Origin of the sequence: Agromyces excoecariae, assembly GCF_051715505.1 — a bacterium.
GTDB lineage: Bacteria > Actinomycetota > Actinomycetes > Actinomycetales > Microbacteriaceae > Agromyces.
Genome location: NZ_JBPSLA010000001.1, coordinates 339330 through 395632 on the forward strand (window position 1 = coordinate 339330; position 56303 = coordinate 395632).

General features: G+C 72.6%; 52 protein-coding genes (2 of these 52 cut by a window edge). 23 read left to right on the forward strand and 29 right to left on the reverse strand.

Annotated features, from left to right (window positions below; all coding sequences use genetic code 11):
- Positions 1-271, forward strand: the end of a protein-coding gene (locus ACSJD1_RS01580) for a carboxylesterase/lipase family protein (protein ID WP_438853561.1). 1286 nt of this gene lie to the left of the window's left edge; only the last 271 of its 1557 coding nucleotides appear in the window; its start codon lies beyond the left edge, outside the window; it ends in the stop codon at positions 269-271.
- Between the two features lie 52 nt (positions 272-323).
- On the opposite strand, the gene ACSJD1_RS01585 is transcribed toward ACSJD1_RS01580, so the two are convergent.
- A complete protein-coding gene (locus tag ACSJD1_RS01585; RefSeq protein WP_438853562.1) occupies positions 324-992 on the reverse strand; it encodes a response regulator in 669 nt (222 codons plus the stop codon).
- Positions 989-2389, reverse strand: coding sequence for a histidine kinase (locus tag ACSJD1_RS01590; RefSeq protein ID WP_438853563.1), 1401 nt, complete (start codon positions 2387-2389; stop codon positions 989-991). The genes ACSJD1_RS01585 and ACSJD1_RS01590 overlap by 4 nt, the downstream gene beginning before the upstream one ends.
- Positions 2390-2520: 131 nt before the next feature.
- On the opposite strand from ACSJD1_RS01590, the gene ACSJD1_RS01595 reads away from it, so the two are divergent.
- On the forward strand, positions 2521-4071 hold the full coding sequence (locus ACSJD1_RS01595) for a TRAP transporter substrate-binding protein (protein ID WP_438853564.1): 1551 nt from the start codon (positions 2521-2523) through the stop codon (positions 4069-4071).
- Here ACSJD1_RS01595 and ACSJD1_RS01600 read toward each other — a convergent pair.
- Positions 4025-5641 (reverse strand): sensor histidine kinase, encoded by a 1617-nt coding sequence (locus ACSJD1_RS01600; RefSeq protein ID WP_438853565.1) that lies wholly within the window; start codon positions 5639-5641, stop codon positions 4025-4027. The genes ACSJD1_RS01595 and ACSJD1_RS01600 overlap by 47 nt on opposite strands.
- Before the next feature lie 161 nt (positions 5642-5802).
- Entirely contained in the window at positions 5803-6396 is a 594-nt protein-coding gene (locus ACSJD1_RS01605) for a hypothetical protein (RefSeq protein ID WP_438853566.1), read from the reverse strand.
- Positions 6397-6538: 142 nt separating this feature from the next.
- Between ACSJD1_RS01605 and ACSJD1_RS01610 the strand changes: the two genes are divergently transcribed.
- Complete coding sequence (locus tag ACSJD1_RS01610; protein ID WP_438853567.1) at positions 6539-7588, forward strand: zinc-dependent alcohol dehydrogenase family protein; 1050 nt, start codon at positions 6539-6541, stop codon at positions 7586-7588.
- Between the two features lie 164 nt (positions 7589-7752).
- On the opposite strand, the gene ACSJD1_RS01615 is transcribed toward ACSJD1_RS01610, so the two are convergent.
- The 5 genes from ACSJD1_RS01615 to ACSJD1_RS01635 form a co-directional block, all read right to left on the reverse strand.
- Positions 7753-8340 (reverse strand): nitroreductase family protein, encoded by a 588-nt coding sequence (locus tag ACSJD1_RS01615; protein WP_438853568.1) that lies wholly within the window; start codon positions 8338-8340, stop codon positions 7753-7755.
- A 119-nt stretch (positions 8341-8459) separates the two neighbouring features.
- Positions 8460-9551 carry a threonine aldolase family protein gene (locus ACSJD1_RS01620; protein ID WP_438853569.1) on the reverse strand — a complete coding sequence of 364 codons (1092 nt, stop codon included), beginning with the start codon at positions 9549-9551 and terminating at the stop codon, positions 8460-8462.
- 34 nt (positions 9552-9585) lie between these two features.
- Positions 9586-10146, reverse strand: coding sequence for a dihydrofolate reductase family protein (locus ACSJD1_RS01625; RefSeq protein WP_438853570.1), 561 nt, complete (start codon positions 10144-10146; stop codon positions 9586-9588).
- Positions 10146-10607, reverse strand: a complete 462-nt coding sequence (locus ACSJD1_RS01630) for an SRPBCC family protein (RefSeq protein WP_438853571.1) — start codon at positions 10605-10607, stop codon at positions 10146-10148. Before ACSJD1_RS01630 ends, ACSJD1_RS01625 begins: the two co-directional genes overlap by 1 nt.
- Positions 10604-10942: an ArsR/SmtB family transcription factor gene (locus ACSJD1_RS01635; protein WP_438853572.1), complete on the reverse strand. Its 339-nt coding sequence runs from the start codon at positions 10940-10942 to the stop codon at positions 10604-10606. The genes ACSJD1_RS01630 and ACSJD1_RS01635 overlap by 4 nt, the downstream gene beginning before the upstream one ends.
- Positions 10943-11193: 251 nt before the next feature.
- Between ACSJD1_RS01635 and ACSJD1_RS01640 the strand changes: the two genes are divergently transcribed.
- From ACSJD1_RS01640 to ACSJD1_RS01650, 3 genes are all read left to right on the forward strand, one after another.
- Positions 11194-12213: an extracellular solute-binding protein gene (locus ACSJD1_RS01640; protein ID WP_438853573.1), complete on the forward strand. Its 1020-nt coding sequence runs from the start codon at positions 11194-11196 to the stop codon at positions 12211-12213.
- A 75-nt stretch (positions 12214-12288) separates the two neighbouring features.
- Positions 12289-13851, forward strand: a complete 1563-nt coding sequence (locus tag ACSJD1_RS01645) for an ABC transporter permease (RefSeq protein ID WP_438853574.1) — start codon at positions 12289-12291, stop codon at positions 13849-13851.
- Positions 13848-14984, forward strand: a complete 1137-nt coding sequence (locus tag ACSJD1_RS01650; protein WP_438853575.1) for an ABC transporter ATP-binding protein — start codon at positions 13848-13850, stop codon at positions 14982-14984. The genes ACSJD1_RS01645 and ACSJD1_RS01650 overlap by 4 nt, the downstream gene beginning before the upstream one ends.
- Before the next feature lie 3 nt (positions 14985-14987).
- On the opposite strand, the gene ACSJD1_RS01655 is transcribed toward ACSJD1_RS01650, so the two are convergent.
- From ACSJD1_RS01655 to ACSJD1_RS01665, 3 genes are all read right to left on the reverse strand, one after another.
- Positions 14988-15380 (reverse strand): phage holin family protein, encoded by a 393-nt coding sequence (locus ACSJD1_RS01655; protein ID WP_155053483.1) that lies wholly within the window; start codon positions 15378-15380, stop codon positions 14988-14990.
- 227 nt (positions 15381-15607) lie between these two features.
- Positions 15608-18364 carry a PQQ-dependent sugar dehydrogenase gene (locus ACSJD1_RS01660; protein ID WP_438853576.1) on the reverse strand — a complete coding sequence of 919 codons (2757 nt, stop codon included), beginning with the start codon at positions 18362-18364 and terminating at the stop codon, positions 15608-15610.
- 133 nt (positions 18365-18497) lie between these two features.
- Positions 18498-19634, reverse strand: coding sequence for a sugar phosphate isomerase/epimerase family protein (locus ACSJD1_RS01665; RefSeq protein WP_438853577.1), 1137 nt, complete (start codon positions 19632-19634; stop codon positions 18498-18500).
- 365 nt (positions 19635-19999) lie between these two features.
- Between ACSJD1_RS01665 and ACSJD1_RS01670 the strand changes: the two genes are divergently transcribed.
- Both ACSJD1_RS01670 and ACSJD1_RS01675 read left to right on the forward strand, forming a co-directional pair.
- A complete protein-coding gene (locus ACSJD1_RS01670) occupies positions 20000-21343 on the forward strand; it encodes an MFS transporter (RefSeq protein ID WP_438854103.1) in 1344 nt (447 codons plus the stop codon).
- A 35-nt stretch (positions 21344-21378) separates the two neighbouring features.
- A complete protein-coding gene (locus tag ACSJD1_RS01675) occupies positions 21379-22806 on the forward strand; it encodes an FAD-binding oxidoreductase (protein WP_438853578.1) in 1428 nt (475 codons plus the stop codon).
- Between the two features lie 18 nt (positions 22807-22824).
- On the opposite strand, the gene ACSJD1_RS01680 is transcribed toward ACSJD1_RS01675, so the two are convergent.
- Together ACSJD1_RS01680 and ACSJD1_RS01685 are read right to left on the reverse strand one after the other, a co-directional pair.
- Positions 22825-23646 (reverse strand): alpha/beta fold hydrolase, encoded by an 822-nt coding sequence (locus ACSJD1_RS01680; RefSeq protein WP_438853579.1) that lies wholly within the window; start codon positions 23644-23646, stop codon positions 22825-22827.
- 52 nt (positions 23647-23698) lie between these two features.
- Complete coding sequence (locus ACSJD1_RS01685) at positions 23699-24541, reverse strand: PIG-L deacetylase family protein (RefSeq protein WP_438853580.1); 843 nt, start codon at positions 24539-24541, stop codon at positions 23699-23701.
- 211 nt (positions 24542-24752) lie between these two features.
- Between ACSJD1_RS01685 and ACSJD1_RS01690 the strand changes: the two genes are divergently transcribed.
- Positions 24753-25235, forward strand: a complete 483-nt coding sequence (locus ACSJD1_RS01690) for a hypothetical protein (RefSeq protein WP_438853581.1) — start codon at positions 24753-24755, stop codon at positions 25233-25235.
- Here ACSJD1_RS01690 and ACSJD1_RS01695 read toward each other — a convergent pair.
- Positions 25204-25860 (reverse strand): SDR family NAD(P)-dependent oxidoreductase, encoded by a 657-nt coding sequence (locus tag ACSJD1_RS01695; RefSeq protein WP_438853582.1) that lies wholly within the window; start codon positions 25858-25860, stop codon positions 25204-25206. The genes ACSJD1_RS01690 and ACSJD1_RS01695 overlap by 32 nt on opposite strands.
- A gap of 105 nt (positions 25861-25965) precedes the next feature.
- On the reverse strand, positions 25966-27429 hold the full coding sequence (locus ACSJD1_RS01700) for a DUF6421 family protein (protein WP_438853583.1): 1464 nt from the start codon (positions 27427-27429) through the stop codon (positions 25966-25968).
- A gap of 380 nt (positions 27430-27809) precedes the next feature.
- Here ACSJD1_RS01700 and ACSJD1_RS01705 point away from each other — a divergent pair, with 380 nt between their 5' ends.
- The 4 genes from ACSJD1_RS01705 to ACSJD1_RS01720 all read left to right on the forward strand — a co-directional run bounded on the left by ACSJD1_RS01705 (position 27810) and on the right by ACSJD1_RS01720 (position 32609).
- On the forward strand, positions 27810-28409 hold the full coding sequence (locus tag ACSJD1_RS01705; protein WP_438853584.1) for a hypothetical protein: 600 nt from the start codon (positions 27810-27812) through the stop codon (positions 28407-28409).
- Between the two features lie 123 nt (positions 28410-28532).
- Positions 28533-30107: a polysaccharide deacetylase family protein gene (locus ACSJD1_RS01710; RefSeq protein WP_438853585.1), complete on the forward strand. Its 1575-nt coding sequence runs from the start codon at positions 28533-28535 to the stop codon at positions 30105-30107.
- A 349-nt stretch (positions 30108-30456) separates the two neighbouring features.
- On the forward strand, positions 30457-30921 hold the full coding sequence (locus tag ACSJD1_RS01715) for a nuclear transport factor 2 family protein (RefSeq protein ID WP_438853586.1): 465 nt from the start codon (positions 30457-30459) through the stop codon (positions 30919-30921).
- Complete coding sequence (locus ACSJD1_RS01720) at positions 30918-32609, forward strand: DUF5671 domain-containing protein (protein WP_438853587.1); 1692 nt, start codon at positions 30918-30920, stop codon at positions 32607-32609. Before ACSJD1_RS01715 ends, ACSJD1_RS01720 begins: the two co-directional genes overlap by 4 nt.
- Before the next feature lie 75 nt (positions 32610-32684).
- On the opposite strand, the gene ACSJD1_RS01725 is transcribed toward ACSJD1_RS01720, so the two are convergent.
- The 4 genes from ACSJD1_RS01725 to ACSJD1_RS01740 all read right to left on the reverse strand — a co-directional run bounded on the left by ACSJD1_RS01725 (position 32685) and on the right by ACSJD1_RS01740 (position 36285).
- Positions 32685-33560, reverse strand: a complete 876-nt coding sequence (locus ACSJD1_RS01725) for an ABC transporter permease (RefSeq protein ID WP_438854104.1) — start codon at positions 33558-33560, stop codon at positions 32685-32687.
- A gap of 119 nt (positions 33561-33679) precedes the next feature.
- Entirely contained in the window at positions 33680-34705 is a 1026-nt protein-coding gene (locus ACSJD1_RS01730) for an aliphatic sulfonate ABC transporter substrate-binding protein (RefSeq protein WP_438853588.1), read from the reverse strand.
- Positions 34706-34773: 68 nt separating this feature from the next.
- The gene (locus ACSJD1_RS01735; RefSeq protein WP_438853589.1) at positions 34774-35652 is read right to left on the reverse strand and encodes an ABC transporter ATP-binding protein; all 879 of its coding nucleotides are present in this window, start codon (positions 35650-35652) and stop codon (positions 34774-34776) included.
- Between the two features lie 162 nt (positions 35653-35814).
- A complete protein-coding gene (locus ACSJD1_RS01740) occupies positions 35815-36285 on the reverse strand; it encodes a GNAT family N-acetyltransferase (RefSeq protein WP_438853590.1) in 471 nt (156 codons plus the stop codon).
- A gap of 69 nt (positions 36286-36354) precedes the next feature.
- Between ACSJD1_RS01740 and ACSJD1_RS01745 the strand changes: the two genes are divergently transcribed.
- The gene (locus tag ACSJD1_RS01745; RefSeq protein ID WP_438853591.1) at positions 36355-37191 is read left to right on the forward strand and encodes an SDR family NAD(P)-dependent oxidoreductase; all 837 of its coding nucleotides are present in this window, start codon (positions 36355-36357) and stop codon (positions 37189-37191) included.
- 9 nt (positions 37192-37200) lie between these two features.
- On the opposite strand, the gene ACSJD1_RS01750 is transcribed toward ACSJD1_RS01745, so the two are convergent.
- The 6 genes from ACSJD1_RS01750 to ACSJD1_RS01775 all read right to left on the reverse strand — a co-directional run bounded on the left by ACSJD1_RS01750 (position 37201) and on the right by ACSJD1_RS01775 (position 42627).
- Entirely contained in the window at positions 37201-37650 is a 450-nt protein-coding gene (locus ACSJD1_RS01750) for a hypothetical protein (RefSeq protein WP_438853592.1), read from the reverse strand.
- Positions 37647-38969 carry a serine/threonine-protein kinase gene (locus ACSJD1_RS01755; RefSeq protein WP_438853593.1) on the reverse strand — a complete coding sequence of 441 codons (1323 nt, stop codon included), beginning with the start codon at positions 38967-38969 and terminating at the stop codon, positions 37647-37649. The genes ACSJD1_RS01750 and ACSJD1_RS01755 overlap by 4 nt, the downstream gene beginning before the upstream one ends.
- 77 nt (positions 38970-39046) lie before the next feature.
- Positions 39047-39892: an exodeoxyribonuclease III gene (locus ACSJD1_RS01760; RefSeq protein ID WP_438853594.1), complete on the reverse strand. Its 846-nt coding sequence runs from the start codon at positions 39890-39892 to the stop codon at positions 39047-39049.
- A 117-nt stretch (positions 39893-40009) separates the two neighbouring features.
- Complete coding sequence (locus ACSJD1_RS01765) at positions 40010-41518, reverse strand: cell wall-binding repeat-containing protein (RefSeq protein ID WP_438854105.1); 1509 nt, start codon at positions 41516-41518, stop codon at positions 40010-40012.
- Between the two features lie 119 nt (positions 41519-41637).
- Positions 41638-42153 carry a DUF6328 family protein gene (locus ACSJD1_RS01770; RefSeq protein WP_438853595.1) on the reverse strand — a complete coding sequence of 172 codons (516 nt, stop codon included), beginning with the start codon at positions 42151-42153 and terminating at the stop codon, positions 41638-41640.
- Positions 42154-42162: 9 nt separating this feature from the next.
- The gene (locus ACSJD1_RS01775) at positions 42163-42627 is read right to left on the reverse strand and encodes a hypothetical protein (protein ID WP_438853596.1); all 465 of its coding nucleotides are present in this window, start codon (positions 42625-42627) and stop codon (positions 42163-42165) included.
- Between ACSJD1_RS01775 and cofE (ACSJD1_RS01780) the strand changes: the two genes are divergently transcribed.
- The 6 genes from cofE (ACSJD1_RS01780) to fgd all read left to right on the forward strand — a co-directional run bounded on the left by cofE (ACSJD1_RS01780) (position 42628) and on the right by fgd (position 48142).
- Entirely contained in the window at positions 42628-43410 is a 783-nt protein-coding gene (gene cofE / locus ACSJD1_RS01780; RefSeq protein ID WP_438853597.1) for a coenzyme F420-0:L-glutamate ligase, read from the forward strand.
- A gap of 90 nt (positions 43411-43500) precedes the next feature.
- Entirely contained in the window at positions 43501-44274 is a 774-nt protein-coding gene (locus tag ACSJD1_RS01785) for a GntR family transcriptional regulator (protein ID WP_438853598.1), read from the forward strand.
- Between the two features lie 145 nt (positions 44275-44419).
- A complete protein-coding gene (locus tag ACSJD1_RS01790) occupies positions 44420-45418 on the forward strand; it encodes a TIGR03557 family F420-dependent LLM class oxidoreductase (RefSeq protein WP_438853599.1) in 999 nt (332 codons plus the stop codon).
- Complete coding sequence (gene cofE / locus ACSJD1_RS01795) at positions 45415-46284, forward strand: coenzyme F420-0:L-glutamate ligase (protein ID WP_438853600.1); 870 nt, start codon at positions 45415-45417, stop codon at positions 46282-46284. Before ACSJD1_RS01790 ends, cofE (ACSJD1_RS01795) begins: the two co-directional genes overlap by 4 nt.
- Positions 46281-47114 (forward strand): 2-phospho-L-lactate guanylyltransferase, encoded by an 834-nt coding sequence (gene cofC / locus ACSJD1_RS01800; protein WP_438853601.1) that lies wholly within the window; start codon positions 46281-46283, stop codon positions 47112-47114. Before cofE (ACSJD1_RS01795) ends, cofC begins: the two co-directional genes overlap by 4 nt.
- On the forward strand, positions 47111-48142 hold the full coding sequence (gene fgd, locus ACSJD1_RS01805; RefSeq protein WP_438853602.1) for a glucose-6-phosphate dehydrogenase (coenzyme-F420): 1032 nt from the start codon (positions 47111-47113) through the stop codon (positions 48140-48142). The genes cofC and fgd overlap by 4 nt, the downstream gene beginning before the upstream one ends.
- Positions 48143-48357: 215 nt before the next feature.
- Here fgd and ggt read toward each other — a convergent pair whose 3' ends face one another.
- Positions 48358-50205, reverse strand: coding sequence for a gamma-glutamyltransferase (gene ggt / locus ACSJD1_RS01810; protein ID WP_438853603.1), 1848 nt, complete (start codon positions 50203-50205; stop codon positions 48358-48360).
- 181 nt (positions 50206-50386) lie between these two features.
- Here ggt and ACSJD1_RS01815 point away from each other — a divergent pair, with 181 nt between their 5' ends.
- From ACSJD1_RS01815 to ACSJD1_RS01825, 3 genes are read left to right on the forward strand one after another with little or no spacing between them, the layout of a single operon-like run.
- Positions 50387-51694, forward strand: coding sequence for a LolA family protein (locus ACSJD1_RS01815; RefSeq protein WP_438853604.1), 1308 nt, complete (start codon positions 50387-50389; stop codon positions 51692-51694).
- A complete protein-coding gene (locus ACSJD1_RS01820) occupies positions 51624-52715 on the forward strand; it encodes an ABC transporter ATP-binding protein (protein WP_438853605.1) in 1092 nt (363 codons plus the stop codon). The genes ACSJD1_RS01815 and ACSJD1_RS01820 overlap by 71 nt, the downstream gene beginning before the upstream one ends.
- Positions 52702-53625, forward strand: coding sequence for an ABC transporter permease (locus ACSJD1_RS01825; protein WP_438853606.1), 924 nt, complete (start codon positions 52702-52704; stop codon positions 53623-53625). Before ACSJD1_RS01820 ends, ACSJD1_RS01825 begins: the two co-directional genes overlap by 14 nt.
- A 23-nt stretch (positions 53626-53648) precedes the next feature.
- Here the strand turns inward: ACSJD1_RS01825 and ACSJD1_RS01830 are convergent, their stop codons facing one another.
- Together ACSJD1_RS01830 and ACSJD1_RS01835 are read right to left on the reverse strand one after the other, a co-directional pair.
- The gene (locus tag ACSJD1_RS01830) at positions 53649-54134 is read right to left on the reverse strand and encodes a nucleoside/nucleotide kinase family protein (RefSeq protein ID WP_438853607.1); all 486 of its coding nucleotides are present in this window, start codon (positions 54132-54134) and stop codon (positions 53649-53651) included.
- Between the two features lie 50 nt (positions 54135-54184).
- A protein-coding gene (locus tag ACSJD1_RS01835; RefSeq protein WP_438853608.1) for a N,N-dimethylformamidase beta subunit family domain-containing protein crosses the window boundary here: on the reverse strand, positions 54185-56303 show its 3' portion. The gene runs 518 nt beyond the window's last position; only the last 2119 of its 2637 coding nucleotides appear in the window; its start codon lies off the right edge, out of view — the gene reads right to left on this strand; its stop codon occupies positions 54185-54187.

Consider the following 56303-nt stretch of genomic DNA (forward strand, 5'->3'; position numbering starts at 1 on the left):
GCTCGAGCTCTTCGCGCTGTTCGAGAAGTTCGACACCCCGGTCGGCGCTGGGCTGACCCTGCTCGGCGGGCGGCGGATGTTCCGCGCGGTCGGGCGGCGGATGCAGGCGCACTGGGCCGGCTTCGCGGCATCCGGCGCACCGGGTCCCGGATGGCCGCCCTACGATGAACGACGGCGCCGCACGCTCGTGTTCGACGCCGTCGATCGGGTGGTCGCAGACCCCAGGAGGAAGAAGCGCCGCGCGTGGCAGGAGTTCGTGCCGCACGTCTGAGCGCGCTGTCGGCTCGAGTCCTCCGTCGCGGAGCCCGCTCGACGGACGATGGTCAACGGTCGAGGTACGCGAGCACCGCCCGGACCCGTCGGTTCTGCTCTCCCGACGGCTCCAGGCCGAGCTTCTGGAACACCGACGCCGAGATGGACTCGACCGTGCGCTCGCTGATGAAGAGCTCGCGCGCGATGCCCGCGTTGGAACGGCCCTCCGCCATCGCGGCGAGCACCTCGCGCTCGCGCGGGGTCAGCCGCTCGATCGGCGAGTCGCTGCTCGGGCGCATGAGCGCGGCGACGAGCGTCGGGTCGAGCACGACCTCGCCGCCGCGGACGCGGTGCATCGCATCGATGAGCACGCCGATGTCGGAGACCCGCTCCTTGAGGAGGTACGCGACGCCGCCCGACGGCTCGGCGAGGACCGCGGCGGCGGTCACGACATCCATGTGCTGGCTGAGCAGGACGACCGAGGTCGACGGGTGGCGCTCACGGATCATCCGTGCCGCCACGACGCCCTCGTCGGTGAAGGTGGGCGGCATGCGTATGTCGACGATCGCGACGTCGGGGTGCCGGCTCTCGACCAACCCGAGGAGCCCGTCGGCGTCGTCGGCCTCTCCGGTGATCTCCGCACCCGAGCCCTCGAGCAGTAGCGCGATGCCGCGGCGGATGAGCGGCGCGTCGTCGGCGAGGACGATCCGCAGGCCGAGTGTTCCTTGGTCCTGGCTCATGTGCTCCGGCCTTCCCGTCCATCGTGCGATCCGGACCCGCGCGATCCGGACCCGCGCGATCCGGGTCCGTGCGACAGCTCGCGCAGGCGTTCGAGTGCGATCCGGATCTGCGACTCCGCGTCGGTCAGCACTTCGGAGTCGGCGAGTTCCCGTCGTGCGACCGCGAGGAACAGCAGCGCGCTCACGAGCCGTTGCTGCGCGCCGTCGTGCAAGTCGTGCTCGATGCGCTCCCGCTCGTGCCGGCTCGCCGCCGTGATCGCGCGCTGCGACTCCTCGAGCCAGGCCACCTGCGCGAGGGCCGTCGCGGTCATGCGGGCGTTGCGGATCGCGAGGAGGTCTACCGGATCGAGTTCGCCCGCCGACACGGTGCGTGGACGCGACCCGATGGCCAGCATGGCGACGACGCCCTCGTCGTCGACGAGCTCCGTCGGGAAGGCCCCACGGTCGGCGACCGGTCGCCCCTCTGCGTCGAGCCAGCCATCGCCGTCGAGCCCCGGGAAGATCGCTCGGCCGACCGCGCCGCCCCGGAGTCGTTCGGTCGCCCGTCGGACCGCCGCGGTGACGCGGATTCGTCCGAGCCGTTCGGCCAGCACCGTCCCGCCGAGCACGGCGGCGCCGGCGGCGAGTGCGAACGCGCCCCAGGGCCACGCGCCGATGTGGGTCCAGGCCGCGGCTCGTACGCCCTGGGCCACGGCCATCAGCAGGACGGCGACGAGCGCGCCCGCCGCCGGACCGCTGAACCGATTCGAGTGCGCCGACACGGCGCGCGCGGCGCCGACGAATGAGATCAGGGAGACGGCGGCGCCGGCCGCCACCGCCGGGGACGAGCCGACCAGGTCGGCCAGCGGCACCGCCACGTCCGGGCACCGTCGGAGGCAGGGCGCCTCCTCGATGGGCGCGACGGATGCCGCGATCAGCGCTGCCGCGGCGCCGGCGAGGATCCACGGAAGGACCCGGAGCGTGCGACGCCCGACACCGGCGAACTCGACGGCGACCATCACGGCGGCGGCAACCATCAGCGGCGCGAACCCTATCCCCATCGACGTCGCCCATGCGGGCACCCCCGGAACGCCCGCCAGGATCGGCACACCGATCCCCGTCGCGACCAGTGCGCACCCGCTCGCGGCGATCGGCCGGCGGACGGACGACCACGCCCCCGTGACGAGCAGGACGAGCGCGACCCATTCCGTCGCCGCGACGACCGGTTCGTTCGCGACCATGCCGTCGGTCCGGATCGCATCCATGGCGGCCACGGACCCGACGATTCCGGCGACGATGGTCGCCCACGCCCCTGCGACCACGCCGGCCTGCGCGGTCGGCCACTCGTGCGGCCGGACGACTCGCCGGCCGGCGCCCGACGTGTTCCGAGTTGCTCGCACCCATGACCGCGCGGTCATGGTGCGATCGTATCGACCCTTCGGCCGCTGTGCCGCCGTGTTTCCCCTGATGGGGCGCCGAGTCGGCACGGTGCAGGAAGCTCGTCCCGCTGGCGATGCTCGAGGCATCTGGACGAGAATCGGGAGGGGTCATGATGCGGACGACGAGGACGATCGCACTGGTCGCAGCCTGCAGCGCAGCGGTCACGATGGGTTGCGCGACGGGAGTGGACCGCACCGGGTCGTCGACGCTCACGCTCAAGGTGGCGACGATCGACGGCGACGTGGACACGACCGGCCAGCTGGCCGGGGTGACGGCGTTCCTCGATGCGCTCGAGGCCGAGAGCGGCGGAGCCATCGAGGTCAACCTCGAGACCGACTACGGCGACGGGGTCGCCGAAGCCGAATCGGACCTGGTCCGCGCCGTCGCCGACGGAGAGGTGGACCTCGCCTGGCCGGCGACCCGCGCCTTCGCCGCAGCCGGCATCGACGGGCTGCGTTCCATCGAGGCGCCGATGCTCATCGCGAACCACGATGCGGAGCGCGCACTCATCGAAGGGGAGGCGCCGTCGCTCATCGCCGACCGACTCGACGAGGAGGGCATGGTCGCACTCGGGCTGCTCATGGGGCCGCTGCGACGTCCGTTCGCCGTCGACGCCCCCCTCCTCCGCCCGGAGGACTGGAGCGGTGTCCGATTCCGGGTGTTCAATTCGCCGATGCAGGTGCAGTCGGTCGCGTCGCTGTCCGGCCGACCGGTTCCCGCTGGCGTCGACTGGTCCGATCGGCTCCGCGCCGGCGAGCTTGATGGCGCTGAGATCGACGTCCGGCAGTACCGCCACCTCGGGATGACCACCGAAGCGCCCTGGGTGGCCGCCGACGTCGTGCTCTGGCCCAAGATGCTCGTCCTCGCGATCAATCGCGATCGCCTCGAGTCGATGTCCGACGAGCAGCGCGGGTGGATCGAGTCGGCGACCCGAACCGCCGTCGACGCGTCCCTTGCCGCGGACTACGACGAGACGGCCGCCGTCCGAGAACTGTGCGAGCTCGACGTCCGCTTCGTGCGCGGCGACGAGGCATCGATCGCCGCGCTCCGCGAACGGACGGCGCCGGTCCTGGACGAGCTGGCGGGCGATCCGGACGAGGCGGAGCTGCTCGCGGCGGTGCGAGCCGCAGCCGCGCAGCATCCCGATGCCTACGTCCCGCCGATTCCAGACGGATGCGACGACCCTGAAGCCCTCGCCTCGACCATCGAGGACCGTGCGGCGGCGCTTCCGCCCGACGGGCGGTATCGGGTCGAGGTGACCCAGGACGAGGTGCTGGCCGCAGGGCTGTCCACGGAGCCGGGATATCCCGGGACCTGGACGCTCGACCTCCGCGACGGCGAGTACGCGTTTCGGTGCCAGGTGATCTCCGACCCCCGCCACGACTGCGGCAACGGGGAACTCCCAGCGGATCAGGTGCTCGAGGCGGGCAGGCTCGTGGCGAACGGCGCCGACGTCGTGACGTTCGTCTACGACCAGGACGTGCACTCGCAGTATGTCGCATGTCCGAAGGACTGCTACTCGGTCCAGGACGTGACCGCCGGATGGCGGCTCGACGGCGATGCGCTCGTGTTCGGCGACGTCGACGGCGAGATGCCGGTCAACGGTCTCCTCGTCATCGAGCCGTGGGCCCGGATCGGCGACGCGGCACCTCCACGGTGATCCGCGTGCCTTCGCCCGGCCGGCTCTCGATCGCGAGTCGGCCGGCGAGGGCCGTCACGCGGCGTCGAATCGCGGGGAGCCCTGACGGGTCGACGCCGCCGCTGCCGTCGTCGAGGACCTCGAGGCGGATGCGGTCCCCGTCGTGCGTCGCCCGGATCTCGATCCGGGAGGCGCGGGCGTGCTTCATCGCGTTGGAGAGAGCCTCGGAGGCGATGAAGTACAGGGCGGTCTCGGTCGGGTCATCGGCGGTGGCGGCGTCCTCCGCGTTGACCGCCACGGTCGGGACGCCTCCCCGAGCCAGTGCTCGCAGCTCGGTCGCGAGTCGTCCGTCGCCGAGGTCCCGGGCCCATGCCGCGTCGATCACCCCGAGGAGGTCCCGTTCCGCGAGCTGCACCTCCGCGACGGCGACGTCGAGCGGATCCGCGTCCGACGCCGTGCCGTCGACCGCCGGATGTCGCGGTGCAGGGCGGGCTCCATCGAGCAGGCGGACTCCCTGTCGAAGCGGGACGAGCACGTCGTGATCGACGCGGCCTGCCACCTCCATCCGTCCCGCGTGAGCCCGCTCGAAGAGATCGGCTCGCGCTCGGGCGACGGCTCGACGCTGGCCGTCCAGCTCGGCCTGCAGGCGGTCGTGATCGTTCGCGAGCCGTACGGCTTCGATCACGGCGGCAGCGAGTCGGGCATCGCGCAGGACGCCGACGCGATGCTCCAGCGTGACGATCACGGCGCCCGAGTCGTCGAGGATGTCCGTGGTCTCGCGGTCGCCGGCCTGAGCGCGCGATGACGCGGCAGTGTCGGCACCCGAGGGCGAACTCGGAAGCCGGAGGCGCAGACCGTCGTCGTGCAACGCCGCCCGGAGGACCGGTTCGATGCCGGCGAGGCCCGTCGCCTCGCCCGCGGACGCGGCGTTCTCGCGAAGTCGGACGATGCGCCGACGATCGGACGCCGCGGTCGCCGCGATGAGTACCGCGACGAGGATGAGGGCGGCGGAGTACGCCAGGAGGACGGAATGGGCACCGATCCCGCCCGTCCGCTCCCGTGCCGCCCATGCCGCAGCGAGCACGAGGGCCACGAGCGTCGCTCCGGCGACCGACCCGATCGCGAGCCGGCTCGGACCTCGGGGGCGAGGACGGACCGCGGCCCAGACCGCGATCCCGGCGAAGACCGCGACCTGGACCTGGCCAGGCAGCACGCCCGAGCCGAGAGCCGCAGCGAGCACCGCGGTCGCGACGACACTCCCGATCCCGCTCACCGCGCCGGCCGCTGCGATGAACATCCAGGCCAGGCCGGCCTGGTGGGCGAGCGCGAATCCCGGCAGGAACGTGCCAGCCACCCAGAGTGCCGCCGTGGCCACCGCTGCGCCTCGAACCTGGAGGTCGGCGACCGGCAGGAACGCGACCACGGAGAAGGCGAGGGCGACGGCTGGTTCTGCGCCGCTGCGGGCGAGATCTGCCGTCTCCGCCCACACCGCGATGGCCGCCGGAACGGCGGCGATGATCACGGCGGCCGCGGCCACCGTGATCACGCCGACCGCGACTGCGGACGGCGACCGTTCCCGTGCGCCTCGCACGAATGGATTCTCTCAATCCCGGCCGTGCGCCGCATCGACTCGGCGCGTCTCGCCGCGGCCCCGCGCACCGCGTGCCTCTCTCGGATGGCGTGGCGCGCACTGCACGAGGATGCGCGGCACGTTTCGGGCGCGGCCTGATCGGGTCGGCCGTGCGGAGACGCTCAGCCGAGGAACTCCGCGATGTCGGCGCAGAAGTCCCGCCCCTCCGTCTCGGGGTGGCCCTTGAAGTCGGCGCCGAGGAACTCGACGAACTCGTCGTCGTCTGGGTTCGACGGGGTGCCCATCGTGTCGATCACGATCGCGTAGAAGTTCCGGCCGGTGTCGAGGAACTTCCGCTCGCCGTCGGGCCCGTAGTACGTCGTCGGTCCGGTCGAGAGGCCTTCGATCGTGATGGTGCCGTCGCCGTTGTCGGTGACCTTCCGGTCCTTGTCGAGGCCGTTGCGGGAGAAGCTGAACGTCTTGCCGTTCTCGACGTTCGTCCACGACCCGTGGCTCGTGAAGGTGGACCCGCCGTAGTACTGGCCGTCTCCGCGCTGCTGGAAGCGGAACGTCCCCCAGGCGTCCTCGACGTACAGCACGTCGAACGGGACCACGTCGGCCGGGCACCAGTCGTCCCCGTGCTCGACCTGCTCGATGTGCTCGATGTGGTCGGTCCAGTGGTCGACGAACGGTCGAGCGGCCCAGGCCGGCGCCCCGGCCGTGAGGATCAGTGCGGATGTCGCGACGACCCCGGCGATGATCATGCTCCGATGCATGGCGGACTCCTCTGAAACGGGTCCGTGCAGTGCACGGGCCCAGCCCCCGGTCGTCGGGTCCGCACCCGGTGGCCACACCCTACTCCCGCCGGATCCGGCCGATGACCCCAGTGCGGGGGGCGGCGAGCGTAGGCTCTCAGGCATGCTCGCCACCGTGATCCACGCTGCCCGTGACATCCGCGTCGAAGAGGTACCCGACCCCGAACTCTCGACCGGCGGCGACGCGGTCGTCCGCGTCGTCGCCGCGTGCGTGTGCGGCTCCGACCTCTGGCCGTACCGTGGGGTGACGCCGACGCACTCGCCCCACCGCATCGGCCACGAGTTCGTGGGCGTCGTCGAGGCCGTCGGCCCCGAGGTGACGACGGTGCGGGAGGGCGACTTCGTGATCGCGCCGTTCTACGTGTGCGACGGCACGTGCGCGAACTGCCGCAACGGCGTCAGCACGTCGTGCCTCTCGGGCAGCTGGTGGGGCGGCGACGACAAGGTGGGCGGCGTGGCCGACGGCGGTCAGGGCGAGCGCGTGCGCGTGCCGCTCGCCGACGGCACGCTGTTCGTCGTGCCCGGGCCGGTCGCCGACGACGAGGTGCCGGGACTGCTCACGCTCTCCGACGTGATGGGGACCGGGCACCACGCCGCGGTGTCGGCGGGGGTCGGCCCCGGCGACTCGGTCGCCGTCGTCGGCGACGGCGCCGTCGGGCTGTGCGCGATCATCGCCGCGAAGCGGCTGGGTGCGACGACGATCATCGCGATGTCGCGCCACGCCGACCGACAGGCGCTCGCCCGCGAGTTCGGCGCCACGCACGTCGTCGAGGAACGTGGCGACGAGGGCGTCCGCCGAGTGCAGGAGCTCACGGGAGGCATCGGCGCCGACCGCGTGCTGGAGTGCGTGGGCACCAAGGAGTCGATGGACCAGGCGCTGCGCTCGACGCGCCCGGGCGGCATGGTCGGCTACGTCGGCGCGCCGAACGGCGGGCCCGAGCTTCCGGTCCGCCCCATGTTCAACCGCAACGTCGGCGTGAACGGCGGCGTCGCGCCGGTGCGCGGGTACATCGGCGAGCTCCTGTCCGACGTGCGCTCCGGTGCCATCCGCCCCGGCCTGGTCTTCGACCTCGAGCTGCCGCTCGCGGAGGCTGCGGAGGCCTACGCCGCGATGGACGAGCGTCGGGCGATCAAGGTGCTGCTGCGGCCGTAGCCGACCGCGCGCGCCTCGGGAGGACGTTCTCGCCGCGCGCGGCGTGTCGGCCCGCGTTCCGCGGCGTGTCGCGCGGAAGTTCCTCCCGAGGCGATGGGAAACGGGAGACGGGGCGGATGCCGCGCGCTCGCGACATCCGCCCCGTCTCGAAGGACGCGACCCGATCAGGCCGCGGCGATGACGATCTCGTCGAGCGGCTTGCGGCTGCGCGGGGCGACCTCGCGCTCGCGGAGCGGCTCGGGCAGGGCCGACGCATCGCCGACCTTGCCGATGGCGCTGACCGAGACCACGTCGAGGCCTGCGCGGAGGCCGAACACCTCGGCGAGCCGCGCCGCATCGAAGCCGCCCATCTGATGGGTGTGCAGGCCGTCGTGCTGGGCCTGCAGCGACATGTAGGCGACGGCCTGGCCGAGGTCGTACTTGGCCCACGGGCGCGGGGTCCCGGCCTCGTCGACGGTCTCCGCGACGTTGACGACGAGCGCGGCGGCGGAGTCGGCCCACGCCTGGTTGAAGCCCATGAGCGCGTCGTGGATCGCGGTGAACGCCTCGGTGCCGCGACGGGCGACGATGAAGCGCCAGGGCTGGACGTTGTTGGCCGAGGGCGCCCAGCGCGCCGCCTCGAGGAGGGTGCGCAGGGTCTCCTCCGAGAGCTCGGCGGTGGGGTCGTAGGCGCGCGGGCTCCACCGCTCCACGAGCGGGGCGATGAGCGGCGCGTCGGTGGGGACGTGGCGCGAGGTGTCGACGAGGGTCATGATGACGGTGCCTTCCGAATGGTTCCGATGGATCTGCCGGGACACCGTCGTCCCATTGCATTACAACGCATGGATCCTCGGAACATTCCGAGCACCTCCGGACCCGCGCGTGCGAGCGCTCAGGCCGCCGCGCGCGCCAGTTCCTCGCGGATGCCGGCGACGAACGCGTCGATGTCGTCCTCGGTCGTGTCGAACGAGCACATCCAGCGGACCTCGTTGCGTGCGGCGTCCCAGTCGTAGAACTTGAAGCCGCGCTCGCGCAGGCGGTCGGCGACACCTGCGGGCAGCACCGCGAACACGCCGTTCGACTCCGTTGCCTGCGTGAACGACAGGCCTGGCAGCTCGCCGGCGGCGATGCCGGCGTCGAGCGACTCCCGCAGGCGACGCGCCATCGCATTCGAGTGCGACGCGTTCCGCAGGTAGAGGTCGCCGTCGAGCAGCGCGATGAGCTGCGCCGACACGAACCGCATCTTCGACGAGAGCTGCATGTTGAGCTTGCGCAGGTACTTCAGGCCCTCGGATGCCGCGGGGTTCAGCACCACGATCGCCTCGCCGAGCAGCGCCCCGTTCTTCGTGCCGCCGAAGCTCAGCACATCGACGCCCGCGTCGCGCGTGAAGGCGCGCAGGGGCACGCCGAGGGATGCCGCGGCGTTCGAGATCCGCGCCCCGTCCATGTGCAGCGTCATCCCGCGCTCGTGCGCGTGGTCGGCGAGCGCCCGGATCTCGTCGACGGAGTACGCCGTGCCGAGCTCGGTGGTCTGCGTGATCGAGACGACCAGCGGCTGCGCGCGGTGCTCGTCGCCCCAGCCCCACGCCTCGCGGTCGACGAGCTCGGGCGTGAGCTTGCCGTCATCCGTCGGCACGGTCAGGAGCTTGATGCCGCCCACGCGCTCGGGCGCCCCGCCCTCGTCGACGTTGATGTGGGCCGTGGATGCCGCGATGACCGCGCCCCACCGGGGGAGCATCGACTGCAGCGCCGTGACGTTCGCGCCCGTGCCGTTGAACACCGGGTAGACCTCGACCGGGTCGCCGAAGTGACGGGCGAACACCTCGTGGAGGTGGCCGGTGTAGTCGTCGTCGCCGTAGGCGACCTGGTGACCGCCGTTCGCCCCGGCGATCGCGGCGAGCACCTCGGGGTGCACGCCGGAGTAGTTGTCGGAGGCGAAGCCGCGGAAGGCGGTGTCGTGCAGGGGCTGGAACTCAGGGGTCACCGGACGATTCTCCCAGACGCGCGAGTCCGAGCAGCTACCGCATCCGGTAGTGCAGGCTCACATGCCCGGATGGGTGCGTGAAGGCGTGGTCGAGCGTCAGCGACCGCTGCCCGAGGGCGGCCGGCGAGAACGACCGGCCGGTCCCGAGCAGCACGGGCACGACTCGAAGGCGCACCTCGTCGACGAGTCCTGCCGCGAAGACCGCGTCGGTCAGTTCGAGGCTGCCCCACAGCACGATCGCATCGAACCGTGTCTTGAGTCGTGCGACGGATGCCGCGGCATCCCCCCGCAGCACCTCGATCTCGCCGTCGCCCCACGGGGCCCGCGCCAGGGAGTTCGAGACGACGTGCTTCGGCAGCCGGGCGATCGGCTCGGCCACCGCCTCGACGGCCGGGTCCGCGTTCGGCCAGTAGTCCGCGAACATGCGGTAGGTGTTCGCGCCGAGCAGGATCGCGTCGACGCCCTCGAGGAAGGCGAGCTGATCGTGATCGGTCGCATCGAAGTCCGGGACCTTCTCGAAGAACCCGATTCCGCCATCGGCGTCGGCCGCGTACCCGTCGACCGTGACGATCTGCTCGACGATGAGCCGACCCATCAGCGGATCCTCGCAGCGAGCTGCTCGCCGAGGAGGTCGAACGCCGAGTCCCAGCCGTCGTACACGTTCCCATCGCCGGGCGCGCCGGGGAATCCGCGGAGGTGGAACAGCATCTCGGTGCGGTCTCCGTCGAGCTCCCGCAGGTCCACCGTGATGACGGGGGCGGTCTCGTCGGGCTCGTCCGGTGAGCCCCAGGTGAAGACGAGCCGCCGGGGCGGGTCGACCTCGCGGTAGACGCCGGCGGTCGGGTACTCGTTGCCGTCGGCGGGGTTCACCATCGTGTAGGCGTACCGCCCGCCCGGCCGGGCGTCGACGGAGACGCTGCCGTCCTTGATGACGATGCCGCGCGGGTGCCACCATTCCGCCGCGTCCGCGGACTCGGTCCAGGCGCGCCAGACCAGGTCGCGGGGCGCGTCGAAGATACGGGTGATGGTGAACTGCGCGTCGGTCTGCGCGGTCATGGGGTCCCCCCTCTCATCCTGCGGAGCTGCTCATCGAGCAGGTCGAACCGCTCGTTCCACTCGCCCCGATGGCGTTCGACCCAGTCGGACGCCTCGTCGAGCGGTTCCGTCCGCAACGTGCAGGTGCGCCACTGAGCGGTGACGGTGCGCTCGATGAGTCCCGCCCGCTCGAGCACCGCGAGGTGCTGCGAGATCGCAGGGCGGCTCATCGCGAACGGCTCGGCGAGCTCGCCCACGGTCGCCGGCCCGCGGTGCAGGCGCGACAGCATCGCGCGCCTGGTCGGGTCGGCGAGCGCGCGGAAGACGAGGCTCAGCTCGTCAGCGGCATCCGCCATGTAAGCAACTCCTTAATTAACGATGTGCTTAACTTAGCTTCGGAGTCCAGCATCGGTCAAGCGATGGATGCGCGCGCATGGGAATCCGTCCGACGAATGTCTGGTGGAGGGCGGGTCGAGGGAACTCACGCACACGAGCCCGGCACCGCATGACGCCCGGGTTCGAGGACGAACGCAGGTGAGGCTAAGCTAAGTTCGCCCGCATTCGACGGGCCCTCACCTTCTCACCGATCGTTGGAGCCAGTACGCCCATGCGCGCACGACGCGGAATCGTCCTCGCCGGAGTCGGCATCACCGCCGCGACCCTCGCCCTGACCGGCTGCACCGCGCCGGCCGACGACGCCGAGACGCTCACCGTCTACGTCGGTCGCGACGAAGGCCTCGTCGGGCCGCTCATCGAGCAGTTCGAGGAGGAGACCGGCATCACGGTCGAGGCGCGCTACGCCGCGACGCCGGAGCTCACGGCGCTGCTGCTCGAGGAGGGCGACCGCACCCCGGCCGAGGTCTTCCTCTCGCAGGATGCCGGCGCGCTCGGCGCACTCGCCGACGCCGACCTCGTCACCGAGATCCCGGCAGAACTCGCCGACCTGATCCCCGACGGCTTCACGTCGCAGGACGACTCGTGGATCGGCGTCACGGGCCGCGCCCGCGTCATCGCCTACGACGGCGAGCAGCTCTCCGAGGACGAGGTGCCCGACACCGTCGACGACCTCACCGGCGAGGAGTGGTCGGGCCAGGTGGCGTTCGCCCCCGGCAACGCGAGCTTCCAGTCGTTCATCACCGCGCTGCGCGTGCTCGAGGGCGAGGAGGCCGCCGCCGCCTGGGTCGAGGGCATGGCCGCGAACGACCCCGAGCTCACCGAGAACAACCTCGCCTCGCTCGACCTCGTGAACACGGGCCAGGCGCAGGTCGGCCTCATCAACCACTACTACTGGTTCCGGCAGGCGGCCGAAGTCGGCGCCGAGAACATGCGCGCGCAGCTGAAGTTCCTCCCCGGCGACCCGGGCGGGATCGTCAACGTCACGGGCGCCGCCATCCTGACCGGGGCCGCCGACGACGACGCCGCCCGCGCGTTCGTCGAGTTCCTCGTGTCCGAGCAGGCGCAGCGGTACTTCGTCGAGGAGACCTTCGAGTACCCGCTGCTGCCCGGCATCGAGGCCCCCGAGGGCCTGCCCGCGCTCGATTCCCTCGTGAACCCGGGCCTCGACCTCAGCGACCTCGACTCGGTCGGCGAGTCCCAGCGACTCCTGGCCGACAACGGCCTGATCTGATCGGTCGGGCGAGCGGATGCCGCAGCCCGGCGACCCGGCCGGAACGCAGCGCCGCACGCCTACGCTGGACCTGACATGACCGACCGAGTCGCGACGCCGAGCCCCCGCCGCCCGTGGGGGCTCATCGCGGCATCCCTCGTCGCGGTCGCGCTCGCCGCCATCCCGGTCATCCACCTCGTCGTCCGGGTGCTCTCGGCCGACCCGGGGGAGCTCGCGGCGGTCTTCGACCGGCCGCGGATCCCGCTGCTCGTCGGCAACTCGGTGCTGCTCGCGGCATCCGTCACCCTGACCGCGGTCGCCCTCGGCGTGCCGAGCGCGTTCCTGCTCGCGCGCGCCCGACTGCGGTGGCGCGGTGCGTGGGCCGTGCTCGCGGCGCTCCCGCTCGCGATGCCGTCGTACCTCGCAGCGTACGGATGGCTCGCCTGGCAGCCGTCCATGAAGGGCTTCTGGGCCGCGTGGCTCGTGCTCAGCTTCGTGTCGGTGCCGTACGTGACGCTCCCGGTCGCGGCGGCCTTGCGGATCGGGAGCACCGGGCTCGACGACGTCGCGCGAACGCTCGGTCGCGGCCCGCTCGGCTCGTTCATGCTCGGCACCTGGCCGCAGATCCGACCCGCCGTGCTGGCGGGGGCGCTGCTCGTGTGCCTGTACACGCTGAGCGACTTCGGCGGCGTCGCGCTGTTCCGCTTCCCCGTGCTCACGACCGCGATCCAGCAGGCGTACTCGGCGAGCTTCAGCCGCGACGAGGCGGCCGTGCTCGCGGTGCTGCTCGTCGCGCTCGCGCTGCTCGTGGTGGTCGGCGAGCAGGTCGCGCGCGGGCGCGCGGCGCGGCGCATCCAGGCCGCTCCGGCGACGGGTCGACGACGGATGACGCGGCTCGGGCCGTGGACCGCACCGGGTCTGCTCCTGCTCGCACTCGTCCCCGCGGTGGCGGTCGTCGTCCCGGTCGCGGTCCTCCTGGGCCGGGTGCTCTCCGCCGAGACGCTGCAGGCGTTCGACGGCGTGAACCTCGCGCAGGCGGTCGGCAACACCGTGCTGCTCTCGGCAGGCGGCGCGGTCGTCGCCGTCGCCCTCGCGCTGCCCATCGGGGTGCTCGCGGCCCGTCACCGGGGGCGCATGGTGCGGGGCATCGAGTCCGCCGGATACCTCGCGCTCGGCCTGCCCGGCATCGTCGTCGGCCTCTCGCTCGTGTTCTTCTCGCTGAGCGTCGTGCCCGCGCTGTACCAGACGGCGCTCGTGCTCGCCTTCGGCTACGGCATCCTCTTCATGCCGAAGGCGATCGGCTCGATCCGCTCGGCGACGGCCCAGGTGCCGACCTCGCTCGAGGACGTCTCGCGCACGCTCGGCAACTCGCGCGCCCGCACCTGGTGGTCGGTGACCGCGCGCCTCGCGCGGCCCGGCATCTTCGCTGCGGCGCTCCTCGCCGCCGTCTCGGCCATGAAGGAGCTGCCGGCGACGCTCATGCTGCGTCCGACCGGCACCGACACGCTCGCCGTCGAGCTCTGGCAGCGCACCGACATCTCCGCCTACGGCGCCGCCGCGCCCTACGCGGTCGCACTGCTGCTGGTCGCCGCGGTGCCCGCGTTCCTGCTCTCCGACGCGCGCGCCGGACGCGAGGCGACCCGGGAGGCGATCGCATGAGCCGGCTCGAGGTGCGCGACCTGACGGTCGGCTACGACGGCGCGCCGGTGCTCCACGCGGTCGACGTCGAGGTGCCGCACGGCGAGCTCCTCGCGATCGTCGGCCCGAGCGGGTGCGGCAAGACCACGCTCCTGCGCACCATCGCCGGCCTGCTCCGCGCGCAGTCGGGCGAGATCCGCATCGGGCACCGCATGGTGACCACGCACGGCATCCACCTCGCCCCCGAGAAGCGGCGCATCGGATGGGTGCCGCAGGACGCCGCGCTCTTCCCCCACCTCACGGTCGCCGAGAACGTCGCGTTCGGCATGCTCGCGGGGCGAGGCTCGTCGCGCGCGGCCCGACGTGCGGCGAGGTCCGACGAGGTGCGGCGCCTGCTCGACCTCGTCGACCTCGCGCCGCTCGCGTCGCGCGCTCCGGGGCAGCTCTCCGGCGGGCAGGCGCAGCGCGTCGCACTCGCCCGCGCGCTCGCCGCCGGCCCCGAGCTGGTGCTCCTCGACGAGCCGTTCGGCGCGCTCGACCCGATGCTGCGCGCCGACCTCCGCGCGTCCGTGCGCGAGCTGCTGCGCGCCGAGGGCGTCACGGGGATCCTCGTCACGCACGACCAGGCCGAGGCGCTGTCCGTCGCCGATCGCGTCGCGGTCATGCGCGGCGGCGAGGTGCTGCAGCTCGGCACGCCCGAGGAGGTCTATCGCACGCCCGCGACGCCGTGGGTCGCAGGCTTCGTTGGCGACGCCGTGTTCCTCCCCGGCGTCCTGCACGCCGACGAGGTCGCAACCTCGGTCGGCCGGTTGCGGGCGGTGCCGGTCGCGGATGCCTCGGGCGTCCTGCCGGCGGACCGATCCGACGTGACCGTGCTCGTGCGCCCGGAGGAGCTGCGCGTGGTTCGGGCGGATGCGGCATCCGTCGCCGAGACGACGCCGGCGGAGGGCGCGGGCCCCACCGATGTCTCGGCCGCACTCGTCGGCATCGTGACCGATGTCGAGTACACCGGCCATGATGCGATGCTCGCCGTCGCGCTCGCCGACGGCGTGCGCCTGCGCGCCCGCGTCACCGCGTCGGGCCTGGTTCCGCGCGGTACCGAGGTGCGCGTGTCGGTCGACGGTCAGGTGCTCGCCTACCGCCCTGAGGCCTGAGGCTCAGGAATTCGCGCGGCGCTCCTCGACGCGACCCTTCAGCCACCACAGGCCGAGCAGCCACGTGCCGAGCGCCGTGATGATCCACATGATCAGCGTCGCGAGGATCCACGTCACGATGCCATCGACGCGGATGCCGTTCGGAAACAGCGACGCGATGAGCAGCGCCACGAACGTCGACACGAGGCCGATGCCGCCGAGGATCGCCGAGGCGTACTGCCGCGCCATGTTGAAGATGAACGGCGCGAGGATCGCCTGCGCGATCGTGAAGACGAGCACGGCCACGATGAAGCCGGCCGCGTCGAGGTGGAAGTCCGGGAGGATCCAGGACGTGACCAGCAGGCCGATGGCCGCCGTGATGAGCGAGATCGCGATGTTGATCAGGAAGCGGATCATGTGCGAAGGGTAGCGCCGCGCGCGCGGGATCGGCCAGAGCCGAACGGCCCGCCGCCGGTCCGGTCCGGGGCGCGCGCCGGCGGCGCCTCGGCGCATGGGAACGGGCCGCGTCCCCGAGGACGCGGCCCGACCCGTTCTTGGTGCGGCCGGAGGATCCCGCCAAGGTCGTTTCCCGACCGCACCGGTCTGTGCGCGGCGGCGGGGACGTGCCCCGCCGCCGCGGAGTGCTACTCGAGCTCGGCGATCACCGCCTCGACCGCACGGATGATGAGCGCCGCCGCGTCGGCGTCGGTGCGCACCCGCTGCGGGGTCTTGTCGGCGATGAACTGCAGCCGGGCGATGGCCGTGGCCGTGTCACCGGCCTCGAGCGCCGCATCGACCTCGGCGAGGACGTCGCCGAACGAGGCCTCGACACCGCGGGTGATCCGGCCGTCGTCCTCGAGCGCTCCGAGCAGGGCCCGGATGTCGGAGACCGATGTCGTGAACACGAACTGGTCGAGGATGACCCCGCCCGTCGAGGTCACGACCACCCGGCCCGTGCCCTCGGGCACGGTCACGAGCGGCACGGAGACATCCGCCCAGCCCTCGGAGTCGACCTCGAAGGTCGCGAAGGACTCGGCCTCGGCGTCACCCCAGTGCAGCGACACCTCGCCCTCGCCCGCGGCGCGGACGGTGGCACCGGTGATGCCGCCGAACTCCACCGGGTCGTAGGCGATCCACTCGCCGGCGTCGAGGCCGGCCAGGTGGCGGAAGCCCTCCGCCGACTCGTCGTCGACGATGGTCAGCTCGCCGCTGCGGGCGTCGTTGTGCTCGGCCTGCAGTGCGCGCGGGTTGAGCAGCGCGACGTCGTCACCGGTCAGCGCCGGGGCGGTGTCGGTGCCGGCGTCGGTGTACGACGCGCCGATCTGGGCGTAGATGTTCTCGGTCTCGCCGTGGCCGGCCTCGAGGGCCATCTCGACGGTCGCGGTGCAGCCGTTGCCCGTGAACAGCGGGTGCGTGTGCGTGTTGTCGTGGCCGAGGCCGTAGCTCCACAGCACGCGCTCGCAGTCGATCTCCTCGTCGGGGTCGGTCACCTTGACCTCGAACTCGATCTCGTCGCCCCAGTCGGCGAACGAGCCGTTCGCGGGGGAGACGATCTCGACGACGGGCGCCGTGTTTCCGACCGTGACGGTGACCGAGGCGAGGCTGACGCGCCCGCCTTCATCGGTGACTCGCACGCGGGCCTGGTACTGGCCGTCCTCGGAGAACGTGTGCGACGCGGTCGCGGCGCCCTCCTCGAACGTGCCCGTGCCCTCGAAGTCCCAGGCGAAGCTCAGGGCGAGCCCGTCGGGGTGCGTCGAGTCGGAGGCGTCGAAGTCGACCTCGAGCGGTCCCTCACCCGAGGTGGGCGAGGCGTCGAGGACCACGCGGGGGCCCTTGGTGCCCTCGACGTAGTCGACCCGGTAGAGGCCGGAGTCGGGGTTCGGGCGGAAGAAGCCGTCGCCGTAGTCGAGCACGTAGAGCGAGCCGTCCGGACCGAACTCGAAGTCGATCACGTTGTCCCACGGGGGCATGCCCGCGGCGTTCAGCGTGGCGTTCGGCAGGAAGTCCTCGATCTTCGTGACGGGCCCGTCGGGGTCGTCCTGGGAGAAGACGAAGATGCGGTCGCGCGAGAACTCGGCCATGAAGGACTTGCCGTCCCAGTACTTCGGGAACTTGGTGTCGGACTCGTTCTCCTCGTCGTACCGGTAGGTGGGCCCGCCCATCGGAGCCTGGCCGCCCGAGCCGAACTCCGGCCACGGCTGGTGCTCGGGACGGTCGCCGTACCAGATCTGCGGCGCGGTGGCCGTCGGCAGCTGGTCGAGGCCGGTGTTGTAGACGCTCGTGTTGATGAGCGTGCCGTCGCAGTCGAACCAGTCGCCCTGCGTCGCGGTCTCGAAGTCCCAGTCGTTGTAGTTCGCGTTGGGACCGTGGCAGTACGGCCATCCGCCGTTCATCGCGACCGTGGTCGACTGCCACTCCACGTAGCCCATCGGGCCGCGGAGCGCGTTCGCCGTTCCCGCGTCGGGACCGTACTCACCCCACGTGACCGCGCCCGTGACCGGGTCGTAGTCCATGCGGAACGGGTTGCGCAGGCCCATCACGAAGATCTCGGGACGGGTGTCGGCCGTGCCCGGCGCGAACAGGTTGCCCTCGGGGATCGTGTAGCTGCCGTCCTCCTGGACCGTGATCCGGAGGATCGCACCGCGGAGGTCGTTGGTGTTGCCGGCGCCGCGACGCGAGTCGAACCCGGGGTTGTAGCCGGGTCGATCGTTGTTCGGGGCGTAGCCGCTGGCGCCCGGCGTGCTCGCCGGGGTGTTGTCGCCCGTCGAGAGCAGCAGGTTGCCGTCCTTGTCGAAGGCGACGTCGCCTGCGACGTGGCAGCACTGCCCACGCTGGACCTCGACCTTGATGATGACCTGCTCGGAGGCGAGGTCGAGCGAGTCGCTCTCCTCGTCCCACGTGAAGCGGCTCAGCTGGTTGTATCCCTTCCACTGATCCCAGTACGAGGCGTCGGCGCCGGCGGGGAGCGTGTTGGGAGCGGAGCCCACGGGCGTGGTCTCCGGATAGGGCGCGTCCATGGTCTTGGGCGCGTAGTAGAGGTAGACCCAGCCGTTCTCCTCGAAGTCCGGGTCGAGCGTGACCGTCTGCAGGCCGTCCTCCGAGTTGGAGTACACGTCGAGCTGGTTCACGACCGTCGTGGTGCCCTGCGCCGGGTCGGTGAGCCGGACCTGGCCGTTCCGGGTCGTGTGGAGGACCCGCGAGTCCGGCATGACGGCGAGGTCGATGGGCTCGCCGACGTCCTTCGAGAGCGTGACGCGCTCGTAGTTGGCCCAGGTGGTGGCCGAGACCTCGTCGCCGTGGTCTTCGCCATCATGGGCGACAGCGGGCCCCGCGACGATGACGGATGCCGCGACGGCGGCTCCGACCACGAGCGCCGCGAGGCGTGAACGTGTGAGATGCATGGATGTTCTCCAGTCAACGAATGGAAGGAGGTTCGGCGGGATCCATGTGGTGTCCGGGCCGCGCGGGGAGTTGGGTCACCCGCGCGGCCCGGGGTCGTGCGTCGGTCGCGGAGCGCTCCCGACGGGTCGTGCGTCAGCCGCGGAGTGCGGCCAGGTTCCGGTACGACGACGCCGCGTTCTCGAGCGACATCGTGGGCGAGGCCATGGGCACGCTCGAGGCGTTGTCCTGCTCGTACATGGCGTTGTGGTAGCCCTTCGCGCCGATCCGCTGGAAGAACGTCGTGTAGTCGATGTCTCCCGCGCCGAACGGCACGATCGAGTAGCCGGCCGCAGTGTCGTTCTTCGCACCGTCCTTCGCGTGGAAGAGCGGGAAGCGCGTGGTCTGCTCTGAGACGAGCCCGGCGGGGTCGAACCAGTCGTCCACGACGCTGCCGTCCGGAGCCGTGTAGCTCTGGTACCGGTGCTGCGCGACGTGCGCCCAGTACACGTCCATCTCCAGGTAGACGTAGTTCGGGTCGGTGTTCTGCAGGAACCACTCGAGGCGGCGCAGGCCGCTCGACCGGGTGGGGTTCCCGGCCGCGTCGAGCGGGCCGCTGTCGAGCAGGAAGCTGTACGCCTGGTCGTGGTTGTGCGTGTACAGCTTCAGCCCGTGCGACGCGGCGCGCTCTCCGAAGGTGTTCCAGACCTCTGCCGCCGTCTCCCAGTCGGCGAGGTACGAGCTCCGGCTCGGGTCGTTGCCCGTGCCGATGTGCCCGAATCCGAGGATGTTGGCGATCTCGCACTGGGCGTCGAACTGGGCGAGCGTCGCCTCGGTCACGACGCTCGGGATCGAGCCGTGGTTGCCCTCGGCCTCGAGTCCGTTGTCGTCGAGCCACGTACGCAGCAGCTGCGCGCCGGCGACGTTGTTGAGGTTGCCGCCTTCGGAGTTGGTGTTCTGGTTGTAGCCGGCGAACTCGATCTGCTTGTACCCCTGGCGCGCGAGCTCCTCGAGGACCTGCTTGAAGCCCGAGGGCAGGCCCGGGTTCGTCAGCGGGTTCCGGCCGATCGCGTCGCGGACCGTGTAGAGGATGATGCCCCGCTTGCCGGGCGGGACGAGCACCCCGTTGCCGCCCCCGGGGGCCGCGTGGGCGTGGGTGTGGCCGCCGGCGAGGCCGACGGCTGCCGCCGCTGCCATGCCGGTCGTCGCGGCGAGCAGCTGCCGCCGCGTGAGGCCGAGTCGCGTCCCGAGGATCCGGGCGTCGTGCTCGGCCTGTTCCGTCAGTTCATCCATGATGCTCCCTTGCACTGAACCGTTGTGGGGTCGGGCGGAAGGCCCGCGACGCGGGATTGGGACCGCGCCCGGCGCGAAGGGTCATCCAGCCACTCTTCGCGTCGTTGCTCGTGAGTTGGCTCCACGAACTTTTTCGGACACTACGGCATTTGTCTCGCCGCGGTCAAGCAAAAGAATCGCTCTGACGCGCGGCTTTTAACGTTCTACGGCAAAAGGACCACGAACGGGGGGTGCCCGCCGAGTGGACGCCGAGTGCTGGCGCGCGCCCCGCGCGGCCGGGCATGATGGTCCCCGTGGGGAGTCCGAGCCGAACGGCCGAGACCGCCGCCGGGTCGGGCGACGACGGAGGGCGGGCCGCCCGCCGCGTGCAGGGCACCTACTACACGCTGACCCTCGGCAACACGCTCGCGGCCTCGTTCATCTGGGGCATCAACACCCTGTTCCTGCTCGATGCAGGGCTGACCAACCTCGAGGCGTTCGCCGCGAACGCCTTCTTCAGCGTCGGCATGTTCATCTTCGAGATCCCGACCGGCGTGGTGGCCGACACGGTCGGCCGCCGGGCGTCGTACCTGCTCGGCACGCTGACGCTCGCTGCGACCACGGTCATGTACTGGATGCTCTGGGTGTGGCAGTCCCCGTTCTGGGCGTGGGCGATCGTGTCGGTGCTGCTCGGTCTGGGCTTCACCTTCTTCTCGGGCGCCGTCGATGCTTGGCTCGTCGATGCGCTCCAGGCGACGGGCTTCCGGGGCAGCCTCGAGTCGGTCTTCGGCCGGGCGATCGTGGTCGGCAACGTCGCCATGCTCGGTGGATCCGTCCTCGGCGGCGTGATCGCGCAGCTGACGAACCTCGGCGTGCCGTTCCTCGTCCGAGGCGGCATCCTCGTCGTGATGTTCGCGGTCGCCGCGATCCTCATGCGCGACCTCGGATTCACACCGGATCGCGGCGTCGGCCCCGTGAAGGCGACCGGTGAGGTGTTCCGCGCGTCGGTGAAGTACGGTCTCGGGCGTCGCCCCGTCCGCTGGCTGATGCTCACCACGCCGTTCACGACCGGCGTGGGCTTCTACGCGTTCTACGCGCTCCAGCCCTACCTGCTCGAACTCTGGGGCGACGAGGGCGCCTATTCGGTCGCCGGCCTCGCCGCAGCCCTGCTCTCCGGCGCCGGGATCGTGGGCGGGCTCCTCGCGCCGGTCGTCCGGCGCCGCTTCCGCAAGCGGACCTCGGTGATCCTGCTCGCGACCGTGCTGAGCACCGTCGTGCTGCTCGCGCTCGGGCTCGTCGCGGACTTCTGGTTCGCGGTGGCGCTCATCGCGCTCTGGGGCATCGCATCGTCGATCGACGACCCCGTGCACCGCGCGTACCTCAACGACATGATCCCGTCCAAGCAGCGCGCCACCGTGCTGTCGTTCGACTCGCTCCTCGGCAGCGCGGGCGGCGCGGTCATCCAGCCCGCGCTGGGCCGGGCGGCCGACCTCGGCGGCTACGGCTTCTCGCTGCTCTGCAGCGGCGCCGTCCAGATCCTCGCCGCACCGTTCGTGCTCCTCAGCCGCGCCGAGCACGACCCGGCCGACACGGCCCGCGCCGTGACCTCCACCGACGGCGACAGCGCCGGCGACGACGCGGATGCGGGTGCCGGCGACATCGGCCCAGAAGACCGCGGCCCCGGCGACGAGCCGGCGACGGATGCCACGCTTCCGCCCTCGACGACCTGACCCCGTTCCCGCCGCCGTACCGAGGAGCCCTGCCGATGCCCGTCGCCGCGCCCGACCCCGCCGCACCCGCGTCCCCCGAGCCGCCGGCCGCCGCCCTCGATCGCCTCCGCCGCGAACTCGACCCGGCGCGCCTGCTCACCGACCCGATCGACCTCGCGCGCTACGCGCACGACGACGCCGAGTGGGCCGACTTCGCGGATCCGCTCGCGGTGGTGCTCGCCGAGTCGGTCGACGACGTGGCCGCCGCGGTGCGCGCGGCCGCGGCATCCGGCCGGCACATCGTGCCCAGGGGCGCGGGCACGGGCCTCTCCGGCGGGGCGAACGCGATGGCGGGCAGCATCGTCGTCTCGCTCGAGCGGATGACGCGGATCCTCGAGATCGACGAGGCCGAGCGGCTCGTGGTCGCGGAGGCGGGCGTGCTCAACGACGACCTGCGGCAGGCGGTCGCCGCCCACGGTCTCTGGTACCCGCCCGACCCGGCCAGCTACCGGATCTCGACGATCGGCGGCAACGCCGCGACGAACGCGGGGGGCATCTGCTGCGTGAAGTACGGCGTGACGCGCGACTACGTGCTCGGCATGACCGTCGTGCTCGCCGACGGCGAGGTCGTGCGCCTCGGCCGCCGCACCGCGAAGGGCGTCACGGGCTACGACCTCACGGCGCTCATGGTCGGCTCGGAGGGCACGCTCGGCATCATCGTGGAGGTCACGCTGAAGCTGCTGCCGCTCGGCGGCCGCGAGGACCGCGCGATCGTCGGCTCGTTCGACTCGCTCGAGGCGGCCGGGGAGGCGGTCGCCGCGATCTCGGCCGCGGGCATCGTGCCATCCGCCCTCGAGCTCATCGATCGCACCTGCATCGAGGCGGTCGACGCCTGGCAGTCGCTCGGCCTGCCGCACGGCGCCGAGGCGATGCTCCTCGCGCGGGTCGACGACGTCGGCGCGGCGGGCGAGTCCCTCGCCGCCGGGGTCGCCGAGCGGATGTCGCGCGCCGGCGCCCTCGCGGTCGAGCTCGGTGCCTCGACGGACGCCGCCGACCGGCTCTTCCTCGCGCGACGGCTCGCCTACCCGGCGCTCGAGCGCCTCGGCCCGGTGCTCACGGAAGACATCTGCGTGCCGCGCGGCCGGGTGCCCGAGATGCTCCGGCGGATCCAGGCGAGCGCCCGCGACCACGACGTGGTCATCGCGAACATCGCCCACGCCGGTGACGGCAACCTGCACCCGCTGATCATCGCGCCCGTCGGCGACGAGGCGGCGAAGGCCCGGGCGAAGCTCGCGTTCGACCGCATCGTCGACGACTGCCGGGCCCTCGGCGGCACGGTCACGGGCGAGCACGGCGTCGGGTTGCTGAAGCTCCCGGGTGCGGCGCGCGAGCTCAGCCCCCGGGTGCTCGAGCTGCACCGGGCGGTCAAGCGCGCGCTCGATCCGCATGGCGTGCTGAACCCGGGCAAGGCGTTCCCGGCGTGAGTCGCGCGACCGCCGGGATCAGGCCGCCGGTTCGCCCTTCAGCCGCTCGAGCAGGATCCGGTTGAACATGAGCGGCTGCTCGATGTTGGCGGCGTGCCCGTCGCGGGCGATCACGACCGAGTCGGCGAGCGGGTTCAGCGCCGCCGCGGCCGCGGCGTGGTCGGCCGGCCAGAACTCGCTCTCGGCGCCGGCGACGAAGAGCACGGGCACGTCGCACGCGGCGACGACCGGTCGCCAGTCGCGCGTCGCGTGGTCGCCGAGGAGCGCGAGCTCAGCCTCGGTGAAGGCGGGCGCGCCGCCTCTCGGCACGTCGAGCGACGTGAGCAGCCGAGCGATCCGCACGAGCCCCTTCGACTTCGCCGGGAACCGCCCCGGGTCGGGGATGCCGGTCGCGAAGCAGGTGTCGCGGTTGCCTTCGTCGTAGCCGTAGAACCCGTGGGCCCAGTCGTCGGAGTTCAGCATGCACGGCGTCTGGTCGACGATCACCAGGTCGCGGATCCGATCGGTGCCGTACTCCGCGACGAGCGCCCACAGGGCGTCGCCCCCCATCGACTGGCCGACGAGCGTCGCATCGGTCAGGTCGAGCGAGTCGAGCAGGTCGTGGACGTCGCGGCCGTGGCGCTCCATGCTCGGTGCGCCCTCGCCCGCCTCGGACTTCCCGTGCCCGCGTCGGTCGAGCGCGATGACGCGGTACCCGGCCCGGGCGAGCGGCTTGACCTGGTAGCGCCAGCTCGTCGCGGGGGCCTTGAAGCCGGCCACCAGCACGACCGGACGCCCGGTCGGGTCGCCGAACTCGAGGTAGTTCAGCCGAGTGCCGTCGGATGCGATGAGGTCGACCACGCTCCGCCCCCTTCCGGTCCGTGTGGATGCACCCTATCCGGGGCGCATCCGCTCAGGCGAGCGGTTCGGCCCCGAGGTCGCGCACGGCGTAGAACTCGTGGTCCCAGAGCGCGTAGACGAGCCAGGTCGGCAGGATGTACGAGGCGGGCATGAAGTCGCGCTGCGACGCGTGGATCTGCCAGCCCTCGAGCTTCTTGCCGACCTCGGCGGGCATCGCGACGTCGGGCTCCGGCTGGTTCGCGACGACGAAGGCGCCGGTCTCTCCACCGAAGGTCGTGAGCGCCTTCGTCGGGCTGATCGTGTAGACGACGTGGTCGGGGCCGGTGTACGAGCCGTCGGATGCCTCGAGCTCAGCGATCGCGAGCTCGGTCACGCGCCCCATCTCCATGTGGTCGGCGTGGCCGGTCGCGCCGCTCTCGGGCCAGAACGCGACGACGACGTCGGGCCGGAACTCGCGCATCGCGTCGGCGACCCGCTCGACCAGCTCGGCCTCGTCGACGTCGGGGAGACCGCCGTCGGGGTAGTCCCAGACCTCGTGCTCGTCGACGCCGAGGTTGAAGCTGTTCTTCAGCGCCTCGGCCGCGCGGATCGTGCCGAGGTCCTCCTGCCGCGCGACGACCGGCACCTGGTGCCCGGCCTCGCCGCGCGTGGCGGTGATCATCGCGGTCGCGGCACCGCCTTCGGACGCTCGCCAGAACAGCCCGTTGACGGTCTGCTCGTCGTCGGGGTGCGCGAAGACGCCGAGGACGCGCTCGCCTCCGAGCTCGGCGACGACGGAGTCGACGCCGCGGGCGCTCGGCTCGTGGAAGAGGTCTCGGCCGGCCCAGTACGCCGCGCCGACGGCGGCGAGGAGGAGGGCGGACGTGGTGATGAGCGCGACGGTGCGCTTGCGCATGGGGTGGAGCTCTCGTTTCGGGTGGCCGCGGGTGACGGCACGCAGGGGGGTGCGGGAATGCTACCCCGCGCGTGCGCGAATCCCGAATCGCGCTCGGTCGGATCGGGCGTGCATGCACCGGCGATCCACAGCCGACGCATAAGCGCCGTCCCTAGGGTCGGTCGGGTCCGAACCGACGCCGACCGCGTCGCCGAATGAAACCGAGGTCTCCATGCCCGCGTCCCGCCGCTCCATCTCACTCGCCGCGCTCGTCATCCCGCCGGTCGCGCTCGTCGCGTCGATCGCGGTGCTCGTGGTCGGCATCGTGATGACCTTCGCCGAGAACGACGCCCTCGTCGCGGCGCTGAACAGCCCCGATGGCACGGCCGCGGACGTGTACGGCGGCCAGTCGCGCGTCGTGGTCGCCGCCGCGGTCCTCACCGCCGGCATCCTCGCCGTGGTCGTGTCGCTCGCGACGATCGCGATCACCGGAAGCATCCGGGCGTTCGCGCCCCGCAGCGAGACACCCGCGGAACTCGCGGACGACGCCCGCGGCGAAGCCCTCGTCGCGGAGGAGGACCTGGACGACGACGGCTTCGAGCCGTTCGCCCGGGTCGACGAGCCGACCACTGCACCGACGACCGCGGAGCCCGCGGTCGAGCCCGCAGCCGACGACCGGGACGTCACGCCTGGAGCGTCGTCACCCGCCCGTTGAGGCCGGGGGCCGCGGCATCCGCCCAGAGTGCGACGACCTCGTCGGCGAGCCGCTGCTCGAGCCCGGCGAGCGCCTTCACGCGGAACGTCACGGCCGCGCCGGGCGACTCGGCCTTCGCGAACCCGTCGGCGAGCGAGCGCATCCACGACTCGCTCGCGGCCTTGATCGCGGTGTAGTTGGCGCCGCCCGCGGTCGGCTTCTCGACGGTCGTCGACGAGACGATCGCGACGCGGCCGGCCGGTGAGGCGACGAGGTCCTCCCAGAACACGCGACTGGCGTACCGCAGCGCGGTGAGCGAGCGTTCGAGGAGGCGGTAGTCCTCCTCGGTCTGGCCGGCGATCCCGCCGCCGCCGCGCCATCCGCCGACGAGGTGCACGACGCCGTCGACGTCGCCGAGCTTCGCGTGCACGCGCATCGCGAGTTCGAGCACGTCGTCGCCGTCGGTGAGGTCGGCGCGCTCGCCGAGCACGCCGGGGATCTCGACCTCGAGTTCGTCGAGTCGGCCCTGGTGCGTGCCGACGACGACGACCTTCGCGCCGTGGTCGACGAGGGCGCGCGCGACGGCGCGGCCGGAGGCGCTCGTGGCGCCGGCGATGACGACGACCTTGTCCTGCAGGGTGTTCACGGTAGGGGATCCTCTCATGCGCGAGTCACCCCGGACGACTCGGCTGCGGCCTCGGGTGGTCGTCCGGGGTGATTCGCGGGTGCCTCGGGGGCGAGGCGGTGCGGGTCAGGCGTCGCCGGCGGTGATGCCCACCGTCGACTCGATGACCGGCTTCATCTTCTTGTCGAGCGCCTCGAAGAACATCGAGAGCGGGAACTCGTCGTCCATCACGAGGTCGGTGTAGCCCTTGGGCGGGCCGGCGAGGACCTCGCGCGGCAGCCCCTCGGCCCACACCGACGCCGGGTTGGGCGTGAGGACCGAGCGCACGAGCTCGTACGCGGCGAGCCAGTGCGCGGTCTTCGGGCGATCGATCGACTTCCAGTAGAGCTCGTCGATCGCGTCGCCGAGCTCGACGACCGCGTCGGGCACGGCGTCCCAGTCGAAGGTGAGCTTCACGTCGGTCCAGTCGAGCACGTGCTTCTGGTGCAGCCACGCGAACAGCAGCTGGCCGCCGAGCCCGTCGTAGTTCCGCACGCGCGACCCGGTGATCGCGAACCGGAAGATCCGGTCGAAGATCACGGCGTACTGCACGAGCTTCGCGTGGTCGAGCAGCTGCGCGTCGATCGCGTCGAGCTCCTCGCCCTCGGCCACGCGCGCTCGCAGTCCGCGCTCGATCTTCACGGACTCGCGGAACGCGGTGAGGTCGCACCGCAGCTCCTCCAGCGAGTAGAGGAAGAACGGCATCCGCTGCTTGATCATGAACGGGTCGAACGGCAGGTCGCCGCGCATGTGCGTGCGGTCGTGGATGATGTCCCACATTACGAACGTGCGCTCGGCCAGGTCCTGGTCCTCGAGCAGCCCCGCCGCGTCATCCGGCAGCTCGAGCTTGGTGATCTCGGATGCCGCGCGAACGACCCGGCGGTACCGGGCGGCTTCACGGTCCTGGAAGATCGCACCCCACGTGAAGGGCGGGATCTCGCGCATCGCGACGGTCTCGGGGAACAGCACCGCCGAGTTCGTGTCGTACCCGGGGGTGAAGTCGACGAGGCGCAGGCTCACGAAGAGCTTGTTGCCGTAGTCGCCGGCCTCCAGGTGCGCGATGAACTCGGGCCAGATCGTCTCGACGACGAGCGCCTCGACGTGCCGGTCGGACGAGCCGTTCTGCGTCATCATCGGGAACACGACGAGGTGGCGGATGCCGTCGACGCGGTGCAGCTGCGGCTGGAACTCGACGAGCGAGTCGAGGAAGTCGGGCACGCCGAGGCCGTCGGCCTGCCACTTCCGGAAGTCGGCCTCGAGCGCCTCGAGGTACGCGGCCTCGTGCGGGAATCGGGGCGCGAGGGCGGCGACCGACTCGACGATGGCGTCGACGAGGGCGGATGCCTCCGGCCGGTCGGACTCCTCGGGGACCGAGCCGTCCTTGACCTGCAGCGACTGCAGGCGCGTGGCCGACTCCTTGAGGCGGATCCAGGCGGGGTCGGACTCGACGCCGTCGGCGAGCGCGATGCGCTCGGGGGTCATCTCGATGCGTGCCGCGTCCTCGAGGACCTCGGGTTCGCCAACGATCGTCTCAATGGTGCTCTGTGACATCGGAAACCTCCGTTCCTCATGGGTCGGGCCGCTCGGAGGCGGCGTCGGGTGGCGCGGCGGATCCGCACGCCATCCAAGGCTACGTTCGTCGCCTTCGCGATTGATTGCGGTCCGGCGCGGGAATGTTGCGTCCCGGTGCGAAAGCGCGCGTGGTTCCTGCGGATCATCGCGATCGCACGGTGCGCCGATCGGAGCACGCGCGGCGCGCGGAGCACTGAGGGCCGCGCGCGCCGGCACTGAGATGATGCCGCGCCAGTACTGAGGAAAACTCGGGAAAAGCGGTACCACCCTCTCGGGCACGCCCGGATCCGGCCGTCCCGCACCGTTCGTAGCTTGACCGTATCCCGACAGCAGGCTCGATCGATGGAAGGAATGGAGTCATGAACAGAAGGACGGCGACGACGGTGATCCTCACCGGATCGCTCGTGATGCTCATCGGCGGCGGGACCGCATCCGCCGCGTGGGGCGGCCCGGTCCGGGAGGACCGCGTCCCATCGGTCGTGGGCCTCGCTCGGGGACACGTGATCGTTCGCGACGACCTCTCGCCGGCCGCGGCGGGCGTCTCGGTCTCCGCGATCTTCGAGGGCGTCGGCCAGGTGCAGGGATTCAGCGCCGATGCGCGCCGCGAGCTGCACTCGGTCGTCGCATCGAGCGACATCGCCCGGTTCGGTGCCGACGCTCGTCGCGAGCTGCACTCGGTCGACGTACTGAAGTCGCAAGGTGCGATCAGCGCAGAGGCCCGCCGCGAGTTCCACTCGAGGCAGGCCGCGAACGGCAGCGCCGACCTGCAGGGGGCCCGACTCTCCGAGTACGCCGAGGCGATGAGGTCGTCGGAGGTGACGAGCTCGGACATGCAGGGCCGACGCCTGGCGGAGTACGCCGACGCGATGCGGGAACTGCGCTCCGACCCTCCGACGACGGAGTCGCCTGAGGCCGACGGGACAGGGGGCGACCTCTCCCCGCTCCGGAGCGGCCGATGAGGTCGGTACGAGGGCGCACCGCATGCGGGCGCGGCAGGTCGGATCGACCGCCGCGCCCGCCCTCGTCGGCGGCATGCGGTCGGGCACCGGACCGGCGTCGTGGTGCACGCGTAGCCTGAGGGCATGGAGGCGGCGAGGGCGCGACGCCGACGGACGCGGACCGCGTCCGCGATCGTCGCCGTCATCCTCATCGGCCTCGGGCTCACCGCCTGCGACTCGGCCCTCGGTACGCCGGGCTCCGGCACGCCCGCTCCGTCGGCCACGCCGGGCGGGTCTGCGCCGCCCGAACCCACGACCTCGTCGCCGCCGGCGGCGGAGGCCGGTCCGCGCGTCGTTCCGGGCCCGGTCGCGCTCGGCGGCGATCGCGTCGCCGCGCTCGTCCCACGCCTGGCGGCGATGCGCACCGACGACTTCGTCGCGAGCGCCCGATGGGCGATCCCACCCGGGTCGACCGCGTTCGGCGACGTGCTGACCGCCCGCGTGGCCGAGGCGCTCCGCGGGTTCGCCGAGGAACGCGGCTCGGCGTGGGCGCCCGGCCTCGACCTCGTGGCGGGAGGCGCGAGCGCGCCGTGCGCCGGCGGCAGCGCCTTCGCGGCCATTCCGACGAGGCTCGCCGCCGACTGCTCGATCGTGGTGGCATCCGGCGGCGTCATCGGGGAGCGACTCGTCATCGCCCGATCCGAGGCCGGTGGGCCGACCGAGGTCGCCCGCGAGGTCTGGTACGCGGATGGCGCGGGCGGCGCGCCGTACGACGGCGCCGCGCTCTACGCCGCGGGTTCCGAGACCCGCGTGCTCGCGCTCGTCGCCGAGGCGCTCCGCGCGGGCGGGCGCATCGCCCCGGGCGAGGACCCGTTCTCACGGCTGGCTCCCGAGACGGCCCGCGCGCTGCTCGTGGACTCGTCCGCCGCCGGGGTCGGCGTCGTCGCCACCCTGTCAGTGCCGGGCTCGGACCGGTCCCGCCCCGAATCGGTCCTCGTGCCGTGGCGGCTGCTCGATCCCTTCCTGTCCGAGTCGGGCTCGCTCGTCCGCTCGGCCGCGGTCTCGGGCGACCCGTACGAACCGCCGACGTCTCCGGCCGGCGACGACCCGGTCGACTGCACGCTCCTGACGTGCGTCTCGCTGACCTTCGACGACGGACCGAGCTCCCTCACCCCCGCGCTGCTCGACGTCCTGGACCGCGAGCGGGTCGGGGCGACGTTCTTCGTGCAGGGCTCGTCGGTGGCGCGGAACCCCGGAATGGCGGCACGCACCGTGGCCGCCGGACACGAGATCGCGAACCACACGTGGGCGCATCCCGACCTCACCAAGCTCACCGACCCGCAGGTGCGCGACGAGGTGCGGCGCGCCCAAGCCGCGATCGCCGACGCCACCGGCGTGCGGGCGACGAGCCTGCGTCCGCCGTACGGCGCCTCGACCCCGCACGTGCGCGAGCTCGTCCCGATGCCGTTCGTGGTCTGGGACGTCGACACCCGCGACTGGCAGGACCCGGGCGTCGACGTGGTGGTCGAGCGGGCCGTCGGCGAAGCCGGGCCCGGCAGCATCGTGCTCATGCATGACACGCACGAGGACACGATCGAGGCGGTCCCGAGGATCATCGACGGATTGCGGGCCAGGGGCGTCGCGCTCACGAGCGTCGAGGACCAGTTCGCCGGTTCGCTGCCCGGAGCCGGTGCGCTCGTGAGCCACGGGCCGCGCTGAGTGCGCGCCGCATCGGCGCCGGAGTCGACGGCCGGGTCGGACTCTGAGGGGTCGCGGGCCCGATCTGAGGGGTTCCGCCCGATGCGGCACCGGTCCGGCGGACGTAGCTTCGCACCGTTCGAGTCCGATCGATGGGCGCGACCGGAAAGACGGACGGGCGACGGCCGCTTGAATCACGGCCCGAGGCCGGGCCCGCCGCCGACGGGCGGCCGCGGACGACTCCGCGGCCGCCCGTTCCGCCGGGCCCTGCCCGACACGGTCGAGTTCCGCCACGATCGGGTTCCGCCACGATCGGGTCGGGTGACCTTCGGTCCGTAGCGAAGGCTCGGATCCGGTCCAAGATACGAGCATGGAGGCCCAGCGCTCGAGACCCGATCGCACGCTCGTCGTCGTGCTCGCCGTGCTGGGGCTGCTCGTCGTCGTCGCGCTCATCGCCGTCTTCAGCCGCGGCGAGCCCGCGCAGCTCGAGGAGAGCACCCCGGAGGGCGTCGTGCAGCGGTACTCGGCCGCCGTCATCGACGGCGACGAGGCGGCGGCGATGGAGTACCTGACGCCGGAGGTCGCGGACGGCTGCGTCCGCCTGCCGTTCGGCGATCGCGCCGGCACGCGCGTGACGCTCGTCGACACGACCGAACGGGACGACTCCGCCGACGTCGACGTGCTCATCGTCACGACGTTCGACAGCGGGCCGTTCGGGTCCTCCGAGTACGAGGAGCCCGGCGTGTTCGACCTCGTCCGCGTCGACGGCGACTGGCGCATCGAGGTGGCTCCGTGGCCGCTGGCGATCTGCGACCCGACGGTGGTCCCGCGATGAGCACCCCGACGCCCGGTTCGGCCCAGGGCACGGTGCGCCGGCTGATCGTCTTCGTCCTGCTCTTCGCACTGGTCGCGATCACCGCGATCGGGCTCGGCGGCCTTCTCGAGCGGATGCTCGACGTCGATCGCGCGCTCGCCTCCGGCGGCGCCGACGACCTCGCGCTCCAACTCGCCTTCACGCTGATCGGCGGCCCGCTCGCCGCCCTGCTCTGGTGGGCGTCGTGGCGACGGATGGCCGACCCCGCCGAACGCGGTTCGATCGCGTGGTCGCTGTACCTCACCGCCATGGGCACCGTTTCGTTGGTGGTCGCGACGATGTCGATCGCCGGCGGCCTGGCGGACCTCGTCGAGGGCCGGTGGAATCCGGGCGCCCTCGCGATCGGGCTCGTCTGGGCCCTCGTCTGGCTGTGGCACCGGTGGATGCTCCGCCATCCCGCCAAGGGCCCGACACGCCTGGCGACGGTTCCGCTCGTCATCGGGGCGGCCTACGGGCTGGTCGTCGGTGCTCGAGGCGCGATCGCCGCCCTCGCGGCGGTGTTCGACGCCGCGATCCGCGGGGCCTCCGAAACGGTGCTCGTGGGCCGCGACTCGTGGGGCCGGACGGCGCTCGTCGCCCTCGTGTGGACGGCCGTCGGCGCGCTGGTCTGGTGGTGGCACTGGGTGCGCGACGACGTCAGGCGCATCCCCTCCGGGTTCGCCGCGGTCGCACTCGTGGTCGTCGGCGTCCTCGGCGGCGCCGCGGCGATGCTGGGCGGCATCGGCACCGCGCTGTTCGTCGGGCTGCGACTCGCGTTCGATCCGAGCGAGCCGGCCGAGGCGGTCATCGCCCCGCTCGGCACGGCGGTCGCCGCTGCGGCGGTGGGCGCGATCGTGTGGATCGTGCACTCCCGCATCGCCCGGACGCACTCCGACGGCACCCGGCGCGCGGCCGTGCTCGTCATGTCGGGGCTGGGACTGGTCGCCGCGGCGTCGGGCATCGGGGTCGTCGTGAACGCGCTCCTGGCCGAGCTGGCCTCGCCGCTCGCGTCCTCCGGCAGCCGGGCGCTCCTGCTCGGCGGAATCAGCGCGATCGTGGTCGGGGGGCCGATCTGGTGGCTGAACTGGCGGCCGACGCATCGACCCGAGCCCGCCGAAGCGGTCGAGGTGGGACGGCGGATCTACCTCATCGCGGTGTTCGGTGCCAGCGCGGTGGTCGCCCTCATCACGCTGCTGGTCGTGGCGTACCGCATCTTCGAGTTCGTGCTCGATCCCGTGGCGAGCGCCGCGCTCATCGACCGGATCCGTGCTCCGCTCGGGCTGCTCGTCGCGACCGCACTCGTGTTCGCCTACCACTTCGCGGTCTGGCGGCAGGACCGGGCGCTGATCGCCGAGACCGGCGTCGCGCCCGTCCGTCGCATCGGACGCGTGGTGCTCGTCGCGGCGGGCGACACCGACGCGGCCGAGCGTGCCATCGCGGAGGCGACCGGGGCGAACGTGGTCGTGTGGCGCAGGTCCGAGGCCGGGGTCGGGGCCGGGGTCGGTGCGGGAGCTCCGGTCGTGGCCGAGCCGGACGCCGAGCCGCCGGTGCCCGAGGCCGGTCCGGATGCCGCCGCGCTCGTCGCCGCACTCGAGGGCGTGAGCGCCCGACGGGTGCTCCTGCTCGTCGGACCGGGCGACCGGGTCGAGGCCGTGCCGCTCGCCGAGTGAGCCGGGATCGGAGGGGTCGCGCCGGCGGGCTCACGCCGCGCACGGGCTCGGGCCGACGGGCTCACGCCCCGCGGGTCACGCCCAGCGGCGCACCGCCCAGCGCTCGAGGAGCCCCACGAGCGCGTCGCTCAGCTTGCCGAGCACCGCGAGCAGGATGATCGCGAGGAAGATGCGATCGATGCGTCCGGTGTTGCCCGAGTCGCTGAGGAGGAACCCGAGCCCCATCGACGACGCGATCAGCTCGGCGGCGACGAGGAAGAGCCAGGCCTGCGCGAGCGCGAGGCGCAGCGCCGCGATGACCGACGGCACCACGGCCGGCAACTGGACGGTCGCGAAGAGCGTCGCGCCGCGGAGGCCGAACGCGCGCCCGGCCTCGAGGAGCCGCCGGTCGACATGCCGGAGGGAGGCCGCGACGATCGTGTAGACGGGGAAGAACGCTCCGATCGAGATCAGGATGACCTTCGAGTCCTCGCCGATTCCGAACCAGAGGATGAGCAGCGGGACCCACGCGAGCGAGGGCACCGCGCGCACGGCGCCGAGCGTCGGCGAGAGCAGCACGTCGCCGAGCCGCGAGAGGCCCACGACGGCGCCGGCGAGCAGGCCGAAGAGCGCCCCGAACGCGAAGCCGATGAACACGCGTTGCGTCGAGATCGCGACGTAGAGGCCGAGCAGTCCGCGCTCGGCCAGGTCGACCGCCGCGAGCCACACCATCTCGGGGCTGGGCAGCTGCGAGACCGACACCGCGCCCGACGTCGACACCACCTGCCAGGCGGCGAGCAGCGCGAGCGGGATCAGCGCGCCGCCCACGATCCGGAACCACCGACGCGAGCTGAGCGACCGGCGGTCCCGGTCGGGGCGGCGCGGGGCAGCGGAGGCCTCGGCGCGCCGCTCCTCGCCCGGCTCCGTCCGCGCATCGGCGCCGACCGGCCCCGTGGCATCCGCAGCGGCCACGGGTCGGCCGCCGACCGCGACGGGTGCCGCGAAGGCCGACCCGACCGAGCCGTCGGGCAGGCCCGAGCGTTCCGTGTCCGTCGTCTTCGCGGCATCCGTCGTCATGGTCTGCTCCCGGGCTACTTCGCGAACCGCTCGGGGTCCGCCTGGGTGACGAACGAGTCGTCGATGAGGGTCGCGAGCGCGTCGTCGACCTGGTCCTGCGAGGCGACGTCGCCGAGCTCGACGAAGACCGGGCCGATCTTCTCGAGGAGCGCGACCTGCGCGTCGCCGGGGACCGGGTCGACGTCGAGGTTCGAACGCTCGAGGATCACCTTCGAGGCGATGGACTCGTCGAGGCCGGCGACCTCGGCGAGGATCGCGGCGGTCTCCTGGGGGTTCTCGGCCGCCCAGGCGCGCGCCCGCTCGTACGCGTCGATGACGGCCTGCGCGAGCGCCGGCTTCTCCTCGAGGAACGACTCGGTCGCGTTGAGGAAGCCGTAGCTGTTGAAGTCGACGTTGCGGTAGATGAGCGTCGCGCCCGACTCCTCGGCGCCGGCCATGATCGGGTCGAGGCCCGCCCACGCGTCGACGGCGCCGTTCTGCAGGGCGGCCCACCCGTCGGCGTGCTGGAGGTTCTCCACCGTGATGTCGTCGGGCGAGAGGCCCTCGGCCTCGAGCGTCTGGAGGAGGAAGAAGTAGGGATCGGTGCCCTTGGTCGCCGCGACCGTCCGGCCCTCCAGGTCGGCGACCTCGTCGATGTCGCTGCCCGGCCCGGCCACGATCGCCGACCACTCGGGCTGCGAGTAGATGTCGATCGTCTTGATGGGCGAGCCGTTGGCGCGCGCGAGGAGCGCGGCCGAACCGGCCGTCGAACCCACGTCGATCGCGCCGGCGCGGAGTGCCTCGTTGGCCTTGTTCGACCCGGCCGACTGCACCCAGGTGACCTCGAGGCCCTCGTCCTCGAGCCAGCCCTGGTCCTTGATGATGAGGCTCAGCGGGTTGTACGTCGCGAAGTCGATGTTCAGGGCCTGGCCCTCGAGCGAGTCGCCCTCGGCGACGGCCTCGGCGGGCTGGTTCTCGCCGGCGACGCAGCCGGACAGCAGCAGGGCGGTCGCGGCGGCGCCCGCGACGAGCGCGGTGCGGAAGACGATGGTGCGGGACACGGATGGCTCCTTCTCGGTGGGGGTGTGCGGCGTCGGCGGCGGTGCTGTGGTCGGGCCGCCGTCGCCGGTCAGTACGGGTAGTGCGGGATGGTCGTGGTGGCCTGGATGCCGCGTGCGGCGCCGTGCCGGTCGATGCCGAGGCCGTCGAGCAGGCGCCCGCGCAGCTCGGCGAGCTCGGCCGATCCGCGGTCGCGCGGGCGGTGGCCCGGCACGACGACGACCTGGCGGATGCCGGCTCCCGGCTCGTCGCCGTCGGTGCCGAGCAGCACGATCCGGTCGGCCAGCTGCAGCGCCTCGTCGACGTCGTGCGTGACGAGGAGCACGGTCGTCGGCTCCGCCGCGTGCACGTCGAGGAGGAGGTCCTGCATCTTCAGGCGCGTCAGCGCGTCGAGCGCGCCGAACGGCTCGTCGAGGAGCAGCACCTCCGGGTTGCGGGCGAGGGCGCGGGCGAGGGAGGCGCGCTGCGCCATGCCGCCGGAGACCTCGTGCGGGCGGTGCCCGGCGAACTCGGCGAGGCCGACGAGCTCGAGCAGGCGCGCGACCTGGGTGCGGCCGTCGCGCCGCGCGGTCCCGCGCGGGAGGCCGAGCGCGACGTTCTTGTCGATGCTCCGCCACGGCAGCAGGCGCGGCTCCTGGAAGCCGACCGCGCAGCGCACGTCGTACGGGCCGACCGGGGCGTCGTCGATCGCGACCTCGCCGGAGGTGGGGTGGTCGAGCCCCGCGACGATCCGGAGCAGCGTCGACTTGCCGCATCCGCTCGGCCCCAGGATCGCGACGATCTCGCCGGCCGCGACGTCGAGGTCGATGCCGCGGAGCACGTCGCGCGTGCCGCCGTCGGGCGCGGTGAACGCCCGGCCCACCCCGCGGAGCGCCACGGGCGCCGCGGGTGCGGCGGTCGCGGCTCCGGCGGACGCGGGTCCGGCGGGTGCAGTGGATGCGGCGGTCATCTCGGGCTCCTGGTCGAGGCGGGCGGATGCTCGACGCTAACCGGAACGCGTTCTCCGCCGTCGGCCGCGCGAAGCACGGCGTAACACCAGGCGACGCAGGGCGTCACACGGCGTCGGGGGCGGGCGAGCCGGTCGGAGCGCCGGCCCGTCCGCCTCGTCGGCTCAGAGCGGCTTCGCCATGTGCATCGACGCGACGGCGTACCCGAGGTCGCGGTACAGCGCGATCGCGCCGTCGTTGCCGCCGAACACGTTCAGCATGAGTCGCGACGCCCCGTACTCCCGGGCGATCTCCTCACCCGCGAGCATGGCCCGGCGGGCGACGCCTCGACGCCGGAACGACGGGTGCACCTCGAGGTCCCAGACCCACCACAGCTCGCCGTGCTCGTCCCACGGGCCGAGCCAGAGCCACCCGGCCTCCTCGTCGCCGAGCCGGATCGTGTGCAGCAACTGCCCTTCGACCAGTCGGCCGTCGGGGAAGAACCGCTGCTCCGAGGCGCGCCGACCGGCCGCCGCCTGCTCGGGCGAGTCGCCGGCCTCCAGGCGTGCCTGCTCGTACTGCGCCATGGCGGTCGGCAGCCAGTCGGCGACCTCGGCGTCGGACATCCGCACGAGTCGTACCTCTGAGTCGGTCATACGGGGGATTCTGCCGCGCCCGCACCCGTCGCGGCGCGCGCCGCCGCGCCGGGTTGCGAGAATGACCCCATGGCGAGAACCGTTCGGGGCGCGAACCTCCTGATCACCGGTGCGGCAGGCGGCATGGGCCGAATGTACGCGGAGCGGGCCGTGGCCGAGGGCGCGGCATCGGTCGTGCTCTGGGATCGCGCCGCCGCCGCACTCGCGCGCACGGCCGACGACCTCGGGCAGCGGTCGCGCGGGCGCACGCTCGTGCGCTCCTACGTCGTCGACGTCGCCGAGCCCGGCGCGATCGCGAAGGCGGCGCACAAGGTGCGACGCGAGCTCGGCACGCCCGACATCCTCGTGAACAACGCCGGCATCGTGCGCGGCAACGCCTACTTCTGGGAGACCGACAGCGGCGAGGACGTGCGGCCGACGATGCTCGTCAACGCGCTCGCGCCGATGTACGTCACGCGGGAGTTCCTGCCCGCGATGATCGCACGGGGTCGGCCCGCGAGGATCGTCAACATCGGCAGCGCCGCCGGCACGCTCGCGAACCCGCGCATGGCCGTGTACGCCGCATCGAAGGCGGCGCTGAACGGCTGGAGCGACTCGCTCCGGCTCGAGCTCGAGCAGGCGGGCCATCGGCACGTGACCGTGACGACGGTGACGCCCTCGTACATCTCGACCGGCATGTTCCACGGCGCCCGCGGTCCGGTGCTCGCGCCGGTGCTCGAGCCGGAGTTCGTCGTCGACCGCGTCTGGCGCGCCATGCTCGCCGGCCGACCCCTCGTCGAGCTGCCCTCGAGCGTGCGGCTCTCGCGGGCGCTGCGCGGGCTCCTCCCGACCCGCGTGTTCGATCGCGTGATCGGCGACGGGTTCGGCGTCTACCGCTCGATGGAGCGCTTCACGGGTCGGGGCTGACCCGACCCGTCAGTCGTCGCCCTTGTCGCGGCCCTTGCCCTTGCCGGGCTTGTCGTCGGAATTGCCCTTGCCGCTGTTGCCGGGGTCGGCGCCCTGGTCGTCGCCCGCCTCGGTGGGGGTCGGGGTGGGGGTCGGGGTCGGACTCGGCGTCGCCGCGGCGATCGCGGCCTCGAGGTCGGCACGGACGAGCGCGATCGCCTCGGTGATGCCCGCCGAGCGGTCGGCGTCGAGGCTGCCGTCGGCGACGGCCGCGTCGACCTCCGACTGCAGCGCGTCCAGCCGCGCGAGGGCGTCGGTGAACTCGCCGGCCGCCGACGACTCGGCGATCGAGACCACCTGCGTCCGGAAGCCGGACGCCTGACCGGCGTCGTCCTGGGCGGGGGCGCAGCCGGCGAGGCCCGCCGCGAGTGCGAGGGTGACGGATGCCGCGGCCACCGCGCGGTGCAGGCGCGAGGTCATGGCGACACCGCCTCCTCCAGCTGGTCGAGATGGGTTCCGAGATCGCCCTCCACGCTGGGCATCGGCGCCTCCGACGGCGTCGGCTCGGTCGCGGCGCCGCCGCTCGTCAGGGCGCCGACCGTGACCGGGACGAACACGGCCGCGCCGATGACGACCATGGCGGCGGCGATCGCCGCGACGAGCCGTCGGGGCAGTCGTCGCTGCCCGGACGAGGCACCGGCCGCCGCCGGTGCGGCGGGTCCGGCGTGCGCGGCAGGCGGGGCGGCGACTCCGGTCAGGACGCGGGTGGCCGCAGTCGCATCCTCGATTCCCGCATCCTCGGCGGGTGCGACGGAGGTCGGGGCGACGGAACCGTCCACGCGCGTGGCCGGGAGGATCCGCGTGTCGCCGTCGTCGGCAACGGCGGCGGACGTGAAGACGGCGGTCGCCTCGTCGGTCCCGCCGGGGGCGCCGCCGTCGGCGGTCGCGAGCGACTCCGTGGCGAGCGCCACGTCGAGGGCCGACGGGCGATCCGCCGGATCGCGCGCGGTCATCGAGGCCAGGAGGTCGCGCCAGTCGGCGGGGAGTCCGGTCGGGATGTCGGGGTCGCGCACGAGGCGCGCGCTCGCCGACTCCAACGCCGGTCCCGGGTACGGCTGCACACCGGTGATGGCTTCGAGCAGGACGAGGCCGAGCGCGTACACGTCGGCGCTGCTGCCGACCGCCTCGCCGCGGACCTGCTCGGGGCTGAGGTAGCCGGGCGTGCCGATGATCCGGCCGGTCGCGGTCAGCCGCGACTCGTCGAGCAGGCGTGCGATGCCGAAGTCGGCGAGCTTCGCGCTCCAACGGCGGGTCGGGAGGTGTGCCGGCGAGAGCAGCACGTTGGCGGGCTTCACGTCGCGGTGCACGATGCCGCGCGAGTGGATGACGTGGAGGCCCTCGGCGAGGTCGGCGAGTACGCGCGCGGAGTCCCGGAGGGAGATCGGCCCGCGGTCGAGCACCCTCCGGAGGTCCTCGCCGTCCACCAGTTCCATCACGAGGAACTCGCGCCGGCTCGCCGGGTCCTTCGCCGCGTCGTAGAGGGTGACGAGGGCGGGGTGCGTGAGGCTCGCGAGGAGGGCGGTCTCGGACCGGCGCCGGTCGGCGTCGTCGATGCCCTCGGTCGAGGCCGTGAAGACCTTGACGGCGACGCGGCGGCCGAGGGCGAGGTCGTCGGCCCGGTACACCGCGGCCATGCCGCCGCGCCCGATCAGGCCGTCGACGCGGTACCGGTCGGCGAGGATCGAGCCGAGGACCGGGTCGGTCGCGGTGCTCGCGACCTGTTCCGTGGGGGAGTCCATCCCACGAAGGGTAACCCCTCCCGCTGGACGCCGGATCGGGGTTGCGGACGGGCGGCCCGACGGTGCAGCGACGAGCGTCAGCCGAAGATCATCGGCAGGTCGCCGTCGTCGCCCGCCTCGTCGTGCGCGAGTTCGACGAGCACGGGCACGTGGTCGCTCGGCGCGTCGCCCTTGCGCTCGTTGCGATGGATCGAGGCATCCGTCACCTGGTCGGCGAAGGCCGCGGAGCCCAGCACGAAGTCGATCCGCAGCCCCTCGTTGCGGGGGAAGCGGAGCTGCTTGTAGTCCCAGTACGTGTAGCCGGTCGGCACGATCGGGCGGACGACGTCGGTCATCCCCGCCTCCTCGAGGGCGCGGAACGCGGCGCGCTCGGGCGGCGAGACGTGCGTCGTGACCCCCTCGATGACGGTCGGGTCGCCGTTGTCCTCATCGAGGGGCGCGATGTTGAAGTCGCCCATGAGGGCGAACGGGCGCTCGGGGTGCGCAGTGGTCTCGGCGCGCGCGAGGTCGGCGAGCGCCGCGAGCCAGTCGAGCTTGTAGGTGTAGTGCGGATCGCCCAGGGATCGGCCGTTCGGCACGTAGAGGCTCCAGAGGCGGATCCCGTCGACCGTCGCGCCGATCGCGCGCGCCTCCTTCGGCAGGTCGAGGCCTTCGTGGCCCTTCAGGAAGCCCGGCATGCCGGGGAACTCGGTCGCGACGTCGGCGATCGGGAGTCGGCTCGCGATGGCGACGCCGTTCCACTGGTTGAGCCCGTGCAGCGCGAGGTCGTAGCCGGCCTCCTCGAACGGTTCGTGCGGGAACTGCTCGGGCTTGCACTTGATCTCCTGCATCGCGAGGACGTCGACGTCTTCGCGGACCATCCAGTCGACGACGCGGCCGTATCGGGCGCGGATCGAGTTGACGTTCCAAGTGGCGATGCGCATGGATTCCAGCCTAGGGTCGCCCGCCGACGCGTCGTTCCACCCGACGGCGGGGGTGGATTCGGTCCCGCGGCGGAGGCGAGATGGGGCGCCGCTCGCGCGGCGCCCCATCGACCGGGTTCAGCAGCGCTTGAGCGGCTGGTCGAACGAGATCTGCGAGAAGTAGCCGAGCAGGTACGCCTCGTAGACCCCGAGGTCGGCGATGTGCTGCTGCACGGCGTCGGGCACGCACGACGGCGGCACCGCGTACATCGGTGCGGACGCGAGGCCTCCCGCGAGCGCCGCGCCCGAGAGCGCGTCGGGGAACATCAGGCCGTTCGTCAGGAACGCGAACACGGAGCTGTCGCCGTACTCCACGCTCCACGCCCACGAGTTGATCGCGAGCGACGTGGCGTAGCGGTCGGCGCCGGCGAGCCGGATCTTGCCGTAGTACGACCAGAGCTGGTTCTCGATCCCGGTGGACACCACGGCAGTGCCGCCCGCGATCGCCACGGCCAGCGGGTCGCGGTTCGCGACGGTCGCCATAGTCGCCGAGTCGAGCGACCCGGCGGTGCCGGGGACGATCAGGACCGGCTCCCGGTACGCGGCCGCGGCGTTGCTGGCGGCGAGGGCGTCCGGGAAGTCCCGGCCGGTGGCGATCCAGACGATGTCGACCGTGCGGAAGGCGCCGTCGACGATCGCCCGCGAGGTCGCGTAGCGGTCGGCGCCGGCGCGACGCACCACGTTCGCACCGGGCACGAGCGACGCGAGCGAGGACTGCACGCCGGCCGACACGGCGCCGGTTCCGCCGGCGATGTAGATCGTCGCGGGGTTCAGTCGCGCGACCTGCTCGGCGATCGCCGCGGGGACCGACGTCGGTGCGACGAGCAGCAGCGGGCCGCCGCACGTGGCGGCCGCGGGTGCCGCGCTCAGGGCGTCGGGGAAGTTCGCTCCGGACGCGACGTAGACGCAGTCGACGTCATCGGGGAACTCCGCCGCGATCGCCGCCGAGGTCTCGTAACGCGTTGCCCCGGCGATGTAGTCGCTCAGCAGCGGCGCGAGCAGTTCGTCGATGCCGGAAGTGTCCTGTCCGTCGGTGACGGCGACCTGCGTCGCGTACTGGGCGTAGGCCTGGTTGGGGTAGAAGTCGGGGAGGAGCTTCGAACCGGGCGTCTCGTCCTCCACCAGGACGAGGTACTCGCCGGTGTCGAGGCCGACGATCGAGTACGAGCCGTCGGCTGCGCTCGTGGCGCTCGCCACCGGCGCGGACAGGATGTCGTTGACCGCATCGTAGGTGTAGGCGGTGACCGTGGCGCCGCCGAGCGGCTCCCTCGAGTCGTAGTCGACGAGCTCCTCGATCGTGCCGGAGATCGATGCCGTACCGGCGGCGAGGGCGTACCCCACCGCGTCGTCTGCGGCGTCGGCGTCGGCGTCGGCGGCGGCGCCGAGCGCGGAGACGCCGAGCGAACGGCTCCGGGGTGCGGTGGGGTCGGCGGCGTCGGACTCCGTGATCCGGGCGGACTCCTGCTGGGAGAACGATCGGTCGGGTTCCGCTTCGGAGGCGAAGGCCGACGGGGTGACGGCGCCGAGCAGGGCGACTGCGGCGACGAGCGCGGCCGTGCGATACGGCCAGCGCGGGCGTGAAGACACCAAGGGGGTATCCCTTTCGGGTTGTAGGGGCGACGGGTCGGGCGAGCCGTCCGCAAGATCGTAGGGTGCGGCCGTCCGGCCGCGCCACACCCCGTTCGGGTCAGGGGCGAGTGGTCGGCTCAGCGCCGGCGCGGCTCGCGCTCGCCGATGCGCGGCACCACCGTCCAGAAGGCCAGCAGCAGGAGCAACGCCACCCCGCCCGCGACGTACCCCGCCTGGCGATTGACGGTCACGTCGAAGATCAGCATCGCGACGCCCGCCGCCACGAGCGACACGACGACCAGCAGGGTGAGGAGCAGCGTGTTCGCGATGCGCACGACGCGGTCCTTCTGCTTCTTGCCGCTGAGCTGCCGGTGCAGGATCACCGGTGCGAGGCCGAGCATGGTCGCGGTCGTCGCGAGGATGACGAGGGCGAGGTAGAGCACGACCTCCTGGGCGTCGAGGTCGGCGAACTTCGGCTGGAACGCGACGGCCAGCAGGAAGCCCGTGATGAGCTGGGTCCCGGTCATCACGACGCGCAGTTCCTGCAGGATGTCGTTGAACTTCCGATCCTGGCGCTCCGCCTCGGTCTCGTGCCGCTCCTCGGCTGCGCCCGAGGCCTCCGCTCCCGAGCCGCCCATCGCCTCAGATGTCATGGCGGGATGCTACGCCGGTTGCACGCCCGACGCGGTGAGGGCCGCTCCGAGCGCGAACGCGCCGACCATGAGCACCATGCCGGCGATCGGGATCCAGAACGCGATGCGCTTCAGGACGAGCACGACGACCGCGGCGATGAGTGCGATCGCGGCCACGACGATCGGCAGGATCATCGCGAGCAGCATGCCCGTGCCCATGCGGTCGTAGTCGCAGGCCGACGACGCCCCGCACGAGTCGCTCGCGAACGCGAGGAAGAACGAGAAGAACAGCAGCACGAACGCCAGGCCCGCCATGAGCACGAGCAGCACGATCGTGAGCACCAGGTCCCACACGACGACGGGCCGCTTCGCGGGCGCGGCGACGACCTCGGACATCCGACCCTCCCCCGGCGCGCCCCCGCACGCCTGACCGAAGTCTGACAGCGGCGGAGGCTGCTGCCAAGATGTGAGGAGGGCCGAGCGGAGGGTGGGCACGTGAGGTACAGCATCGAGGGGGTCGACGGTCTCCCCGAGATCGGCGTCGGGGCCGACCTGGCCGCGCTCATCGTCGGGGCGATCGGCGAACCGCTGGCCGACGGCGACATCCTCGTCGTCACGTCGAAGATCGTCTCGAAGGCCGAGGGCCGGATCGTCCGGGCCGACGATCGCGAGCAGGCGATCACCGACGAGACGGTCCGCGTCGTCGCCACCCGCCAGACGGGCGACTTCACCACTCGGATCGTCGAGAACCGGCTGGGCATCATCGGGGCGGCCGCAGGCGTCGACGCCTCGAACGCCCCGGACGGAACGGTGCTGCTCCTCCCGGTCGATCCCGACGCGTCCGCGCGGGCGCTGGCCACGGGCATCCGCTCGCTCACCGGTGCGCGGGTCGGCGTGCTGCTCTCCGACACCCTCGGCAGGCCGTGGCGGGAGGGCCAGACCGACATCGCGATCGGCGCGGCCGGGGTGCACGTCTTCGACGACCTCCGGGGGCAGGCGGATGCCTCGGGCAAGCCGTTGGCGGTGACGATGCCGTGCGTGGCCGACGAGCTCGCCGGAGCGGCCGAGCTCGTGAAGGGCAAGTCCGCCGGGGTGCCCGTGGCGATCATCCGCGGGCTCGACCGCCTCGTGGGCGACCTCGACCTGCCCGGCGCCCGCACGATCGTGCGGCCGGCCGATCGCGACCTGTTCCGCCAGGGCGCCGAGGAGGCGTACGACGAGGGCTACCGCGCGGGGTTCGACGAGGCGCAGGCCGAGGGGCCGCTCCGCACGGAGTGACGGCTGCGCCCCGAGGGCGTGCGCATCGAACATGATTTCTGGATCCAAGATGCAGACTTCACCGTGATCTTTCCGATACATTCGGGATCCATGACGGCAGGGGAGCGCAACGGCGCGGTCGAGTCCATCGAGGTCGGAGCGCCGAGCGATCCGGAAGCCGCGCTCGCGCGACTCGCCGGGCGCCACGCCGTCGGCTACCGGTCGGTGGGCGTCATGGCGTACGACATCATCCGCGAGGCGATCCTCGACGGAACCCTCCCGCCCGGGCACAAGCTGCGCCAGGAGACGCTCGCCGAGCTGATCGGGGTCTCGCGGCTGCCCGTGCGCTCGGCCCTGATCCAACTCGAATCCGACGGCCTCGTGGAGTTCCACGACCGGCGCGGGGCCGTCGTCAAGTCGCTCTCCGTCGACCAGGCGCGCGAGGTCTACCAGCTCCGCATCCTGCTCGAGACGGCGGCGCTGCGGCAGTCGATGGCCGACATGACCGACCAGCGCCTCGCACGCCTCCGGGAACTCGGGCGCACGGCCGACGCCAAGCAGGAGGGCGGCGACTTCGTCGACGCACGCACCGCGTTCTACGCCGAGCTCTACGACGCCGCCCGCCGGCCGATCCAGTGGGAGCTCATCGAACAGCTCCGCCTGAAGGTGGGTCGCTACATGCTCGGATGGCGCCTGGTCGGCGACGACTCGCATCATCACTCGCACGACGAGCTGACGGATGCCGTCGCTGCGGGCGAGGTCGAACCCGCCGTGCGGCTGCTCCAGCACCACCTCGAGGGCGTGCGCGACGGCGTGCTCGAGATGCTGGAGGCGGAATCCCTCGCGCAGGCCGCGCCGGCTCGTCGTCGGCGTTCGCGGGGCTGAGTCGACTCGTCCGACCGGCCTTCCGGCTCGCATGCTTGCTTTCTGGATCCAGTATCCGAAATAATCATGGAGCGGGAGGTGGACCCGCCGTTCGGGCCGACCGGCCCGGAATGACACCACTGCGACGACGCGTCAGGATGGAGGGGTGTCAGTGCACATCGGCTACGCCGCGATGCTCGAGCAGTTCCCTCCATCCGACGCGGTCGCGTATGCGGAACTGGCCGAACGGCACGGGTTCTCCGGAACGATGGCGACCGACCACTTCCAGCCGTGGCTGCCGCAGCAGGGCCAGTCGGCCCACGTCTGGAGCGTGCTCGGCGCGATCGGCGCGCGCACGCGCGGCGACTTCGGTCCCGGCGTCACGACGCCGACCTTCCGCACGCACCCCGCGGTGGTCGCCCAGGCCAGCGCGACGCTCGCCTCCATGTACCCGGGTCGCCACTGGCTCGGGATCGGCTCGGGCGAGGCCCTCAACGAACACGTCGTCGGCGACTACTGGCCCGAGGCGCACGAGCGGATCGCGCGCATGTTCGAAGCCGTCGAGGTGATTCGCAAGCTGTTCGCCGCCTCGATCGCCGGGCGCGAGGTGCGGCACCACGGCCCGCACTTCCGCATGGAGACGACGCGACTCTGGACCATGCCGCCCGTCGCGCCCCAGGTGCTCGTCGCGACGAACGGTCCGGTCACCGCGCGGCGGGCCGGCAAGGTCGCCGACGGGCTCATCACGACCGGTGGTCCGTACGAGCGGCTCGCGGCGCTGGTCGCCCGGTTCGCCGAGGGCGCTCGCGAATCGGGCCGCGATGCGAGCGCGATGCCGAGGGTCCTGCAGCTCCATGTGTCGTGGGCCGAGACCGACGCCGAGGCGATGCGGAACGCCCTCACCGAATGGCCGATCGGCGGCATGCGGTTCTCGCGGAGCGACATCCGATCGCCCTTCGAGTTCGAGCAGCTGGCGCGCAGCGTGCGACCGGAGGACTTCGAAGGCCGCATGCTCGTGTCATCCGACCCCGACGTGCACCGCGCGCACCTCCAGCGCCACCTCGACCTCGGCTTCGACCGGATCTACCTCCACAACGTCGGCCGCAACCAGCAGCGGTTCCTCGAGGTGTTCGGCCGCGACGTGCTCCCGGGGCTGCGGGCATGAACGCGGCGACCCGCGGGCGGCCGGCGGGCCCGACCTTCGCCGTGCGCGTGCTCGAGGGGATCGGCGAGATCCGCCGCGGCGACGACCTCGTCGAGGTCATCCTCGCGTCGGCCGGCGACACGCTCGCCGATGGCGACATCCTCGTGGTGACCTCGAAGGTCGTCTCGAAGGCCGAGGGGCGGGTCGTCCGGGCAGCGGATCGCGAGCAGGCGATCACCGACGAGACGGTGCGGATCGTGGCGACCCGGGCGCACGAGGGCGGCATCACGCGGATCGTGGAGAACCGACTCGGCATCGTCGCGGCCGCCGCCGGCGTCGACGCCAGCAACACCGAGGACGGCACCGTGCTGCTCCTGCCCCTCGACCCCGACGCGTCCGCGCGCGCGATCGCCGAGGGCCTCCGGTCGCGGACCGGGCGACGGGTCGGCGTCATCCTCAGCGACACCCTCGGTCGTCCGTGGCGCGAGGGGCAGACCGACGTCGCGATCGGCGCAGCAGGGGTGCGCGTGCTCGACGACCTGCGCGGCACCGAGGATTCCGCGGGCAAGTCGCTCTCCGTGACCATGCCGTGCGTCGCCGACGAGCTCGCCGCGGCCGGCGACCTGCTCAAGGGCAAGTCGAGCGGATGCCCCGTGGCCGTCGTCTCGGGGCTCGGCCGCCTCGTCGGACCGATCGACCTGCCCGGAGCGAGGTCGATCGTCCGACCCGCCGAGCGCGACCTGTTCCGGCTCGGCGCCGACGAGGCGATGGCGCAGGGCATGACGGCGGGCCGCACCGCCGGGTACTCGGCCGGGCGCTCGATCGGATTCGCCGAGGGATTCGCCGCCGCGCTCGCGGCCGCCGAGCGCGAGCGGGTGCCGCGATGAGCCCGCGGGCCACCGACCCCGGGTGGACGATCGTCGTGCCCGTGAAGTCGCTCACTGGCGCGAAGACGCGGCTGGCCCCCGAACTCGGGCCCGCGGAGCGGGCCGCGCTCGCACGGGCGTTCGCGCTCGACACGATCGATTCCGCGCGTGCGGCACGTGCCGTGCGGCGCGTGCTCGTCGTGTCCGACGAGCCGGTCGTGGAGCGCGAGCTGCGCGGCGTGGCCGGAGTCGACGTCGTGCCCGAGTTCGGTCCGCGCGGCCTCGCCGCCGCGATCGCCCACGGCATCGCCGTCGCCGGCGTCGAGCCGCGCGAGGCGATGACGACCGCCGTCGCAGGTACCGAGCGCGCGCCCGCACGGACCGTCCGCACGACGGTGGGAACGGCCGTGCTGCTGGGAGACCTGCCGGCCATGGGGCCCGACGACCTCGATGCGGCGCTCGCGGTCGCCGCGCGGCATCCGCTCGCCTTCGTGGCCGATGCCGAGGGGACGGGCACCACGCTCGCGACCGCGCTCGCGGCAGTGCCGTTCACCGCGCACTTCGGCCCGGACTCGGCCGTCCGTCACGCCTCGGCCGGATTCGCCGACCTCGTCGCCGACGATCCCACGGCGATCGCGCCGGGCCTCCGCCGCGACGTCGACACCGCAGGCGAGCTCCGCGAGGCGATCGCCCTTGGCGTGCGGGCCCGGACCGCCGAGGTGGTCCGCGGGCTCGGCGGCCGCCTCCACCTCGCCGACGGCGCCGCGCCGCGGCATCCGCTCGACCCACCGACCGCGCCCACGGGCGCCGCAACCGCGCCGTACGGCGCAGACAGGAAGGCAGCATCGTGACCCTGACCCTCGGATACAAGGCCAGCGCCGAGCAGTTCGATCCCCGCGAACTCGTCGAGATCGCCGTCGCGGCCGAGGCGCACGGCATGGAATCGGTGTGGACGAGCGACCACTTCCAGCCCTGGCGGCACACCGGCGGGCACGCGCCCTTCTCGCTCACCTGGATGGCGGCGGTCGGCGAACGCACCTCCACGGTGAAGATCGGCACCAGCGTGATGACGCCCACCTTCCGGTACAACCCGGCCGTGCTCGCACAGGCGTTCGCGTCGCTCGGCGTCATGCACCCCGACCGCGTGATCGCCGGCTTCGGCACGGGCGAGGCGCTCAACGAGATCGCGACCGGCTTCCAGGGCGCCGGCGAGCAGGAGTGGCCCGAGTTCCGCGAGCGCTACGCGCGACTGCGCGAGGCCGTCCGCCTGATGCGCGCGCTCTGGAACGGCGAGCGCGTGAACTTCGAGGGCGAGTACTACTCGACCCACGACGCGTCGATCTACGACCGACCCGAGGGCGGCGTGCCGATCTACATCGCCGCGGGCGGGCCGCAGGTCGCGAAGTACGCCGGCCGGGCCGGCGACGGGTTCATCTGCACCTCGGGCAAGGGGGCAGGGCTCTACGTCGACCAGCTCATGCCGGCCGTGAAGGAGGGGCTCGAGGCGCGCAACGACGGCCTCGGGTTCGACGGCTACGACCGCATGATCGAGATCAAGCTGTCGTACGAGGAGGACGAGGACGACGCGCTCGACAACTGCCGCTTCTGGTCGCCGCTGTCGCTGTCGAAGGAGCAGAAGCACGACATCACCGACCCGGTCGAGATGGAGCAGGCCGCCGACGCGCTGCCCATCGAGGAGATCGCCGGACGCTGGATCGTCGGCACCGACCCCGACGAGGTCGTCGCCGAGATCGGGAAGTACGTGGAGTGGGGCTTCAACCACCTCGTGTTCCACGCGCCCGGGCACGACCAGCGGCGGTTCCTGGAGCTCTTCGAGCGCGACCTCGCGCCGCGGCTGCGCGCGCTGCCGGGCGCCTGAGCGGCATCCGTCGAGCCGCGACTCGCCCCGACCCCTGCGCCCGCTGAGCCCGCCCTGCGCCCGCTGAGCCCGCCCTGCGCTCGCTGAGCCCGCCCTGTGCTCGGGAGGAACTTCCGCTCGGTGCCCGGCGTGTCCGGACGTGACACGCCGGGAGGGGCGCAGAAGTTCCTCCCGAGGGGGATGCCGGCCCGGCCGGCCCGGCCGGCCGGCCCCGCTCAGCCGGCCGGCTCGAGCACGAGCCCGGTGCCGCCGCCGCGGCGCTCGGGTTCGGCCGCGGCCGTCATGAGCCCGTCGGCATCCACCTCGATCGTCGCGGCCGCGCCGATCTCGCCCGCCGGGTTGATGACGTGCCCGTACGGCGCGAGGTCGTCGGCGTACTCGGCGATGAAGTCGGCCTCGGCGAGGACCGCGGCGGTGTTGCGCTGCGTCGCGCGGGGCGCGGCGACGGCCTCCGGCATGGACATGCCGAGGTCGATGCGGTTCAGCAGGATCTGGACGACCGTCGTGATGATCGTCGATCCGCCGGGCGAGCCGACGACGTAGCGCACCTCGCCGTCGTCGAGCACGATCGTCGGCGACATCGACGAGCGCGGACGCTTGCCGGGCTCGACGATGTTCGGGTCGTCGGGGTTCGGCACGAAGCTGAAGTCGGTCAGCTCGTTGTTCAGCAGGAACCCGCGACCCGGCACGGTCATGCCCGATCCGCCGGTCTGCTCGATCGTGAGCGTGTAGGCCACGGCGTTGCCCCACCGGTCGACGACCGAGAGGTGCGTGGTGGAGATGTTCTCGGTGTCCTCCCGCTCGGCGGAGGCCGCGGTCGCGCAGCCGGTCGCGTCGAGCGCGCCCGGTGCGACGGGCTTCGCGGATGCCGCATCCGGATCGATCGCGCACGCCCGCGAATCCGCGAATTCCTGGCTGAGCAGCGTCTCGGTCGGCACGTCGACGAACGCCGGGTCGCCGACGTACGCGTTGCGGTCGGCGAACGCGTGCGCGGTCGACTCCAGGTAGAGGTGGAGCGCCTGCCCCGGGTCATCCGCCGACGGCTCGAAGTCCTCGAGGATGTTCAGCGATTCGCCGACCGTGGTGCCGCCCGACGACGACGGCGCCATGCCGAAGACGTCGAGGCCGCGGTACTCGACGTGCGTCGGGTCCTGCAGCAGGGTCGTGTACGCGGCGAGGTCGGCGGCGGTCATGGAGCCCGGGTAGGCCGGCAGCGTGGCGTCGTCGGTCGTGATCGGGTCCTGCACGAGGTCGGCGATCTCGTCGGCGATGGCCCCCTCGTAGAACGCGTCGGTGCCGCGCAGGGCGATCTCGCGCAGCGTCTTCGCGAGGTCGGGGTTGCGGAACGTGGAGCCGACCGCGGGAGGCGCGCCGCCCGGGAGGAACAGCTCGGCCGTGGCGGGGAACTGGGCGAAGCGCGCCCGGTTCGCCTCGGTCTGCGCGCGGAAGGTCTCGTCGACCTCGAATCCGCGCGTCGCGAGGAGGATCGACGGCTTCAGCATCTCCTTCAGCGACTCGGTCCCGAACTCGTCGAGGGCGGCCTCCCACGTCGCGAGGGTGCCGGGCACGCCGACCGAGAGCCCGGAGGACACGGCCGACGAGAACGAGTACGGCGAGCCCGTCGCCGGGTCGATGAACGCGTCGCTCGGCATCGCGGCGGGGGCGGTCTCGCGACCGTCGATGGTGGTCACCTCGCCGGATGCGGCGTCGAAGTACACGAAGTACCCGCCGCCCCCGATGCCGGCGCTGTAGGGCTCGGTGACGCCCAGCGCCGCAGCGGTCGCGACCGCGGCGTCGGCCGCGTTGCCGCCCTTGCGGAGGACCTCGAGTCCGATCCGGCTCGCCTCGGCGTCGACGGATGACACGGCCCCGCCGTATCCCGTCGACGTGGCCGGCGACGGAGGAGCGGGCCTGCCCGCGGAGACGCTCGTACCGGGTGGCGCGGCCGACGGCAGCGCGACCGCCGGACCGGCGGCGACGAGCCCTCCGGCCGCGAGCGCCGTGGCGGTGAGGACGCCCGCGCGTCGGAGCGCGGAGCGGGAGCGGATTTCGGCGTCGACCATGGGATACCCCCCGAACTGGTTACAAGCGAATGCTGCAACCGTAGACCCCGACGGCGAAACCGGGCAATGGGGTTGCGCCGCGTGGCGTGCGACGGGACCGGGACGATCCGCCGGATGACGACCGCCTGCGAATCCGCCCCGCACCGGGCCCGCGCGAGCCGCGCAGGCGTAGCCTGAGGACATGAGCCCACGTCGCACCGGGCCGTCGCGATTCCGAGCCCGCACCGTCGTCCCCGCCGTCGGGGTGCCGGTCGCGATCGCGGTCGCGGTGCTGGTGCCGATGCAGGCGAACGCCACGGTCGACCTGCCCGACCTGACGCCGGAGGAGCTCGTCGCGTTCGCGAGGGCCGGCGACGTCGATGCGCTGTCGGGAACCATCGAGCAGCGGTCCGAACTCGGCTTGCCGGACCTCGGTGCGCTCATGGGCGGCTCGGGCGCCGCCTCCGGCTCCGGCGATGCGGCGGGCGACGACTCCGCGGCATCCGACACGCTCTCGGACCTCGTCTCGCTCGCGACGGGCAGCTTCGAGGCGAACGTGTACCTCGACGGGCCGCACGCCAGGCTGCAGGTGCTCGACCGGATGGCCGAGCGCAACGTCTACGTGAACCCCGGCGAGGCGTGGTTCGTCGACTCCGAGTCGCAGACCGCCACGCGGCTGAGCGTCGCCGACGACGCCGACGTCGCGGGTCTCGAGGCCGAGCTCCAGCGGCTGGCCGACGAGGCGAGGGCGACCGCCGAGGCGCGACTTCCCGACGGCGAGCAGCTGCCGACCCCCCAGCAGCTGCTCGACCGCGCGCTCGATCGGCTCGACGAGACCACGGAGGTCTCGGTCGGGACCGACGGGCGCGTCGCCGGCCGCGACGCGTACGAGCTCGTACTCGAGCCGAGAACCGACGACACCCTCGTCGGCGAGATCCGCGTCGCGGTCGACGGCGAGAACGGGGCGGCGCTGGCGGCATCCGTCACGGCGAGGGGGGCCGACGCGCCCGCCTTCGAGACCGGGTTCACCGACGTCTCGTTCGCCGCGCCGGATGCATCGGCGTTCGCATTCGAGCCGAGCGCGTCGTTCACCGTCGAGGAGGAGGAACTCCCCCTGCCGACCGTGGAGGAGTTCCGGCAGTGGCTCGCCGACGCGCAGGCGCGCGAGGACGCGGGGGCGGATGCGACGGCCGACGGGCCGCACCCCGTCGTGCACGGGGAGGGCTGGGCCACGGTGGTCGAGGTGGATGCCGCGACGGCGGCCGAGATGATGGCCGAGCGCAGTGCCGAGGCCGGCGCCGACACGGGCGAGGGCGTCGCCCCCGCCACCGAGCCGCCGTTCACCGACGGCGAGGCACTCGACCTGCTCGATGCACTGACGACCCCCGTCGACGGCGGTCGCGCACTGCAGACCTCGCTGCTGTCGGTGCTGTTCACCGATGACGGGCGCGTGCTCGCAGGATCGGTCCCGGTCGACACGCTCGTCGGGTACGCCGAGTCGGGCCGCTGACGGGCCGCCGGTGAGCGACCTCGCCATCCGGACCGACGGTCTCACGAAGCGCTTCCGCGCCCAGGTCGCGGTCGACGGCATCGACCTCGCGGTACCGCGCGGATCGGTGTTCGGCTTCCTCGGGCCGAACGGCTCGGGCAAGACGACGACGATCCGCATGCTGCTCGGGCTCGTGGGTGCGACCGCCGGCACCGCGCAGGTGCTCGGCACCGAAATGCCGAAGGGGCTCGACGACGTGCTGCCTCGCGTCGGCGCGCTCGTCGAGGGACCGGCGTTCGCGCCGTTCCTCTCGGGTTCGGCGAACCTGGCCCGGTTCGACGCCGCCGACCGACACGCATCCCCCACCACGCGCGCCCGGCGCGTGGCCGACGCCCTCGACCGGGTCGGGCTGTCGCACGCCGCACGCAAGAAGGCGGGTGCGTACTCGCTCGGCATGAAGCAGCGACTCGGGCTCGCGAACGCCCTGCTCATGCCGCGGGACCTCCTCGTGCTCGACGAACCGACGAACGGGCTCGATCCGCAGGGCACGCGCGAGGTGCGCTCGCTGATCCGCTCGTTCGCGGCCGACGGCACGACGGTCTTCGTCTCGAGCCACCTGCTGGCCGAGGTCGAGCAGCTGTGCACGCACGTCGGCGTGATGAGCGCCGGGCGACTCGTCGCCCAGGGCACGCTCGAGGAGTTCCGGCGGTCGGGCGAGTCGCGCGTCGAGGTGGTGACGCCCGATCCCGAGGCCGCGCGCACCGTGCTGGCCCGGCTGGGACTCGCGACGGATGCCGCGGCCCCGCCGGATGCCGCGGTTCCGCCGGTGCCCGCGCGGTCGACCGGCGTCGCCGACGCCGTCCTCGTCACCGCCGCCCTGCCGACGGGATCCGGCACGGCCGCGGGCCGGCCGGCCGCCGAGGCGATCGTCGCCGCGCTCGTGCGCGACGGCGTGCGCGTGCGCGGCTTCGCGATCCGCAGCACGAGCCTCGAGCAGCGCTTCGTCGAGCTCACGGGGGAGGGATTCGATGTCGTCGCCTGAGCCGTCCACCGAGGTCGGCGACGCCACCGGTCTCGGTGCGGCCGGCCTCGGGGATGCGGTCGCCCCCGCGCCGTCGACCGCGCTCCCGCGCGGCGGCGGCCTGGCCTCCCTCCTCGCCTCCGAGACGGCGACGCTCTTCCGACGGTGGCGGACCTGGGCCATGCTCGCGGCGCTCGCGCTCATCCCGATCCTCATCGCGATCGCGATCCGCATCGCGGGGCCGTCGAGCCCGGGCCGCGGTCCGGCGTTCCTCGACCAGGTCGCCGGAAACGGGCTCTTCGTCGGCGTCACGGCGCTCGTCGTCGCGACGCCGCTGTTCCTGCCGCTCACGATCGCCGTCGTCGCGGGCGACACGATCGCGGGCGAGGCGAGCCTCGGCACGCTCCGCTACCTGCTCATCGCCCCGGCCGGGCGCCTTCGCCTGTTGTCGGTGAAGTACGCGGTCGCCGCGGTGTTCTGCGTCGCCGCGGCCCTCACCGTGATCGCGGTGGGCACCCTCATCGGCTGGGTGCTGTTCCCGATCGGGCCGGTGACGCTGCTCTCCGGCGGGGAGGTCTCCGTCGGAGAGGGACTCCTGCGCCTCCTCGCGATCGGCGCGTACGTCGCGGTCTCGATGCTCGGGCTCTCGGCCATCGGCCTGTTCGCCTCGACGCTCACCGTCGTGCCGGTCGGCGCGATGGCGGCGACCGCGATCCTGGCCGTCGTCGCCCAGATCGTCGGGGCGATCCCGCAGCTCGAGTGGGTGCATCCGTTCCTGTTCACCGACCGCTGGTTCGACTTCGCCGACCTGCTGCGTTCCCCGCCCTCCTGGGGGTCGTTCGCCGACGGCGCGCTGCTGCAGGCCGCATGGATCGCCGTGTTCGGCGGGCTCGCGGCCTGGCGGTTCGCGACTCGCGACATCCTCTCGTAGCGGGGCGCTCGGCGACCGCTCGGTCAGCTCCTCGCGGCGCGGCGCTCGCCGATGCTCGGCGGGAGCTTGCAGAGGTCGTAGAAGTACCGCGTGGGCGTGGATTCGTCGGTGAGGTCGACGATGACGTTCGTCGAGGCGTGGGGGAGTTCGTCGCCCGCGAGCGTCCAGACCGTGAAGTGCCAGATGCCTCGGACGGCGTCGTTCAACAGGCGTCGGCCGTCGACGACGAGCACGGCGTCGTCGGCGTCCGCCCCCGCGAGCGTGCCGGCGCGGAACGGCTCGACGGTCTCCGCGCGCAGTTCGGCCTCGGAGACGTCGCCCAGCGAGACGCGCACGGCGGGCTGCCCGCGTCCGACGAGCGTCGCCGCGAGGTCGTCGGCGAACCGCGCGGCGGATGCCTCCGAGGCGCCCTCCACTGCGACGAGCCGCCGCCCGCGCCACGAATTGTGCAGGAACTCGTCGGCGACGGATCCGAGGAGGTCCCACCGGGCATCACTGAGCGCAGCCATGCCCTCACGCTACGCCCGCGGCTCGCGCGTCGCACGGGCGCGACCCGGGATCAGCCGCCGTGACGCGGCTCGAGCCAGACCTTGTCGTGCGCGTCGTCGACGGTCGCATCGTCGCTCGACTCCAGCGTCAGGCCGTCGGGGGAGGCGGGTGGCGCGGGCGGAGGCGACTCCGGCGCGAGCGGTTCGGGCGCCAGCGTCTCGGGTGGCGCCGGCGCGACACGCGCGCCGGGCGCGACGACGGTGTCGAACAGGGCCATCGCCTGGCTCATCACCGTGTTGGACACGACGGCCGTGCCGCCGATCGCCAAGACCCGGGAGACCCGGTTGCGGACGATCTCCTCGGCGGCGCCCGCGTCGAGCGCGGTGTTCACCAGCACGAGCACGCCGCCGGTCGATGCGACGGCCGGCGCCGCGGCCAGGGCGTCCGGGAAGTCGCGGCCGGTGGCCAGGTAGGCGGTCGACGCCTCCGACACGCCGTACAGGTCGCGGCTGATCGCGCGGGACGTCTCGTAGCGGTCGCGGCCCGCGAGGCGGACGACCTCTGGGGCCAGAGAGCGCAGTTGCGCGAGCACGGCGTCGCTGACGACGCCGGTGCCGCCCGCGACGACGATGCGCTTCGGCCTCAGCCGCTGCAGTTCGGCCAGCGTGGCCGGGAGGAGCGAGTCGCCCTGGTTGAGCAGCACCGGGCCGCCGCGCGTCGCTCCCGCCGAGCCTGCGGCCAGCGCGTCCGGGAAGTCGAGTCCGGTGGCCACGTACGCGACGGGCACGCCCGGCGAGAAGGTGCCCGCCGAGAGCAGCGCGGCCGTCTCGTAGCGGTTCGCACCGCCGCGACGTTCGACGGTCGCACCCGTCAGGTCGCCGATCTCGGCGGCGACCGCGTCGCTGACCACCGAGGCGGAGCCCGCGATGATCACCTTCGACGGCGCGAGGCGCGTCAGCTCGTCCTTCACCACCGCCGGGATCTCGTTCACCGTCACGAGCAGCACGGGACCAGCCCCGCCCGTCAGCGGCGTGGCGCTCAGCGCGTCCGGGAAGTTGTTGCCCGTCGCGATGACGACCGTGCCGCCGGTCGTGTCGAAGTGCCGCCGCGAGACGAGCACCGCAGTCTCGTAGCGGTCCTGGCCGCCGTCGCGGGCGGAACTCGCCGCGAGCTCGAACCCGCTGGCCCTCGCGAGGATGTTGCCCATCACCGTGCGGATCTGCATGTTGTCGTACTTGCCCACGCCGCCGAGGGCCTGGTTGATGCGCCACGTTCCCGCGCTGAACACGTCTGCGCCGGATGGGGCCCGGTAGATCCAGGCGTCGGCGACGCCGGCGTGGCCGTGCACGTCGACGATCGGCGAACTGGCGAGCAGGGTGCGCGAACTCGCGGTCGGCGCCGGGTACTCGGACATGAATCGATCGACCTCGCCGCCGACGAGGTAGGGCAGCCGCGAGCCCGTCGTGAGGCCGGTGCCGCGGTACGCCCAGTGCGAGGGATTCCGCACGACCCAGGGCGCATCGGCCTCCGGCGTCATCTCGCCGTGCATGTCGTACTGCGCGCCGATGAGGCGCTGCTCGGCGCGACCGATGTCGCGGAAGAGGATCGTCTTGTCGGCGAGGGTCGCGACCGGGTCGAGCGAATTGATCTTGTAGCAGACGACGACCCGCCGATCCGCGCCGCCGGCCGACGGTTCGTAGCGCACCTGCCAGAACACGTCGTTGCCGCCGAGGAATCCGAGGTCGACCCCGGAATCCCTGGTCTGCTCGGCTGCCGTGTACATGGCGCCGGTCCAGTACTCGTCGTGGCCGAGGGAGAGCAGCCCGGCCTGGCCCTCGGCGATGGCGGGATCCCGGTCGAGGTCGATGTTCGTGACGTACTTGACCGGCCAGCCGCGCGATTCGAGGTAGCCGGCCGTCCAGATCGGCTCCCAGACCTTGTGGCTGACTCCGGACCAGTAGTAGGGCCGGTCGAAGCTGACCTTGACCGCCCGCACCGTGCCGGCGACGGTGTTCGCCCCCGCCGAGTTGAATTCGTAGAGGCTCTTCCCCGTGCCCTCGGGGTAGTTGTTGTACGCCTGGAACGTGTTGACCGGCAGCATGGCGACGATCGCGCCCTGCTGCGCGTCGTCGCGGACCACGAACTGCGCCCAGTTCTGGTACCTGCCCTGCGTGAGCACGACGAGGTAG

Bases quoted from the DNA above. Each gene is read 5' to 3' on its own strand.
- ACSJD1_RS01770 (WP_438853595.1), bottom strand. From the start codon at position 42,153: ATGACATCTGAGGCGATGGGCGGCTCGGGAGCGGAGGCCTCGGGCGCA.
- ACSJD1_RS01675 (WP_438853578.1), top strand. From the start codon at position 21,379: ATGCCCGTCGCCGCGCCCGACCCCGCCGCACCCGCGTCCCCCGAGCCG.
- ACSJD1_RS01785 (WP_438853598.1), top strand. From the start codon at position 43,501: ATGACGGCAGGGGAGCGCAACGGCGCGGTCGAGTCCATCGAGGTCGGA.
- ACSJD1_RS01625 (WP_438853570.1), bottom strand. From the start codon at position 10,146: ATGGGTCGGCTCATCGTCGAGCAGATCGTCACGGTCGACGGGTACGCG.
- ACSJD1_RS01640 (WP_438853573.1), top strand. From the start codon at position 11,194: ATGCGCGCACGACGCGGAATCGTCCTCGCCGGAGTCGGCATCACCGCC.
- ACSJD1_RS01630 (WP_438853571.1), bottom strand. From the start codon at position 10,607: ATGACCGCGCAGACCGACGCGCAGTTCACCATCACCCGTATCTTCGAC.
- ACSJD1_RS01755 (WP_438853593.1), bottom strand. From the start codon at position 38,969: ATGGACTCCCCCACGGAACAGGTCGCGAGCACCGCGACCGACCCGGTC.
- ACSJD1_RS01825 (WP_438853606.1), top strand. From the start codon at position 52,702: ATGTCGTCGCCTGAGCCGTCCACCGAGGTCGGCGACGCCACCGGTCTC.
- ACSJD1_RS01745 (WP_438853591.1), top strand. From the start codon at position 36,355: ATGGCGAGAACCGTTCGGGGCGCGAACCTCCTGATCACCGGTGCGGCA.
- ACSJD1_RS01720 (WP_438853587.1), top strand. From the start codon at position 30,918: ATGAGCACCCCGACGCCCGGTTCGGCCCAGGGCACGGTGCGCCGGCTG.
- ACSJD1_RS01700 (WP_438853583.1), bottom strand. From the start codon at position 27,429: ATGTCACAGAGCACCATTGAGACGATCGTTGGCGAACCCGAGGTCCTC.
- ACSJD1_RS01815 (WP_438853604.1), top strand. From the start codon at position 50,387: ATGAGCCCACGTCGCACCGGGCCGTCGCGATTCCGAGCCCGCACCGTC.
- ACSJD1_RS01660 (WP_438853576.1), bottom strand. From the start codon at position 18,364: ATGCATCTCACACGTTCACGCCTCGCGGCGCTCGTGGTCGGAGCCGCC.
- ACSJD1_RS01650 (WP_438853575.1), top strand. From the start codon at position 13,848: ATGAGCCGGCTCGAGGTGCGCGACCTGACGGTCGGCTACGACGGCGCG.
- ACSJD1_RS01820 (WP_438853605.1), top strand. From the start codon at position 51,624: ATGACGGGCGCGTGCTCGCAGGATCGGTCCCGGTCGACACGCTCGTCG.
- ACSJD1_RS01590 (WP_438853563.1), bottom strand. From the start codon at position 2,389: ATGACCGCGCGGTCATGGGTGCGAGCAACTCGGAACACGTCGGGCGCC.
- ACSJD1_RS01715 (WP_438853586.1), top strand. From the start codon at position 30,457: ATGGAGGCCCAGCGCTCGAGACCCGATCGCACGCTCGTCGTCGTGCTC.
- ACSJD1_RS01710 (WP_438853585.1), top strand. From the start codon at position 28,533: ATGGAGGCGGCGAGGGCGCGACGCCGACGGACGCGGACCGCGTCCGCG.
- ACSJD1_RS01655 (WP_155053483.1), bottom strand. From the start codon at position 15,380: ATGATCCGCTTCCTGATCAACATCGCGATCTCGCTCATCACGGCGGCC.
- ACSJD1_RS01690 (WP_438853581.1), top strand. From the start codon at position 24,753: ATGCCCGCGTCCCGCCGCTCCATCTCACTCGCCGCGCTCGTCATCCCG.
- ACSJD1_RS01585 (WP_438853562.1), bottom strand. From the start codon at position 992: ATGAGCCAGGACCAAGGAACACTCGGCCTGCGGATCGTCCTCGCCGAC.
- ACSJD1_RS01830 (WP_438853607.1), bottom strand. From the start codon at position 54,134: ATGGCTGCGCTCAGTGATGCCCGGTGGGACCTCCTCGGATCCGTCGCC.
- ACSJD1_RS01595 (WP_438853564.1), top strand. From the start codon at position 2,521: ATGATGCGGACGACGAGGACGATCGCACTGGTCGCAGCCTGCAGCGCA.
- ggt (WP_438853603.1), bottom strand. From the start codon at position 50,205: ATGGTCGACGCCGAAATCCGCTCCCGCTCCGCGCTCCGACGCGCGGGC.
- ACSJD1_RS01605 (WP_438853566.1), bottom strand. From the start codon at position 6,396: ATGCATCGGAGCATGATCATCGCCGGGGTCGTCGCGACATCCGCACTG.
- ACSJD1_RS01615 (WP_438853568.1), bottom strand. From the start codon at position 8,340: ATGACCCTCGTCGACACCTCGCGCCACGTCCCCACCGACGCGCCGCTC.
- ACSJD1_RS01740 (WP_438853590.1), bottom strand. From the start codon at position 36,285: ATGACCGACTCAGAGGTACGACTCGTGCGGATGTCCGACGCCGAGGTC.
- ACSJD1_RS01760 (WP_438853594.1), bottom strand. From the start codon at position 39,892: ATGCGCATCGCCACTTGGAACGTCAACTCGATCCGCGCCCGATACGGC.
- ACSJD1_RS01645 (WP_438853574.1), top strand. From the start codon at position 12,289: ATGACCGACCGAGTCGCGACGCCGAGCCCCCGCCGCCCGTGGGGGCTC.
- cofE (WP_438853600.1), top strand. From the start codon at position 45,415: ATGAACGCGGCGACCCGCGGGCGGCCGGCGGGCCCGACCTTCGCCGTG.
- cofC (WP_438853601.1), top strand. From the start codon at position 46,281: ATGAGCCCGCGGGCCACCGACCCCGGGTGGACGATCGTCGTGCCCGTG.
- ACSJD1_RS01705 (WP_438853584.1), top strand. From the start codon at position 27,810: ATGAACAGAAGGACGGCGACGACGGTGATCCTCACCGGATCGCTCGTG.
- ACSJD1_RS01635 (WP_438853572.1), bottom strand. From the start codon at position 10,942: ATGGCGGATGCCGCTGACGAGCTGAGCCTCGTCTTCCGCGCGCTCGCC.
- ACSJD1_RS01735 (WP_438853589.1), bottom strand. From the start codon at position 35,652: ATGACCGCCGCATCCACTGCACCCGCCGGACCCGCGTCCGCCGGAGCC.
- ACSJD1_RS01665 (WP_438853577.1), bottom strand. From the start codon at position 19,634: ATGGATGAACTGACGGAACAGGCCGAGCACGACGCCCGGATCCTCGGG.
- ACSJD1_RS01610 (WP_438853567.1), top strand. From the start codon at position 6,539: ATGCTCGCCACCGTGATCCACGCTGCCCGTGACATCCGCGTCGAAGAG.
- ACSJD1_RS01685 (WP_438853580.1), bottom strand. From the start codon at position 24,541: ATGCGCAAGCGCACCGTCGCGCTCATCACCACGTCCGCCCTCCTCCTC.
- ACSJD1_RS01750 (WP_438853592.1), bottom strand. From the start codon at position 37,650: ATGACCTCGCGCCTGCACCGCGCGGTGGCCGCGGCATCCGTCACCCTC.